The organism is Salinimicrobium xinjiangense DSM 19287 (assembly GCF_000423585.1).
In the GTDB taxonomy this organism is placed as follows: Bacteria; Bacteroidota; Bacteroidia; order Flavobacteriales; family Flavobacteriaceae; genus Salinimicrobium; species Salinimicrobium xinjiangense.
Window position 1 is genome coordinate 173,466 of record NZ_KE384055.1, and the last position, 57,671, is coordinate 231,136.

The 57,671-nt window shown below is 42.4% G+C and carries 50 protein-coding genes; 17 read left to right on the forward strand and 33 right to left on the reverse strand.

All coding sequences use genetic code 11. The features are described from left to right. The first annotated feature begins 67 nt into the window (after window positions 1-67). Window positions 68-688 carry a fasciclin domain-containing protein gene (locus G564_RS0115165; RefSeq protein WP_029038405.1) on the forward strand — a complete coding sequence of 207 codons (621 nt, stop codon included), beginning with the start codon at window positions 68-70 and terminating at the stop codon, window positions 686-688. A gap of 62 nt (window positions 689-750) precedes the next feature. Here the strand turns inward: G564_RS0115165 and murB are convergent, their stop codons facing one another. Together murB and G564_RS0115175 are read right to left on the reverse strand one after the other, a co-directional pair. Then, window positions 751-1,764 carry a UDP-N-acetylmuramate dehydrogenase gene (gene murB / locus G564_RS0115170; RefSeq protein WP_029038406.1) on the reverse strand — a complete coding sequence of 338 codons (1,014 nt, stop codon included), beginning with the start codon at window positions 1,762-1,764 and terminating at the stop codon, window positions 751-753. Beyond that, on the reverse strand, window positions 1,764-2,954 hold the full coding sequence (locus tag G564_RS0115175; RefSeq protein WP_029038407.1) for a pyridoxal phosphate-dependent aminotransferase: 1,191 nt from the start codon (window positions 2,952-2,954) through the stop codon (window positions 1,764-1,766). The genes murB and G564_RS0115175 overlap by 1 nt, the downstream gene beginning before the upstream one ends. Before the next feature lie 87 nt (window positions 2,955-3,041). Between G564_RS0115175 and G564_RS0115180 the strand changes: the two genes are divergently transcribed. Further along, complete coding sequence (locus tag G564_RS0115180) at window positions 3,042-4,364, forward strand: aspartyl protease family protein (RefSeq protein WP_029038408.1); 1,323 nt, start codon at window positions 3,042-3,044, stop codon at window positions 4,362-4,364. Between the two features lie 49 nt (window positions 4,365-4,413). Here the strand turns inward: G564_RS0115180 and G564_RS0115185 are convergent, their stop codons facing one another. After that, window positions 4,414-4,794: a DUF1573 domain-containing protein gene (locus G564_RS0115185; RefSeq protein WP_029038409.1), complete on the reverse strand. Its 381-nt coding sequence runs from the start codon at window positions 4,792-4,794 to the stop codon at window positions 4,414-4,416. A 140-nt stretch (window positions 4,795-4,934) separates the two neighbouring features. Here G564_RS0115185 and G564_RS0115190 point away from each other — a divergent pair, with 140 nt between their 5' ends. Continuing rightward, window positions 4,935-7,565 carry a valine--tRNA ligase gene (locus G564_RS0115190; protein ID WP_029038410.1) on the forward strand — a complete coding sequence of 877 codons (2,631 nt, stop codon included), beginning with the start codon at window positions 4,935-4,937 and terminating at the stop codon, window positions 7,563-7,565. Between the two features lie 267 nt (window positions 7,566-7,832). Here the strand turns inward: G564_RS0115190 and G564_RS0115195 are convergent, their stop codons facing one another. From G564_RS0115195 to rsfS, 6 genes are all read right to left on the reverse strand, one after another. Next, window positions 7,833-8,099, reverse strand: coding sequence for an acyl-CoA-binding protein (locus G564_RS0115195; protein WP_029038411.1), 267 nt, complete (start codon window positions 8,097-8,099; stop codon window positions 7,833-7,835). A 9-nt stretch (window positions 8,100-8,108) separates the two neighbouring features. After that, window positions 8,109-8,762, reverse strand: a complete 654-nt coding sequence (locus G564_RS0115200; RefSeq protein WP_029038412.1) for a phosphatidylserine decarboxylase family protein — start codon at window positions 8,760-8,762, stop codon at window positions 8,109-8,111. Then, the gene (locus tag G564_RS0115205; RefSeq protein ID WP_029038413.1) at window positions 8,752-9,555 is read right to left on the reverse strand and encodes a phosphatidate cytidylyltransferase; all 804 of its coding nucleotides are present in this window, start codon (window positions 9,553-9,555) and stop codon (window positions 8,752-8,754) included. Before G564_RS0115205 ends, G564_RS0115200 begins: the two co-directional genes overlap by 11 nt. 1 nt (window position 9,556) lies before the next feature. Continuing rightward, window positions 9,557-10,168: an LUD domain-containing protein gene (locus G564_RS0115210; RefSeq protein ID WP_029038414.1), complete on the reverse strand. Its 612-nt coding sequence runs from the start codon at window positions 10,166-10,168 to the stop codon at window positions 9,557-9,559. Window positions 10,169-10,267: 99 nt separating this feature from the next. Next, window positions 10,268-12,319, reverse strand: a complete 2,052-nt coding sequence (gene ftsH / locus G564_RS0115215) for an ATP-dependent zinc metalloprotease FtsH (protein WP_029038415.1) — start codon at window positions 12,317-12,319, stop codon at window positions 10,268-10,270. Between the two features lie 17 nt (window positions 12,320-12,336). Beyond that, on the reverse strand, window positions 12,337-12,708 hold the full coding sequence (gene rsfS, locus G564_RS0115220) for a ribosome silencing factor (RefSeq protein ID WP_029038416.1): 372 nt from the start codon (window positions 12,706-12,708) through the stop codon (window positions 12,337-12,339). Window positions 12,709-12,803: 95 nt separating this feature from the next. Between rsfS and G564_RS0115230 the strand changes: the two genes are divergently transcribed. Beyond that, on the forward strand, window positions 12,804-13,532 hold the full coding sequence (locus G564_RS0115230; RefSeq protein WP_029038417.1) for a biotin--[acetyl-CoA-carboxylase] ligase: 729 nt from the start codon (window positions 12,804-12,806) through the stop codon (window positions 13,530-13,532). Here the strand turns inward: G564_RS0115230 and G564_RS0115235 are convergent. Beyond that, a complete protein-coding gene (locus G564_RS0115235) occupies window positions 13,529-13,921 on the reverse strand; it encodes an SRPBCC family protein (RefSeq protein WP_029038418.1) in 393 nt (130 codons plus the stop codon). The genes G564_RS0115230 and G564_RS0115235 overlap by 4 nt on opposite strands. A gap of 2 nt (window positions 13,922-13,923) precedes the next feature. Further along, window positions 13,924-14,565: an orotate phosphoribosyltransferase gene (gene pyrE, locus G564_RS0115240; RefSeq protein ID WP_029038419.1), complete on the reverse strand. Its 642-nt coding sequence runs from the start codon at window positions 14,563-14,565 to the stop codon at window positions 13,924-13,926. Window positions 14,566-14,572: 7 nt separating this feature from the next. On the opposite strand from pyrE, the gene G564_RS0115245 reads away from it, so the two are divergent. Further along, window positions 14,573-15,202, forward strand: coding sequence for an NUDIX hydrolase (locus G564_RS0115245; protein WP_029038420.1), 630 nt, complete (start codon window positions 14,573-14,575; stop codon window positions 15,200-15,202). Here G564_RS0115245 and G564_RS0115250 read toward each other — a convergent pair. Continuing rightward, window positions 15,164-16,915: a M14 family metallopeptidase gene (locus G564_RS0115250; RefSeq protein WP_029038421.1), complete on the reverse strand. Its 1,752-nt coding sequence runs from the start codon at window positions 16,913-16,915 to the stop codon at window positions 15,164-15,166. The two genes, G564_RS0115245 and G564_RS0115250, sit on opposite strands and share 39 nt — an antisense overlap. Window positions 16,916-17,101: 186 nt before the next feature. Between G564_RS0115250 and G564_RS0115255 the strand changes: the two genes are divergently transcribed. Then, entirely contained in the window at window positions 17,102-19,390 is a 2,289-nt protein-coding gene (locus G564_RS0115255; RefSeq protein ID WP_051205534.1) for a TonB-dependent receptor, read from the forward strand. A 589-nt stretch (window positions 19,391-19,979) separates the two neighbouring features. Here G564_RS0115255 and coaD read toward each other — a convergent pair. Both coaD and G564_RS0115265 read right to left on the reverse strand, forming a co-directional pair. Next, complete coding sequence (gene coaD / locus G564_RS0115260; protein WP_029038423.1) at window positions 19,980-20,432, reverse strand: pantetheine-phosphate adenylyltransferase; 453 nt, start codon at window positions 20,430-20,432, stop codon at window positions 19,980-19,982. Window positions 20,433-20,524: 92 nt separating this feature from the next. Beyond that, window positions 20,525-21,499 carry a D-alanine--D-alanine ligase gene (locus G564_RS0115265; protein ID WP_029038424.1) on the reverse strand — a complete coding sequence of 325 codons (975 nt, stop codon included), beginning with the start codon at window positions 21,497-21,499 and terminating at the stop codon, window positions 20,525-20,527. A 102-nt stretch (window positions 21,500-21,601) separates the two neighbouring features. On the opposite strand from G564_RS0115265, the gene G564_RS0115270 reads away from it, so the two are divergent. The 7 genes from G564_RS0115270 to G564_RS0115300 all read left to right on the forward strand — a co-directional run bounded on the left by G564_RS0115270 (window position 21,602) and on the right by G564_RS0115300 (window position 29,234). Then, the gene (locus G564_RS0115270; RefSeq protein ID WP_029038425.1) at window positions 21,602-22,243 is read left to right on the forward strand and encodes a PASTA domain-containing protein; all 642 of its coding nucleotides are present in this window, start codon (window positions 21,602-21,604) and stop codon (window positions 22,241-22,243) included. Continuing rightward, window positions 22,233-23,288: an RluA family pseudouridine synthase gene (locus G564_RS0115275; RefSeq protein ID WP_029038426.1), complete on the forward strand. Its 1,056-nt coding sequence runs from the start codon at window positions 22,233-22,235 to the stop codon at window positions 23,286-23,288. The genes G564_RS0115270 and G564_RS0115275 overlap by 11 nt, the downstream gene beginning before the upstream one ends. A gap of 113 nt (window positions 23,289-23,401) precedes the next feature. Continuing rightward, complete coding sequence (gene yaaA / locus G564_RS0115280) at window positions 23,402-24,163, forward strand: peroxide stress protein YaaA (RefSeq protein WP_029038427.1); 762 nt, start codon at window positions 23,402-23,404, stop codon at window positions 24,161-24,163. A gap of 149 nt (window positions 24,164-24,312) precedes the next feature. After that, window positions 24,313-27,765 (forward strand): pyruvate carboxylase, encoded by a 3,453-nt coding sequence (locus tag G564_RS0115285; protein WP_029038428.1) that lies wholly within the window; start codon window positions 24,313-24,315, stop codon window positions 27,763-27,765. A gap of 215 nt (window positions 27,766-27,980) precedes the next feature. Next, window positions 27,981-28,646 carry a uracil-DNA glycosylase family protein gene (locus G564_RS0115290; RefSeq protein WP_029038429.1) on the forward strand — a complete coding sequence of 222 codons (666 nt, stop codon included), beginning with the start codon at window positions 27,981-27,983 and terminating at the stop codon, window positions 28,644-28,646. A 16-nt stretch (window positions 28,647-28,662) separates the two neighbouring features. After that, window positions 28,663-28,920, forward strand: a complete 258-nt coding sequence (locus G564_RS0115295) for a type II toxin-antitoxin system HigB family toxin (protein ID WP_051205527.1) — start codon at window positions 28,663-28,665, stop codon at window positions 28,918-28,920. Window positions 28,921-28,922: 2 nt separating this feature from the next. Next, window positions 28,923-29,234, forward strand: coding sequence for a helix-turn-helix domain-containing protein (locus tag G564_RS0115300; protein ID WP_029038431.1), 312 nt, complete (start codon window positions 28,923-28,925; stop codon window positions 29,232-29,234). A gap of 93 nt (window positions 29,235-29,327) precedes the next feature. On the opposite strand, the gene G564_RS20200 is transcribed toward G564_RS0115300, so the two are convergent. The 9 genes from G564_RS20200 to G564_RS0115345 form a co-directional block, all read right to left on the reverse strand. Further along, entirely contained in the window at window positions 29,328-29,465 is a 138-nt protein-coding gene (locus tag G564_RS20200; protein WP_084625658.1) for a 30S ribosomal protein THX, read from the reverse strand. Beyond that, a complete protein-coding gene (locus tag G564_RS20380; RefSeq protein WP_156879261.1) occupies window positions 29,465-29,611 on the reverse strand; it encodes a hypothetical protein in 147 nt (48 codons plus the stop codon). The genes G564_RS20200 and G564_RS20380 overlap by 1 nt, the downstream gene beginning before the upstream one ends. 79 nt (window positions 29,612-29,690) lie before the next feature. Beyond that, window positions 29,691-30,458: a tryptophan synthase subunit alpha gene (gene trpA / locus G564_RS0115315; RefSeq protein WP_029038432.1), complete on the reverse strand. Its 768-nt coding sequence runs from the start codon at window positions 30,456-30,458 to the stop codon at window positions 29,691-29,693. A 78-nt stretch (window positions 30,459-30,536) separates the two neighbouring features. Further along, window positions 30,537-31,718, reverse strand: a complete 1,182-nt coding sequence (gene trpB / locus G564_RS0115320; RefSeq protein WP_029038433.1) for a tryptophan synthase subunit beta — start codon at window positions 31,716-31,718, stop codon at window positions 30,537-30,539. 5 nt (window positions 31,719-31,723) lie between these two features. Next, window positions 31,724-32,383, reverse strand: coding sequence for a phosphoribosylanthranilate isomerase (locus tag G564_RS0115325; protein WP_245583702.1), 660 nt, complete (start codon window positions 32,381-32,383; stop codon window positions 31,724-31,726). Then, window positions 32,374-33,174 (reverse strand): indole-3-glycerol phosphate synthase TrpC, encoded by an 801-nt coding sequence (trpC, locus tag G564_RS0115330; RefSeq protein ID WP_029038435.1) that lies wholly within the window; start codon window positions 33,172-33,174, stop codon window positions 32,374-32,376. The genes G564_RS0115325 and trpC overlap by 10 nt, the downstream gene beginning before the upstream one ends. 5 nt (window positions 33,175-33,179) lie before the next feature. Further along, window positions 33,180-34,169: an anthranilate phosphoribosyltransferase gene (trpD, locus tag G564_RS0115335; RefSeq protein WP_029038436.1), complete on the reverse strand. Its 990-nt coding sequence runs from the start codon at window positions 34,167-34,169 to the stop codon at window positions 33,180-33,182. A gap of 3 nt (window positions 34,170-34,172) precedes the next feature. Further along, window positions 34,173-34,838, reverse strand: a complete 666-nt coding sequence (locus tag G564_RS0115340; RefSeq protein ID WP_029038437.1) for an anthranilate synthase component II — start codon at window positions 34,836-34,838, stop codon at window positions 34,173-34,175. A gap of 95 nt (window positions 34,839-34,933) precedes the next feature. Next, on the reverse strand, window positions 34,934-36,328 hold the full coding sequence (locus tag G564_RS0115345) for an anthranilate synthase component I family protein (RefSeq protein ID WP_029038438.1): 1,395 nt from the start codon (window positions 36,326-36,328) through the stop codon (window positions 34,934-34,936). A gap of 278 nt (window positions 36,329-36,606) precedes the next feature. Between G564_RS0115345 and G564_RS0115350 the strand changes: the two genes are divergently transcribed. The 3 genes from G564_RS0115350 to G564_RS0115360 all read left to right on the forward strand — a co-directional run bounded on the left by G564_RS0115350 (window position 36,607) and on the right by G564_RS0115360 (window position 39,201). Beyond that, on the forward strand, window positions 36,607-36,918 hold the full coding sequence (locus G564_RS0115350; protein WP_029038439.1) for a rhodanese-like domain-containing protein: 312 nt from the start codon (window positions 36,607-36,609) through the stop codon (window positions 36,916-36,918). Between the two features lie 247 nt (window positions 36,919-37,165). Beyond that, window positions 37,166-38,404 carry a S8 family peptidase gene (locus tag G564_RS0115355; RefSeq protein ID WP_029038440.1) on the forward strand — a complete coding sequence of 413 codons (1,239 nt, stop codon included), beginning with the start codon at window positions 37,166-37,168 and terminating at the stop codon, window positions 38,402-38,404. Between the two features lie 116 nt (window positions 38,405-38,520). Then, window positions 38,521-39,201 (forward strand): aspartate/glutamate racemase family protein, encoded by a 681-nt coding sequence (locus G564_RS0115360; RefSeq protein WP_029038441.1) that lies wholly within the window; start codon window positions 38,521-38,523, stop codon window positions 39,199-39,201. A 165-nt stretch (window positions 39,202-39,366) separates the two neighbouring features. Here G564_RS0115360 and G564_RS0115365 read toward each other — a convergent pair whose 3' ends face one another. The 7 genes from G564_RS0115365 to G564_RS0115395 form a co-directional block, all read right to left on the reverse strand. Then, entirely contained in the window at window positions 39,367-40,158 is a 792-nt protein-coding gene (locus G564_RS0115365; RefSeq protein WP_037374119.1) for a DUF1206 domain-containing protein, read from the reverse strand. Between the two features lie 341 nt (window positions 40,159-40,499). Continuing rightward, window positions 40,500-40,961, reverse strand: a complete 462-nt coding sequence (locus tag G564_RS0115370) for an ankyrin repeat domain-containing protein (protein ID WP_037374143.1) — start codon at window positions 40,959-40,961, stop codon at window positions 40,500-40,502. 147 nt (window positions 40,962-41,108) lie between these two features. Then, on the reverse strand, window positions 41,109-42,890 hold the full coding sequence (locus tag G564_RS0115375) for a vWA domain-containing protein (protein WP_029038444.1): 1,782 nt from the start codon (window positions 42,888-42,890) through the stop codon (window positions 41,109-41,111). Window positions 42,891-43,006: 116 nt separating this feature from the next. After that, complete coding sequence (locus G564_RS19440; protein ID WP_084625659.1) at window positions 43,007-44,830, reverse strand: mechanosensitive ion channel family protein; 1,824 nt, start codon at window positions 44,828-44,830, stop codon at window positions 43,007-43,009. Window positions 44,831-44,996: 166 nt separating this feature from the next. Next, window positions 44,997-48,122, reverse strand: coding sequence for an efflux RND transporter permease subunit (locus G564_RS19445; protein WP_037374121.1), 3,126 nt, complete (start codon window positions 48,120-48,122; stop codon window positions 44,997-44,999). Continuing rightward, window positions 48,123-49,322: an efflux RND transporter periplasmic adaptor subunit gene (locus G564_RS19450; protein WP_037374147.1), complete on the reverse strand. Its 1,200-nt coding sequence runs from the start codon at window positions 49,320-49,322 to the stop codon at window positions 48,123-48,125. Window positions 49,323-49,332: 10 nt separating this feature from the next. Then, window positions 49,333-50,682: an efflux transporter outer membrane subunit gene (locus G564_RS0115395; protein WP_245583703.1), complete on the reverse strand. Its 1,350-nt coding sequence runs from the start codon at window positions 50,680-50,682 to the stop codon at window positions 49,333-49,335. 394 nt (window positions 50,683-51,076) lie between these two features. Between G564_RS0115395 and G564_RS19455 the strand changes: the two genes are divergently transcribed. Next, window positions 51,077-51,844, forward strand: a complete 768-nt coding sequence (locus tag G564_RS19455; protein ID WP_262504848.1) for a patatin-like phospholipase family protein — start codon at window positions 51,077-51,079, stop codon at window positions 51,842-51,844. A gap of 56 nt (window positions 51,845-51,900) precedes the next feature. Here the strand turns inward: G564_RS19455 and G564_RS19460 are convergent, their stop codons facing one another. From G564_RS19460 to G564_RS0115415, 3 genes are all read right to left on the reverse strand, one after another. Further along, window positions 51,901-53,277, reverse strand: coding sequence for a vanadium-dependent haloperoxidase (locus G564_RS19460; RefSeq protein ID WP_051205531.1), 1,377 nt, complete (start codon window positions 53,275-53,277; stop codon window positions 51,901-51,903). Further along, window positions 53,267-56,524, reverse strand: coding sequence for a VCBS repeat-containing protein (locus G564_RS0115410; RefSeq protein ID WP_029038446.1), 3,258 nt, complete (start codon window positions 56,522-56,524; stop codon window positions 53,267-53,269). The genes G564_RS19460 and G564_RS0115410 overlap by 11 nt, the downstream gene beginning before the upstream one ends. 350 nt (window positions 56,525-56,874) lie before the next feature. Next, window positions 56,875-57,273: a hypothetical protein gene (locus G564_RS0115415; protein ID WP_029038447.1), complete on the reverse strand. Its 399-nt coding sequence runs from the start codon at window positions 57,271-57,273 to the stop codon at window positions 56,875-56,877. Between the last annotated feature and the right edge of the window lie 398 nt (window positions 57,274-57,671).

The following is a 57,671-nucleotide window of genomic DNA, read 5'->3' on the forward strand; positions in this document are numbered from 1 at the left end:
AAGGATTATAAGTTCTTTTTCGACTTGTCTTTAGTTTTTTAATAATTTGGTTTTCAAATACTTAAATATGAAAATTATGAAATTGAATAAGTTGATAATGATGCTCACTTTGGTTTTTATTGCCTTTACTGCCTGTAAAGACAAAGAACGTGAAGCTGAGACAATGGAACCTGTACAGGGAGAGAATTTTGAGGACAGACTGGAAAATGCACGTGGTAACAATGACGTGGTAAATGCCATAGAAAGCAATCCCGAGCTGAGTACTTTTGCTACCGGATTGAATGCCTGGAATGTCCAGGATTCGATTGAGAATGTTGAGGGTGAACTGCTTGTCTTTGCGCCAACCAACCTGGCTTATAGCGAAGTGAGACAAGTAGAGGGGCAGCCTATGGTTGAAATTGATTCTGAAGCAATAATCTCATATCATGTTCTTAATACTTCCAGGGATCTGGAAGAGCTGAGAGAGGAAATAAGAAATTCCCGTGATACTGTTGTAGTGCAAACCATGCAGGGCGAAGATCTTAAATTAACTCTTGATGGTAATTCTCTTGTATTAACCGGCGCCACGGGAATCTCTGCCCGGGTGACCGATTCTATACAAGCCGAAAACGGGATGGTATACATCATTGATAAAGTCCTGTTCCCCAGAGATACAAGTCGGGAGGTAATCATTACCAATGAAGGTTAAATTGCTCAAAGAGTTTTAAAAAAAGCTGCTCAAAAATGCCATTTTTGAGCAGCTTTTTTTGTCTAAAAAATGTTGACTTCCGGTGTGATCGATACATTGAACATATCCGAAACTCTCTCCTGTATTTTTTGGGAGAGTGCCAGTATCTCCTGCCCTGTGGCATTCCCATAGTTCACCAGCACTAACGCCTGTTTTTCATGCACTCCGGCGTCTCCTTCACGGTATCCTTTTAGTCCGGCGCGATCTATGAGCCATCCTGCAGGAATCTTCACCCGCTCTTCATCCAGTACGTAAAAAGGCATTTCGGGATATTGTTTCTGAAGATCTGCAAGCTCAGCCGTAGAGATCACAGGGTTCTTAAAAAAGCTGCCACTGTTTCCCAATTCCTTTGGATTGGGTAATTTGGACTGCCTGATACTGATCACGGCCTCAGAAATGTCTTTGATCCCCGGATCCTTGATTCCTTTTTCCTCCAGGAAAAGATCTATTGACCCGTAGGAGGTGTTGAGCTTATGATCCCTTTTTGTGAGCCTGAATCTAACGCTCAGAATTATGTATCTGCCCTTTGCCTCATTTTTAAAGATGGAATCCCGGTATCCAAAGCGGCAATCTTCCCGGTTAAAAGTTCTAAGTTCTAATGTCTGAACATCAAGTGCAGTACAGGATTCAAAAGTATCTTTTATTTCCACTCCGTAAGCCCCTATATTCTGAATAGGAGCGGTACCAACATTTCCGGGGATCAGGGAAAGATTTTCAATTCCGCCAAAGTCCCGTTCAATACAGTACATTACGAATTCATGCCAGTTTTCACCGGCCATTGCCTCCACTACAACTTCATCCTGATTTTCCTCAATGATCTGCTTCCCTCTTAAATTGATGTGTAATATCGTTTGCTCCACATCTTTGGTAAGTAGCATATTACTGCCGCCACCCAGGATGAACAACTCTGAAGCATAGGATTTTTGCAGTACCTCTTTTAAATCCTCTACAGAGGTCACTTCTACCAGCTGCCGGGCCGTAACATCAATGCCGAAGGTATTATAAGGTTTTAAAGAAATATGCTGCAGAACTTTCATTAGCCTTTATACTGCTTTAAAGCTGCCTCTAATATCTCTATTGCTCTTAAAAGATCTTCTTTTTTTAGAACATAGGCTATTCTTACCTGGTTAAGACCTGTGTTGGGTGTGGAATAGAATCCGGCAGCCGGAGCTACCATTACAGTTTCGTTATTTAGTTCAAAACTATCCAGTAGCCACTTCGCAAAATCTTCGGCATCCTTGACAGGCAGTTCTGCAATACAATAAAAAGCTCCCTTGGGATTAGCTACTCTAACGCCTTCTATTTTCTCAAGTCCCTGTACCAGAGTATTCCTTCTGGATGTATACTCCTCAATTACTTCATCAAAATACTCCTGCTCGGTTTCCAGGGCGGCCTCGCTTGCTATCTGAGCAAAGGTCGGCGGACTCAGCCTCGCCTGGGCAAATTTCATAGCCGTAGCCATGAATTCCTTATTTTTTGAAACCACACAGCCAATTCGTGCACCACACATACTGTACCTTTTGGAGACAGAATCGATCATAATTGCATGCTGCTCCAATCCGGGAACGCTCATTACAGAATAATGTCTGGCTCCATCATAAGCAAATTCTCGGTAAACTTCGTCGGCAACCAGGAAAAGGTCGTGCTTCTTCACTACCTCAGCCAGCTGTTCGATCTCTTCTTTAGTGTAAAGATATCCTGTTGGATTTCCCGGATTACAAATTAAAATTGCCTTTGTTTTGGAGGTAATGAGTTTCTCAAATTCAGAGATTGGAGGCAGTGCAAAACTGTCTTCGATCTTTGATTTCACAGGCACCACAGTTACACCCGAGGCTGTTGCAAAACCATTATAGTTAGCGTAAAATGGTTCCGGAATGATCACCTCATCTCCTGCATCACATATACTTCCCATTGTAAAAAGCAAAGCTTCAGATCCGCCGGTGGTAATAATAAGTTCGTTAGCAGATATATTGATATCGTGTTTTTGATAATATGCCGCGAGTTTGGTGCGATAGCTTTCAAAACCGGCAGAGTGGCTATAAGAAAGCACCTCAATATCGTTATTCTTAACCGCAGCAAGTGCTTTCGCCGGAGTTTTAATATCGGGCTGGCCAATATTGAGCTGGTAAATTACACGTCCCTTTTTAATAGCTGCTTCGGCATAAGGAACTAACTTTCTTATAGGTGATTCGGGCATTGCCTGCCCTTTCCGTGAAATGTTTGGCATGTCTAAATTTTTGGCTTACAAAGTTGCAAAATTTTAATGTCACAATGATATTTTTTGTACTTTTTATACTCTCTTCATTTCCGGGCCATGGTCAAACGAAATCTACTGATATTGCTCCTGTTCGGATGTATTGGCGTCTGCTTTGGTCAGGAGAACTTCATGATCAAAAATGGGCGGAAAAACACTAAAATTAAATTTGAACTGGTAAATAATCTGATTATTGTGCCGGTTGAGCTCAATGGAATGAAACTGACCTTTTTGGTAGATACCGGTGTAAAAACCACTGTGCTTCTAAATCTTGATGAGAAGGATACTCTTGAATTGAATGCGGCGGAAAGGATCCACCTCCGGGGATTGGGAGGAGAGGAACTTATAGATGCTTTCAGGTCCCGCGGGAATGAGTTCAAAATCGGAAATATCAAGCATCCTGCTCTTACTGTCTACGTTATCTATGACGAAAAAATAAATTTTTCTCCGCGGCTCGGAGTTCCTGTTCACGGCATCATTGGTTATGACTTCTTCAAAGATTTTATTGTTGAAATAAATTATCCCCGGAAATTTCTTCGATTGCACGACCGGCTTCAGTTCAATAAAAATCTCAAAAGATATAAAACAGTTCCCCTGGATTTTTTTAAGGATAAACCCTACCTCAAAACTGTTGTGACCATAGACGATAAAAAAACCGATGCAACTTTATTGATCGATAATGGGCTTAGCGATGCACTATGGCTTTTTCCCGATGATAAAGATATAAAGGTGCCCCAAAAGTCATTTCAGGATTATCTGGGACTGGGGCTTTTAGGCGATGTTACCGGACAGAGGAGCAAAGTTGAGACCCTGGAAATTGGCGAGTTTTCAATGCAGAATGTCACCGCTTCTTTTCCGGACAGTCTTTCGGTTGAAGGCCTGCAAACATACGAGCTGAGAAAAGGGAGCCTGGGAAGCGAAATCTTAAGAAGGTTCCATGTGATCTTCGACTACGGAAACAAGGAGCTTCACCTGCGGAAAAATAAATGGTTTGCAGAAGCCTATAATTATGATATGAGTGGAATTATCCTGGAACACGGTGGGTTCGTAATGGTAGAAACCTATGAAAAGTCTATAGAGCCCATCATTCCCGGAAGCCAGGAGGACAACCTGCTGGTAATGGAACCATCATTTTACAAAAAGTTTCAGCTGAAACCTGCTTTCAGGATTGCCCGGATCCGGGAAGGTTCTCCTGCAGAGAGGGCAGGGCTTCAGGTAGGGGACGAGGTTGTAAAAGTAAACCGAAAAAATGCCTATAAAATGGGAATCGAAGATTTCACCTCTCTTTTTACTTCCGAAGAAGGTAAATTGATAAAAATGGAAATAGAAAGGTCCGGGAGAAAATTAAACTTCCGATTCAGATTACAGGATCCCACAAAATAAAAACCCCTCTGAAAAAGAGGGGCTCTAAAAATGCTATTTTTGAAAGGCATTAGCTTCCTGCTTCAAGAACCTTACCTTTAATTTTAATAGATTTTGCAGGGACGTCGGCATTAGAATAAACTGTAACAGTTTTTCTAATAGGACCAACCCTGTTAGTGTCATATTTCACTTTGATCTCTCCCGATTCTCCCGGTGCTATAGGACCTTCAGGTTTTTCTGGAATTGTACATCCGCAACTTGAAGTTACATCGGTAATTACAAGAGGAACATTACCTGTGTTGGTGAATTCAAATACACGAACTCCGTCACTTCCTTTTTGTATTTCGCCATAGTCAATTACTTCTGACTTAAATTCGATTTTGGCCGTTTCCTGCGCCTGTACTGCAAAACCTGCAAAAACGAAGATGGCAATTGCAATTAATTTTTTCATAGTTTTTGGTTTAATCAGAATTGTAAATATACTATTTATCTGCTTAAAGTGATAAATAAAATGGCATTCCTTTAGTTCGCCTTTTATAATCCTGAAGTTATATTTACTTTTGCCAGATATTCCAAAAACCGCACCAAAGTATGTCTGTAGCATCAAAATACATAGCAAGGGAAGTAGAAAGTAAGTGGTATGACTACTGGATGAAAAATGGATATTTTCATTCCGAAGTTGACGAGAGAGAGCCCTATACTATTGTGATTCCGCCCCCAAACGTCACCGGAGTGCTGCACATGGGACATATGCTGAACAATACTATCCAGGACGTATTGATCCGCCGGGCGAGACTTAAAGGTTACAACGCCTGTTGGGTGCCGGGTACAGATCATGCTTCCATTGCGACAGAGGCAAAAGTTGTTGCTAAACTAAGGGCCGAAGGAATTGATAAAAACGACCTTTCAAGAGAGGAGTTTCTGGAACATGCCTGGGAATGGACCCATAAACATGGTGGAATTATCCTCGAACAGCTTAAAAAATTAGGTGCTTCCTGTGACTGGGAACGTACAAAGTTTACAATGGACGATGACATGTCTGCTTCAGTCATTAAAGTCTTTGTTGATCTTTATAAAAAAGGACATATCTATCGCGGCTACCGGATGGTGAACTGGGATCCTGAAGCCAAGACCACCCTTTCTGATGAAGAGGTTATCTACCAGGAGCGACAGGGTCAACTTTATTATCTAGAATATAAGATCGAAGGCTCAGAAGATACTCTCACCATTGCAACCACCCGCCCCGAAACCATTCTGGGTGATACCGCTATTTGTATCAATCCGAATGATGAGCGATTTGCGCATTTGAAAGGTAAAAAAGCCATCGTTCCATTATGTGAGCGCGTAGTTCCCATAATTGAGGATGAATACGTGGATATGGAATTTGGTACCGGCTGTCTTAAGGTTACTCCGGCGCATGATGAGAATGACAAGATGCTGGGAGATAAGCATAACCTGGAGGTGATCGATATCTTTAATGATGATGCTACCTTAAATTCCTTCGGAATGCAGTATCGTGGCATGGACCGCTTTGAAGCCAGGAAAAAAATGGTTTCTGATCTAAAAGAGAAGGGGATCCTTGTAAAGACTGAAGGTCATTTAAATAAAGTTGGTACAAGTGAACGTACCGGTGCCGTTATCGAACCGAAGTTAAGCGACCAGTGGTTCCTCAAAATGAAAGATCTGGCGCAACCGGCTTTAGATGCAGTTCTGGAAAAGGAAGTGAACCTGGTTCCCGAGAAATTCATAAATACTTACCGTCACTGGATGGAAAATGTTCGCGACTGGAATATTAGCCGACAGTTAATATGGGGACAGCAAATTCCCGCATATTACTACGGAGAGGGTAAAGAAGATTATGTGGTTGCCGAAAGTAAAGAGGAAGCGCTGCAATTAGCTAAAGAAAAGACCGGGAACAGCGATCTTACTCCCGATTCCCTGACGCAGGATAAAGATGCACTTGATACCTGGTTCTCCTCCTGGTTATGGCCAATAAGTGTCTTCAACGGGATCCTGGAGCCCGATAATAAAGAAATAAATTATTACTATCCCACTAATGATCTTGTAACTGCTCCGGAAATTCTATTCTTCTGGGTGGCACGTATGATCATTGCCGGATATGAATACAGAGATCAAAAGCCATTTAACAACGTTTATCTCACCGGAATTGTAAGAGATAAACAGCGGCGAAAAATGTCAAAATCCTTGGGAAATTCACCCGATCCGCTGGGTCTTATTGACGCTTACGGGGCCGATGGGGTAAGAGTGGGAATGCTGCTGAGTTCTCCCGCAGGGAATGACCTCATGTTTGATGAGGATCTATGTAAGCAGGGAGGAGCCTTTGTAAATAAGATCTGGAATTCCTTCAAACTGGTGAATTCCTGGGAAGTTTCAAAGGAAGTTCAACAGCCACAATCTGCTAAAATAGCTATTGAATGGTATGAGGCCAAATTCCAGAAGACGCTTCGGGAGATCGAAGACAACTATAAAAAATACCGCATCAGCGATGCTTTGATGGCTACTTACAAGCTGGTCTGGGATGATTACTGCTCCTGGTTCCTCGAGATGGTGAAGCCCGCATTCGGGCAGCCAATGGATCAGACTACTTTTGAGGCGGTAAATAATATTCTGGAGAAGAATCTAAAGATCCTTCATCCATTTGTGCCGTTTGTTTCTGAAGAGATCTGGCAATCGATGAAAGATCGAAAAGAAGATGAAGCTCTTATCATTGCTGCCTGGCCAAAAATGGAAGATTTTGATGCTGTTATTATTGATGAATTCGCTGTAGCTTCCGAGGTTATTTCAGGGGTAAGAAGCATTCGCAAGGAGAAGAATATTCCTTATAAAGATCAGATCGAACTACAGGTGCTGAATAATGAAAATGTTGCTGAAACTTTTGATCCTGTGATTGAAAAACTGGGGAACCTTTCTGCTTTGTCTTACACTACACAACAGGTGCAGGGAGCTCTCTCCTTTAGGGTGAAGTCAAATGATTATTTCATCCCGGTCGCCGGTGCTGTAGATGTGGAAGCTGAAAAAGCTAAACTCGAAGAGGAACTGAACTACACCCGCGGATTTTTAAAATCTGTGGAAAAGAAGCTATCTAATGAACGATTTGTTAGCGGCGCTCCCGCCAAAGTAGTCGAAATAGAGCAGCAGAAAAAAGCGGATGCCGAGGCCAAGATAGAAGCTATACTGGCAAGTTTGAAAGCGCTTTCATAGGGTTCAAGGTTTAAAGTTTAAAGTTTAAGGTGGTTTCAGGAAGACGTTATCATCTCGACAGAGTTTTCGGAACGGAAGTGAAGGAAACGACGAGAGATCTTTATACAAAAGTTGAGGCAGATTTCTCAGTCGCTGTAAAAGCTCTTTCGAAATGATAGTCTATATTCAGCCACTGTCAACGATTACTAGATGTGGTTCTTGCTCCGTAAATCTAATTTCGTACTTCTAACTTCCTGATCACTGATCACTGACCACTGATCACTATATTCAGTCCGGAATATTCTCTTCTACAAGTTGGATGTAAGCTTGTTTTGCCTCCTGTGCACTCATGCCTTTTACCTGGAGTAAGGCATTTAATTTGAAAGCATTCTTGATATCATTGTCTCCAGAAGGTATATATACTCCGGTGTGTTCGGTTGCCTGTTTGTAATAAGCATAAAGCTTAAGCATGAGATCTGGTGGAAATCTCCTGGTGGTATTACAGGCTTTTTCATAAGCTTTATCAAATGCCCTGTCTGTTTCTTCCGGAGTCATTTCAGGAAATTAGGAGATTTTAGCAATGAGGCTTATACCTCCTTTTACTTTCTGATTTAATTTCACCTCAAGAGGAGTGCCAACAGGAAGAAAAACATCTACCCGTGATCCAAACTTGATGAATCCGCTGTCACTTCCCTGGATAACTTCTTCACCTTCTTTTGCATAATTTACTATACGCTTTGCTAAAGCGCCGGCAATTTGCCTGTACAGTACTTCTCCGGTTATTTCATTCTCGACCACTACAGTGGTTCTTTCATTCTCTTCGCTGGCCTTAGGGTGCCAGGCGACCAGGTATTTTCCCGGATGATATTTGCTGTATTTTACCACTCCGCCAATAGGGTGCCTGGTAACATGAACATTTATCGGGGACATGAATACCGATACCATGAGACGCTGATCCTTAAAGTATTCTTTTTCAAAAACTTCTTCGATCACCACTACCTTGCCATCTACCGGCGCCACTACATGAGCATCATTAAGTTCGGTATTCCTCTTCGGGTTCCTAAAGAACTGGACTACAAGAAAGAATAAGAGGATCGTAACTAAAAGAATGGATACTCTAATCCAATAATCAAAAATAAAAGTATGTGCTATGAGATTTACAACGATCAATAAGATCATTGCAATTCCCATTATTTTATATCCTTCTTTATGAAACATAGTTTAGTATTTGCAAATAAGCGTAAACAAAGGGACTGGCAAAAATTATACTGTCCAACCTGTCAAACAATCCTCCGTGACCCGGCATTAGTCTGCCGCTATCCTTAACTCCTGCCTGCCGCTTGAACTTCGACTGAATAAGATCTCCAAGGGTGCCAAAGATGCTTAAAATAATGGCCATTCCTATCCAGGTGTGCAGTTCAAGCAGACCCGTTATAAGAAACACAATATATCCGGCAATTCCGGAAAAAATTAGCCCTCCCAGGAATCCTTCCACAGTTTTCTTCGGCGAAATACGTTCGAAGAGCTTTTTCTTCCCAAAGTTCTTACCAACAAGATAGGCAAAAGTATCATTAATCCAAATAAGAGAAAAGATGCCGATAACGAGTTCGGGTGTAAAATCTCCGGTATAGCTGGGGATGAGGGTAAGAAAGATCAGGGAAGCAATAAGGTAAAATATGATAATTACATATTTCTTCTTTTCAAATATTGGGATCTTGTTTACCAGCATCAGGTCCTTAACAAGAAAGAGATTGACAAAGATGGTGATCATTAGCAGGACAAGCGTGGCATAAGGGCTCCAGCGGGCATAACTAAAAAGGTAAAAAAGGGTAAAAAGCAGGATATAACCAAGATAACTTTTAAGGTGGAGCAGGCGCTGTAATTCCCTGAGGCAGATGACTCCAAATAACAAAAACAAGGTAGTGAAGGCGAATTCTGAGGAGAATATTGAGACTACGAGTATAGAAACGTACATAATCCCCGATAAACCCCTAATAATGTTTTCCTTCATGTTATAGATCTTCCAGAAGCAGCAAATATAGGTTTTTTGTGCTACTTCCATAACTCATGAAGTCCCCTTCCTTATTGTTTTCGAAATTTTTTATGGTAGTTATATTAGAAGGAATGCGATCTTTATTCTTGAATTTTATTCCTCTTAAACCTTCGCCTATTATATCGACCAGTTTACTGGTAGAGGCCAGGATGATAAAATTGTAGGGAAGTTCTTTTAACTTCTTTTCCTTTATCTGGTTTGAGGAAATTAATATAGAACCATCATTGGCTATAAGATATTCACAGGTGCTCAAAAAGAATTCTGCCTCACCTGAAGTTGTGAATTCAAGGTTTTGGTCAGAAAATTTATCCCTTAAATTTTGATCAAAACAACAAGCTTTCTTTTCATACCAGTCATTCTCCAACATGATGTTCTCAAATGCTTCAATCAACTCCTCATTACTCTCACAATAAAGAAATTTGCCGCCATTGTTTTTGAAATTGAGCATAAAACGCTCGTCTGTAGGGAGCTTAACATCGGGCATGTACTTGCTACGGTCAGAATTTTCAACCTTATCCTGACCTTTGTCTGATTTAGATTTAGGGTTTAAGAAATTTCTAAATAGACTCATATAGGTTTAGTTTACACTAGGTAGCATTTCAACCAAAGGTAAAAAATCTTAACTTACAGATTAATATAAGTTAAGATTTTTTACGGGGAATTAAGTATTTTATTTTTCTTCGGAAGTGGATTGATCCGGAGCATCTGAAGTTGTAGTCCCACCGGGTACAGTTCTCTCAGTTACGGTTTCTTCCTGAGCAGGCACTTTTTTCTCCTGACTATTACCGCTCATGATCTCATCCCGGCTTTTGAAAGGTCTTTTTCCGAAGATCTCCTCCAGGTTATCTTTGAAGATCACCTCTTTTTCTAATAGAATTTCGGCAAGCTTGGTAAGCTTATCTTTATTTTCTTCAAGAATCCTTAGAGCCCGCTGATACTGTTCTTCAATAAGATTAGAGATCTCTTTGTCAATAAGTTCAGATGTTTTTTCACTGTAAGGCTTGGTGAAATTGTATTCGCTTTGACCCGATGAATCATGATAGGTAAGGTTACCTACCTTGTCGTTAAGTCCGTAGACCGTCACCATAGCTCTGGCTTGTTTTGTAACCTTTTCAAGATCACTTAATGCACCGGTGGAGATCTTATTGAAAACCACCTTTTCTGCAGCGCGACCACCAAGGGCAGCACACATCTCATCCAGCATCTGTTCCGGTCTCACTATAAGTCTTTCCTCCGGAAGATACCATGCAGCTCCCAGGGACTGTCCACGTGGTACAATTGTAACCTTTACCAAAGGAGCTGCGTGCTCCAGGATCCAGCTAACGGTTGCATGTCCTGCTTCGTGGAAAGCAATAGCCTGTTTCTCTTCGGGAGTAATGATCTTGTTCTTTTTCTCAAGTCCTCCAACTATACGATCTACCGCATCAAGAAAATCCTGTTTTCCTACAGCTGTTTTTTCTTTCCGGGCTGCGATCAATGCTGCTTCATTACAAACGTTGGCAATATCTGCACCCGAGAATCCCGGGGTTTGCTTTGCCATAAATTCTGTATCAAGCTCATCTGCCACTTTTTTCAAAGGACGCAAATGCACTTCAAATATTTCCTGTCTCTCCCTAACATCCGGCAGGTCGACATAGATCTGTCGGTCAAACCTTCCTGCTCTCATAAGAGCCTTGTCAAGAACGTCTGCACGGTTGGTTGCAGCAAGTACGATCACATTGGTATTCGTACCAAAACCATCCATCTCTGTCAGCAACTGGTTAAGTGTGTTTTCCCGCTCATCATTTGAGCCTGAAAAATTACTTTTTCCGCGGGCACGTCCAATGGCGTCGATTTCATCAATGAAAATGATAGCCGGAGATTTTTCTTTTGCCTGCTTAAATAAGTCTCTAACCCTGGAAGCTCCAACTCCCACGAACATTTCAACAAAATCTGAACCTGAAAGCGAGAAGAAAGGAACTTTCGCCTCTCCTGCAACCGCTTTCGCCAGTAATGTTTTTCCTGTTCCCGGAGGTCCCACAAGCAGGGCTCCTTTTGGGATCTTACCTCCAAGATTGGTGTATTTATCCGGGTTCTTAAGAAAATCCACGATCTCCTGAACCTCTTCCTTGGCACCCTCAAGTCCTGCAACGTCTTTAAAAGAAACTTTTACATCTGTATTTTGATCAAAAAGTTTAGCCTTGGATTTACCGATGTTGAAAATTTGTCCGCCGGCACCTCCTCCTGCGCCTCCGCTCATACGGCGCATTATGAAGATCCATATCCCTATTATCAATACAAATGGTAACAGAGTTAGTAAAACATCACCCCAAACATTCTGATGTGTCTCAAAAACTACCGGGGTGGCAAGATCATTCTCGGCCTTTACCTCCCTTATATCATCCTCAAGATTCTGAAGATCACCAAATTCAAAGATGTAAGCCGGATTCTCACCGCCGGGGAACATGTTGTCCTGAACGGCATTCTGGTGTACGTCTTTTGCTTTCGCCTCCTCTGTAAGGAAAACCTTTGCCTGATTGCGATTAACGATCACTACTTTACTAACATCTCCCTGCTCAAGGAACTGCAGGAATTCGGCAGGATTGGTTTTGGCAGGTTCATTAAACCCGCTTCCACTAAACCAGTTGATCCCGAGGAATACGAGTATAATGGCAGCGTAAATCCAGTATGCACTGAATTTTGGCTTTTTTGGTTCTTTATTTTTAGGTTGCTCTGTGGCCATGTATATTTTCTTAAATCTTAATAATTAGTCTCTATTGAAGTAGATTTTGCATCTCCCCAAAGACTCTCAATGTCGTAAAATTCCCTGATATGTTTTTGAAAAACGTGAACTACCACGTTGACATAGTCCATTAAAACCCACTCGGCATTGTCAGATCCTTCTATGTGCCATGGCTTGTCTTTCAACGATTTGCTAACGGATTTTTGAATGGAATTTACTATTGCATTGACCTGTGTATTGGAGGTTCCGTTACAGATAATAAAGTAATCACAAACAGTATTTTCAATCTCCCGCAGGTCCAGAAGTTCTATGTCGTTTCCTTTGACTTCTTCAATCCCCTTTATTATATGCGCAATAAGTATATCGTTGTTAGCTTCTTTTTTTGTCATTAAATTTATTTTCTTTGCGCAAAGTTATTACTTTTTGAGGTTTTTGAACCTTGGTTTTCATAACATTTAACGCCTGCATTATCTATTCTTCTCGTATGCACCTTATCAAAGTTAATGCCATCAACTCCACCAATTCCTTTGCCAGAGAATTGTACCGGGAAAAACCTCACCTGCCACTCACATGTATAGTGGCCAAAAAGCAGTTGCAGGGCAGGGGGCAACGGGGTACTGTTTGGGATGCTGAAGAGGGGAAGAACCTCACATTTAGTGTGTTTTTGCCGAAGCCTCAATTTCCCCCATCTCATCAATTTCTCCTTAGTGCAGCAGTAGCAGTATCCCTGGTAAACAGCCTTAAAAATTTTGATCTGCCAAATGTAAAGGTGAAATGGCCAAACGACATTCTGTCAGCAAATAAAAAAATAGCCGGAATACTAATTGAAAATATCCTGTCCGAAGGAAAAGTAGCCGGCTCTATTATTGGCGTCGGATTAAATGTCAACCAGGAAAACTTTGTTAATCTTCCGCAGGCTGGCTCTATGAAAACGCTTGCCAAACAGGAATATGACCCCGGGCTTGTGCTTGATACCATACTTAAGGATATGGAAAAGGCTTTTCAGGATCTTTCTGAAGAAAAAACCAACGACATTTTAACCTCCTATCAGGATCTGCTTTTCCGCAGAAACATTCCTTCAACCTTTGAATTGCCCCGGGGCGATCTCTTTACCGGCATGATCACCGGTGTGACTCCGCAAGGAAAGTTACTCGTGAAGGATGAAGAAGAATTAAAAGAATTTGATCTTAAGGAAATCAGACTTTGCTACTAAAGCTTAGCTACATTTTCTGAAAGATTGCCAATGAATTTCTTCAAAGGTCCTTTGACCATCATTGCCATCATTGTGTTGAACTTTCCGTGGAAAAACAATTGTGCCTGACTATGATTTTCATCTACCGGCTCGATCTCTACATCCAGGGAGAAGTTAAATTTATCTGATGTTGAACCCAGCTTAATATATTCCGGCTCCCGGGTTTCTTTGATCTGTAAGGCAATTTCGGGCATACCTTTTAGCGCAAAAACGAAGGTATCTTCAGATTTAACTTCGAACTTCTCTTTGCTTTCGGGCATGATCTGTTCATAGTTCTCCACGTTGGTCAGAAAATTGAATAATTCCTGCTGACTTTTATTTACGTTTACTTTATCACTCTGTAATTCCATAGCTATTTTTTCCAGTTGGCCGGATCCTTGCGCCAGCTTTGCAGCAGGTCACTCTCCGCCTGGTTAATATAATTTGTTTTAAGGGCTACCTCCAGCAAATATTCGTAGTTGCTAAGGGTATGCAGCTCAATTCCCGCCTTTTTAAAGTTTTCTGTAGCTGTGTCAAATCCATAGGAGAAGATGGCAAGCATCCCTTTAATATTGACATTGGCATCCTCAAGTGCCTTTACTGCATTGAGACTGCTGTTTCCGGTACTAATAAGGTCTTCGATCACTACCACCGTCTGGCCTTCTTCTATTTTACCTTCTATCTGATTCTGGCGGCCATGTGATTTGGCTTCGGGACGTACATAGGCAAAAGGCAGGCTCAGGTACTCGGCTACCAGCATTCCAATACCAATAGCTCCTGTGGCCACACCGGCAATGACATCGGCTTTTCCATATAGTTGTTCTATTTGCCTGGCTAAATGCTCCCGTACAAAATTACGGATGGGAGGATAGGAAAGAATGATGCGATTATCGCAGTAAATAGGGGAGTTCCATCCGCTGGCCCATTTAAAGCCTTGTTGTGCATCTAATTTTATTGCCTTAATTTGCAATAGCAACTCGGCAGTTTTGCGAGCAGTTTCCTTATCTAAAATCATACTGCAAATGTATAAAGTTTTTGTAAATGATATTCCTATTATTCTCTCAACAAAAAAGGATTTAGGTGAGAAATATGTATCTATTCCGTTAAAGGAAGTTAAATTTAAAAGAATTATCAAAAAGATCAATAAAGGGAAGCTGCTCTACGTCAACCTTTATCATGAGAAAAAAGAAAAGTTGCTTAAACACCTTTTTAAAAAACTGCCGGTCGTCACCGCCGGTGGTGGGATGGTCTTGAATGGAAAAGATGAAGTTCTTTTTATCTATAGAAATGGACGTTGGGACCTGCCAAAAGGTAAAGTTGAAAAAAATGAAAGTATTGAGTCGGGTGCAATACGGGAAGTAGAGGAGGAGACGGGTGTAAAAAACCTCAGGATCACAAAATTCCTTCAAACAACTTATCATGTATTTCAGCGAAAAGGTCGCTATCGCCTCAAGGTAACTTACTGGTATGAAATGAGAACCGATTTTGACGGGGAACTAATTCCCGAGGAAAAGGAAGGTATTAAGAAGGTGAAATGGAAGGATATGGAAAAGGCGCAGAAAGCCTTGAAAAAATCCTATGCCAATATCAAGTTGCTTTTTCCCGAAGAGATCTTACCTGTTCACTCGAAAAACGGGATATCTCAAGTGTGATTTCTCGTAATGTTCACTCTTCCTGTGGATCCATTCGAGCTGTGCATACCAGTTGGATGCAAATTCCCGATCGCTCTCTTTTAATTTCAGAAATTCCTCTTCAATCTCAGGATAATCGTCCAGGATCTCCCTCGCAACATCTTCAAATACATAAGGAGAAAAACCTTCTTTTTGCTGAAGTACACTATCAAAGAAGTTCCAGCTGAAAAATGAATCCGGAGCCTGGGGTTCCAATGTAGCCATTAGATATTTTGCCGCCCTTTGCTTTATCGGAATGAAATAGTCTCCTTTTCTAATATTTATCTTTTGTTGTGAAGATTCTACCTCCACGTTTGAATGCGGAAAATGTCCTTCGTATGACCTGTTTCTGGTCTTATAGTCTTTAATTCGGTAAACTTCCACCATCATAGTAGTATCCTTTTCAAAGGGAACCATATTGACCTTATTCATTTCCAGGAGTTCCAGGACCGGCCACCAGGCCTGGGAAATGATATAACCCTGGGGAATTCCAACTTCTCTGGTAGGTTTAAAGTTATTATAATAGGTGACTTCTTTGGTGAATGGTCTTGTGGTGTCATATTTAATCCTGTCAAAACCTGTCACTTCGCTGGGAATTCTTTCAGCTTCATAACCCTTGAACTTTAGCGTTGAAGTTTTGCTGCTGTCCACTTTAAAATCAAAGGCATATGATTTTTTTGCCTGAAAATCCCTGAGATCCTGAGCCCTTAGTTTTTTGATAAGTTCCGAATCCTCATCGGCAATATCTATCATAGACCGGAGGATCTCATAAGTACCACGCACTCTCTGGTCATAGGGTTTGAGCATGTGTGTTTCTATCATCATTCCCAGAGTGCCCCATAGGGAAGTGTAACCTGTGGAATATCTCGGTATGTCCAGGAACTGCGAAAATCCCTTTTCGGGCACATCTCCAAAAACATTTACATAAGGCGTAATATCCCATTTTTTCTTGCGTAAAGCTTTTTCAAGTGCAGGACGAAGATCAGTTTTAAGGTAACTTCCCATTTGCCCTCCCATCTGGTCATGCTGTGTGAATAAATGGGTGAGTGTATATTGATAGTCGGCTCCATTGCTTACATGAGTATCAATAAAAATATCAGGATTTACGTGATGAAAAAGTTCGTAGAAGGTGCGGGTATTTTTTGTATCGGCTTTCACGAAATCCCGGTTGAGATCAAAATTGCGGGCGTTACCTCTAAAACCATAGCTTTTGGGACCGTTTTGATTTGTACGGGTGAAGGAATTGCGGTTAAGCGCTCCTCCTATATTATATATAGGAATGGTAGCAATCACCGTATTTTCCGGAAGAACGATCGAATCCTGCGCCAGGTCTCTAAAAAGCATCATCGTGGCATCAATGCCGTCACTCTCGCCCGGGTGGATCCCGTTCATTATCAATACAACGCTATGGTCTTTACCAAGGCTTTCAAAATCAAAATTTTTGTTTCTGCTGTAAACCATGAGGTGCAGCGGTTCTCCACTGTCAGTCTCTCCAAATATCTGAAGATCTACGGTAGAATAAACTGCAGCAAGATCTTCATAGAAATCGATAACTTCGGTATAGGTGCCGGTTTCAGTGCCGCCAGATTTTTCAAATCTTGTGGTAAAATCATAATCCTGCTCCAGAATATAATTGGAAAAATCACAGGAGCTAAGACAAATAGCCGTGATCGCCAGAACCAGAATCTTTTTCATAAGGAATTATTAGCAGCCGTAAACATAAAGAAAAACTTGAAAAGCTTAAAGAAGTCTTAAGGTTTATAGGATATTTCGGGTCATTAAAAATATGACTTATTTTAGTGGCGGCATAAAAATTTCCTGAAATACCTTTCAAAAATGCCCTTTTTGACACCTCTTATTGATAAGTTTAAAACATCTGAATTGAAAAAAAATCTTCCCCTCCTGATCTTAATATTTTTCTTCGGAAATCTTTCAGCTCAAAACATCTCCGGAAAAATACTTGATGCTTTTTCCAATGCACCACTTACAAACGTGCAGATCTCTGCGGAAGGACTGTCTGAAATCACCTTTTCCAACACCTCCGGAAACTTCACTTTTACTGCGGACAACTTTCCGGTTAACCTCATTTTTGAAAAGCCGGACTACGGCCGAAGAGTGATACCGGTTAATGCTCCTGAAGAAGATCTGACAATATATCTGGCTCCGGCTGAAGGTTCTCTTTCTGAAGTTGTACTCCGCAGTACCATGATCCCCCAGGGGCTGCTGCAAACTCCGGCAGCCGTTTCAGTTCTGTCAGCCTCAGATCTGGAAAGATTTGATGAAACAAATATTATGCAGAATTTCAGCACCCTTCCGGGCCTTACCGTACATCAGGGAGCGCTCAACACCAATAAGATGAGCATACGCGGAGTAGGTGCGAGATCTCAGTACAGCACGAACCGGGTGAAAGCTTATTTCAAGGAAATTCCGCTTTCCTCGGCCGAAGGGGAGACCACCCTTGATGATTTTGATCCTGCCATAGTTGGGAGTGCAGAGGTGATCAAAGGTCCTGTTTCCAGTATCTATGGAGCAGGCCTCGGCGGAGTCATCACATTATATCCCGCACAGGCAGCACCGGGAACAACTGCCGGTGCAAAGACCACTTTTGGCAGCTATGGGCTTTCCCGTAATAATCTTAAGCTTGCTCATGCCAGCGGAAGTACAAATCTTGTTGCAACCTATAATAATCTGCATAGTGACGGCTGGAGGGACAACAGTAATTATGACCGCGACTCCTTTACAATCTATGGAGAGGTCAAAAATGAGGAAAACAATGCTCTTTATGTTTTTGGGCAGTTGGTGCGCCTAAAGGCCTATATTCCGAGTTCAGTAAATCGGGAAACCCTGGAAAATGATCCTTCTTCGGCTGCATTTACCTGGGCCGCTGCACAAGGATATGAATCATATGATAAAGGCCTCTTCGGAATTTCCTATGCACACAAATTTTCTTCATCTTTTGAGAATGTTACCAGTGTACACCTGACATTCAGAGACGGCTACGAACCAAGACCTTTTGATATTCTTAAAGAAGAGCAGGTGGCAAGCGGGGGGCGAACAAAATTTAGTCTGAAAAACCCATTTTTGGAACTGGAGTCACAGCTGAGTTTCGGGGCTGAGATCTATCGTGAATGGTATGATACTGCAACCTTTGAAAATCTTTACAGGGATTTTCCCGGCCGGGGAAGTGTAGCCGGTAACAGCCTTAGCAACAATGAACAGGACAGGAATTACTACAATATTTTTGCACAATACGATTTACAAATACTTCCTCAACTCCGTCTTGAAGCCGGATTAAACCTGAATTCCACTTCCTACGAACTCACAGATTTTTACGCTGAAGATGAGATCGATCAGTCGGGCGATTACCGTTTTGAAACCATACTTTCACCAAGATTGGGAGCTGTGTATTCCCTAACTCCGGGAAAAAATCTTTACGCATCCATAAGTCATGGCTTTTCTACGCCAACTGTAGCCGAAACTCTGACTCCCGAAGGTCTTATCAACACCAGTCTGGAACCGGAAACAGGCGTTAATTATGAAATCGGTTTCAAAGGGAATTTTCTCAATAACAGGCTTTATGCCGAGGTAGCTGCTTTCAGCATTCAGGTGGAAAATCTCTTGGTGGCTGAAAGAGTGGCCGAAGACCGCTACATTGGTCGCAACGCAGGAAAGACTGACCATAATGGAATAGAATTCCTGCTCAACTACAATTTTCCGGTCTTTACAGGTCTTCGCGCCCGGTCGTTTGTAAATGCTGCTTTCAACTCCTTTAAATTCGACGAGTTTGTGGATGAGGAAGAAGATTTCTCCGGTAACCGCTTACCGGCGGTCCCGGAAAGCTCCATCAATGCCGGACTCGATCTTATTACCACTTCCGGAATTTCATTGCGGGCCACCTGGCAACATGAAGGGGAAATGCCCCTGAATGATGCCAACTCTGAATTCCGCGATGGCTATAACCTCTTTCACCTGAAAGCCTCCTGGGCTCCTGAATTTTTCCGAAACTGGAACACAGAACTCTTCGCCGGACTCAATAATGTGTTTGATGAAAATTATGCAGCTTCGGTAATCCCGAATGCGGTAGGCTTTGGTGGTGCCGCACCAAGATATTTTTATCCCGGAATGCCAAGGAATTGGTTTGCGGGACTAGCTGTGAATTATCAGTTTTAAGCACCAAGCACCAAGCACCAAGCACCAAGCAGCAAATTTTTACCCACCGAAGCTTCAGCGGAGGTGGGCCAAATCAAAATACGGAGCTAACCTGCAAGGTCTTTTTCCAGACCTTGTAGGTTTCCTTTTTAACCTTGGATACTCGGATGTTTTTGTAAACACAGCACAAATTTGATATGATTTAACCCTGTCAGCGGCTTGCAGCCCTGACAGTGGTTGTTTGTTTAAGATTTCTTTACCTCAAAATTAACCTGCAAGGTCTTTTTTGGACCTTGCAGGTTTGAAGGAAACAAGACCTACAAGGTTTTTAAAACCTTGCAGGTCTGGGATTGGTTAACGATCAGAAAAAATATCAGTGTATCCGTGGCTTTTTTTTCAATTTCCAATGATCATATAACAATGAACAGAAAAATTTTTCGTAGCCTTTGCGAAATCTTTGCGGCCTTGCGAGAAAATATTCCTCTGCTTTTATTTCACGCAATATCCGTGTATCTGTGGCTATTTCTTCCGAATCCCCAATCCCGAATCCCGATTTAACGATTCCCGATTCCCGAATTAACCAATTAACCAATCCCCAATTAACTAATACCTACTTCCTAACCACATCGGGCACCATGAACTCATATTTCCCGCCATGGCGGATTACATCCCGCACTACGGTTGAAGAAATATGGCTTTTTCCGGAGGAAGTGACGAAGAAGATGGTATCCACCCCGCTCATTTTGAAATTTGTCTGACCTATGGTTTTCTCGTATTCCAGGTCAATAGCGTTTCGAAGACCTCGGAGAATAAAGCCGGCATTCTGTTCTTTGCAGAAATCTACTGTTAATCCGGTGTAGGTCATCACCCTGACTTTAGGTTCTGCTTTATAGATCTCCTCAAGAAAATGAAGGCGTTGTTCCAGGGAAAACATATATTTCTTGTCAGAATTGGTTCCTATAGCCAGTATGATCTGATCAAACAGAGGTAAGGCGCGGTCGATAATGTCTGTATGTCCCAATGTAATTGGATCAAAAGACCCCGGAAAAACGACTTTTTTCATTGCTGAATATTTACTCTAAAATAGAAAATTCTTACAATTAAAAATTTTAGGATTTTTATTTCCTTTTTCCTCTCTCCACTTTCCTCTTAAATTTAGTCCAGAGCAGTCTCAATGGCGCTCCCGAAAAGTTCTTCAAGAGATATCCCTGCTGCCTGTGCCTGTTGAGGTAAAATACTGGCCTCGCTAAGCCCCGGATTGGTATTCATTTCTATAAAATGCGGTTCATTATTATGGAAAATAAATTCTGATCTCGAGAATCCTTTCATTTTCAGCTTCCGGTAAATCAATTCAGCGATCTCCTGTACCTGTTTTGTCTGCTCTTCAGAAATTCTGGCGGGAGTGATCTCTTCCGACTTTCCGAGGTATTTGGCTTCATAGTCAAAAAACTCATTTTCAGAAACAATTTCGGTGACAGGAAGGGCTGTGATCTTTCCGTTGTGGGTGATCACACCAACAGAAACCTCAGTGCCATCGAGAAAAGATTCAATGATGATCTCATCATCTTCCTTAAAGGCAAATTTGGTGGCGGGAATAATATCCTCCCGGGTTTTTACCTTTGTAATTCCAAAGCTGCTTCCGGCTTTATTGGCTTTTACAAAACATGGAAGCCCCACTTTATTAACCACATCATCGGGATCGATTTCATCGCCTTTATCTACAAAATAATTCACTGCAGTTTTAACTCCGTAGGGTCGCAAAACGCTGATGAGGTCTCTTTTATTAAAAGTAAGTGCCGATTGGTAGAAATCGCAGGAGGTTTGAGGAATGCCCAACAGTTCCAGGTAGGCCTGTAGCAGTCCGTTTTCTCCGGGAGTTCCGTGGATGGTGTTAAAAACACAATCGAAAGTGATACGTTTTCCACCGATATTAACCGTAAAATCGCTTCGGTTTATTGGGTAAGGCATATCATTTTCACCAATTACAAACCATTCTTTTTGCAGAATATGCACCCGGTAGGGATTGTATTTGCTGCGATCAAGGTTTTTATATACTACGTTTCCGCTGTTAATGGAGATGCGATACTCACTGGAAAAGCCGCCCATGGCTATGGCTACATTTTTCTTCATAATTAAATATGGCCCGGTTTTTTACGTTAACAAAAGTAGCGACTATTAAATGAATGTCTGCAAGACCACCTGTTTTTATATCTTTGTTTTTTAATTTAAACTATGAGTTTTTTCAAATTCCTCTTCAGTAAAACCTTTTTAATTCAGTTGGTTTTAGCTGTACTGGCGCTCGTTTTGATCGCTTTCGTCATTTTAAAATGGCTGGATTTCTCCACCAATCAGGATCAAAGGATCACAGTTCCCAATCTTGCCCGCATGTCACTGGACCGGGTGGATTTGGAGCTGGAGGAACTGGATCTTCGCAGGGAGATCCTGGATTCGGCAAATTATAATCCCGATTATCCTCCTTACTCTGTTATTGATCAGGTGCCGCTTCCGGGGAAGCAGGTAAAGGAAAACAGAAAGATCTACCTTACGATCAATCCTTCAGGATTTACAAAAGTGGAGATTCCTGAGAACCTTATCCGCAGGACCAGAAGACAGGTGGAACCCACTTTGCGCTCCCTTGGTTTTGAAATAGGAACTGTTTCCTATAAACCGGATGTAGCCAAAGATGTGGTGCTGGAAATGCGTCATGAAGGTAAGCTTGTAGAACCTGGGATGAAACTTATGAAGACTTCAAAGATCGATCTTGTACTGGGAGATGGCTCCGGAAGATATGGCATGGAGGAAGAGGAAGAGCAGAGGAATACTGCTGAAAATCAAATTTTGAACGACCTGGAAGACGAAGAATATGATTTCTGATAATACAAGCCCTGAACCCGAAGATAACGATGATGAACTGTATGAACACCACAGGTTTGTAGCAGACAAAGGTCAGCAGCCGCTGCGGGTTGATAAGTTCCTTATGAACTATATCGAAAAAGCTACCCGAAATAAGATTCAGACGGCTGCCAAAGAAGGAAACATTCATGTTAATGAGGTTCCTGTCAAATCCAATTACAAGGTAAAGCCGGGTGATGTGGTGCAGGTGCTGTTTGAACATCCACCTTACGAATTTCTACTGACCCCGGAGGATATTCCGCTGGACATAGTTTATGAAGATGAGGCACTGCTGGTGGTGAATAAACCTGCCGGAATGGTGGTGCATCCCGGTCATGGAAACTATAGCGGCACTTTGATCAATGCACTGGTCTACCATTTTGACAATCTTCCACAGAATTCAGATGAAAGACCCGGACTCGTTCACCGGATCGATAAGGATACCAGCGGACTTCTGGTGATTGCCAAAACAGAGCAGGCGATGACGAAACTGGCCAAACAGTTTTTTGACAAGAGCAGTGAACGTGAATATGTGGCGCTGGTATGGGGTAATGTGGAAGAAGACGAAGGTACCATTGAAGGTAATATTGGTCGTCATCCCAAGAACAGATTGCAAAACACAGTTTATCAGGGAGAGGATGAAGATAAAGGCAAGCCTGCAGTAACACATTTTAAAGTACTTGAAAGACTTGGCTATGTGACGCTTGTTTCCTGTAAACTTGAGACCGGGCGTACACATCAGATCAGGGTGCATTTGAAACACATTGGTCATACGCTCTTCAATGATGAACGCTATGGCGGAGATAAGATCTTAAAGGGCACAACCTTTACCAAATACAAGCAATTTGTCGATAACTGCTTCAAAGTTTTACCACGACAGGCCCTTCACGCAAAAACTCTTGGCTTCAAGCATCCCGTTACGGGAGAGTGGCTGAGCTTTGATACTCCTGTCCCGGACGATATGCAACAATGTATTGAACGCTGGAGGAATTATGCAAAGAATCAAAAGGAATTCATCGACGAATAAGCATTTTCAATAGTATTATCAACAGGAAAGAAGAATCCCGGCAGGAAATCCCGTCGGGATTTAATATTTTAGTGGGGTAAATTAAAAAATCATTCCTCCGGAAAAATTATAATATGAAAATTGTTGTCTCCCCTGCGAAAACCCTCGACTACGAAACTAAACTACCTACCACTCGCGGCACCCAGCCTTCCTTTATAGAAACTACGGCTACCATCAACAGGAAATTGGCACGTATGTCAAAAAAAGAGCTCATGGAGCTAATGGATATAAGTGATAAACTGGCCGATCTCAATCACAGCCGTTACCAGGAATTCACAGAAGAACACGACAAAGAAAATTCCCGTCCTGCGGCCTATGCTTTTGCCGGAGATGTTTATACCGGGCTTGACGCCTACAGCATTCCTGCTGAAAAAATTGATTTTATGCAGAATACGTTGCGGATCCTTTCCGGATATTATGGGATCCTGAGACCTCTGGATCTTATGCAGCCGTACCGCCTGGAAATGGGAACATCATTGGCTGTGGGACGCAAAAAGAATCTTTATGAATTATGGCAGGAAAAAATAACTTCATTCCTTAACGATGAATTAAAAGATGGTGAACTCTTCGTAAATCTGGCGAGTCAGGAGTATTTTAAAGCTGTAGATACAGATAAACTGAAGGTGCCGGTGATCACCCCGGTATTCAAAGACTTCAAGAACGGAAAACTTAAGATCATCAGCTTTTTTGCCAAGAAAGCCCGCGGATCAATGGTGAGATATATCATAGATACAGAAGCCAAAACCCTGGAAGATCTTAAAGGATTCGATTACGATGGCTATCGCTATGCGGCTGAAGAAAGCAAGAAGAAAAATGAACTGGTTTTTACGAGATAGCTTCAGCAGCAGTTTATTGTTAAAGTATTTAAAAAAGCGGTGTCTCACCGCTTTTTTCTTTTTAATTTCTGAAAAAAGGAGGGCCTCCAAAATTGTCATTTTTGAAGGTGCTCTATTTCAAAGCATTAATTTAAAAAGAAGCTTCAGCAATGAAAATAAAAAAGGTTTTAGTCGCAAACAGAGGGGAAATCGCAATCAGGATCTTTAGGGCCTGTACAGAGATCGGACTAAGAACGGTAGGAATCTACACTTTTGAAGATCGATATTCCCTCCACCGATATAAAGCCGACGAATCTTATCAGATTGGCGATGATAAGGAGCCCCTAAAACCTTATTTGGATATAAAAGCTATTGTAAAACTGGCAAAGGAGAACGGTGTTGATGCAATACATCCCGGTTATGGTTTTCTTTCTGAAAATGCACAGTTCGCACAGGAATGTGAGGATAACGGGATCATCTTTATTGGCCCAAAAGTTTCAGTTCTTAAGTCTTTAGGAGATAAGGTGAGAGCCAAAGAGGTCGCTGTGAAAAATGATATTCCGGTGATACGCAGTAATGAGAAGGATCTGACCTCGGTAGAAATTGCTCTTGAAGAAGCCGAAAAAATAGGATATCCGGTTATGCTGAAGGCAGCTTCGGGTGGAGGAGGCCGTGGAATGCGGGTAATAAGAACAGAGGATGATCTAAAGAGTGGCTTCAATGAATCCCGGCGGGAAGCAAAGAATGCTTTTGGTGATGACACCGTCTTCCTGGAAAAATTCGTTGAAGATCCGAAACATATTGAGATACAGATCGTGGGGGACAACCACGGAAATCTTGTGCACCTCTTTGAACGCGATTGCTCTGTACAGCGGCGTTATCAAAAGGTAATTGAATTTGCACCTTCCCAGGATCTTGCTGAAGATATAAAGAACAACCTTTACAAATATGCCGTCAAACTTTGTAAGGCAGTAGATTATAACAACATCGGTACTGTAGAATTCCTTGTAGATAAAAGCGGAGAAATCTTTTTTATAGAGGTGAATCCGCGGATTCAGGTGGAGCATACGGTAACCGAGATCATCACCAACATTGACCTGGTAAAGGCACAGATATTTATTGCCGGCGGATATAAACTTTCAGACAAACAGATCAAAATTGAAAGTCAGGAAGCGATAAAGACCAATGGATACGCTTTACAATGCAGAATTACAACTGAAGATCCCACGAACGATTTTAAACCCGATTACGGAACCATCACTACTTACCGAAGTGCTTCAGGCTTTGGGATCCGTCTTGATGCCGGTAGTATTTATCAGGGTGTAAAGGTTTCTCCGTTTTTCGATTCCATGCTTGTAAAGGTTTCTGCCAGCAGCAGAACTTTGGACGGTGCCTGTAGAAAAATGCGAAGGGCGCTGGCCGAGTTCAGAATTAGGGGAGTAATGACTAATATGGGATTCCTCGATAATATTCTGGCTCATCCTACCTTCCGTAAAGGAGAGGTGACAGTGAACTTCATTAAAGACAATCCGGACTTATTCAAGATCAGGAAGACGCGGAACAGGGCGACTAAAATGGTGAAATTCCTTGGAGATGTCATCATCAACGGAAACGAGGATGTGAAAAACCCCGAACCGAATAAGCAGTTTATAAAACCTGTCATTCCCTCCTTTGAGTCAGGGAACGGGTATCCCAAGGGTACAAAAGATCTGCTGACAGAATATGGTCCCGAAAAATTCTCCCGCTGGTTGCTTCATGAGAGAAAAGTACATTTTACTGATACCACGATGCGGGATGCGCACCAGAGTTTGCTGGCAACCCGGATGAGAACCTACGACATGGAAAAAGTAGCCGAAGGTTTCGCCAGAAACCATCCGGAAGTCTTTAGTATGGAAGTTTGGGGAGGTGCGACCTTTGATGTTTGTATGCGCTTCTTAAAGGAGAACCCCTGGGAACGGCTGCAAAGATTAAGAGCCGCGATGCCGAACATCCTTATGCAGATGTTGTTACGCGGCTCTAATGGAGTTGGCTATACTGCCTATCCTGATAATCTCATTGAGAAATTTGTAGAACAATCCTGGGAGAACGGGATTGACGTGTTCAGGATCTTTGACAGTTTGAACTGGATGGAATCCATCGCCCCTTGTATTGAACATGTGAGAAAGCGTACCAATGGCTTGGCCGAAGGTACTATTTGCTATACCGGGGATCTCATGGATCCTAAAGAATCAAAGTACAACCTGGAATACTATGTCCAGTTAGGAAAAGATATCGAAAATGCCGGTGCTCATATTATTGGAATCAAAGATATGGCCGGAATTCTGAAACCCGATGCAGCCTATGAGCTGGTTTCGGCGCTTAAATCAAGGATCAATATTCCTTTGCACCTGCATACTCATGACACTTCTTCCATTCAGGCTGCGACCTATCTTAAAGCTGTGGAAGCCGGGGTGGATGTAATAGATGTGGCTTTGGGCGGACTATCAGGATTAACTTCGCAGCCAAATTTCAACTCTATAGTAGAAATGCTGAGGTTCCATGACCGCGGAAGGGAATTCAACACAGATAAACTGAATGAGTACTCGCAGTACTGGGAGGCAGTCCGCAGGTATTATTATCCTTTTGAATCCGGATTAAAAGCAGGATCAGGAGAGGTGTATAAGCATGAAATTCCGGGGGGACAGTATTCCAACCTGAAACCTCAGGCAGAAAGCCTCGGCCTGGCCGATCGTTTCCACGAGATCACCGAAATGTACAGCAAGGTAAATGATCTTTTTGGAGACATTATAAAGGTGACCCCAAGTTCAAAGGTTGTTGGTGACATGGCGCAATATTTAGTGAGTAATAATCTTTCCATAGAAGATGTGCTGGAGAAAGGAGATGAGATCTCTTTCCCGCAATCGGTTAAGAGTTTCTTCAGGGGAGACCTGGGGCAACCTTATGGTGGCTTCCCCGAAAAGATCCAGAAGATCGTACTAAAGGATGAAAAGCCTTATACTGAACGACCCAATGCACACCTGGAGCCTATTGATTTTGAAAAGGAGTTTGAAGAATTTAAAGAGACCTTTGAAGAAGGAATGGGCAGAGATGTGGAGATCACAGATTTCCTATCCTATAAGCTCTATCCAAAGGTTTTTACAGACGCCTACAACCACCACATGGAATTTGGCAGCGTGATGAATGTGCCAACGAAGAATTTCTTCTACGGAATGGAACGTGGAGAAGAGATCATCGTGGAACTTGACCGCGGAAAAACATTATTGATCGAATTCCTTTCTGTCGGGGAAACCAATGACGACGGAATGGCCCGGATCTTCTTTAAAGTCAACGGTCAAACACGGGCGGTAGAAGTCAAGGATCAATCGGTCAAAGTGGAGAAAGTCGTGCATCAGAAAGTAGAAAAGGATGATAAAAAACAAATTGGAGCACCATTACAGGGAGCACTTTCAAATATCCAGGTAAAGCCCGGAGATAAAGTAGAGAAGAATCAGCCGCTGTTCGTGATCGAAGCTATGAAGATGGAAACGACCATCACCGCCAATTCCGAAGGAGAAGTCGACAAGATCGTCCTGAAAGAAGGAGATATGGTGTATGCGGATGATTTGGTGATTGTCTTAAAATAGTATTGAGTATTGAGTATTGAGAAGAAACAAGCACCAAATTCAATTTTAGAGGAAAGTGGAGAGAGGAAAGAGGAACGTATTTTTTGGTTTAAAATTTGCTTCTTTGACCTGCAACGTGCAACATGGAACTTTTTAACCCGCAACCCGCAACCCGCAACTCGCAACCCGCAACTCGCAACCCGCAACTCGCAACCTTGAACCTTAAACTTTAAACCTTGAACCTTTTTCATCATAAACACCCCTACGAACCCTTCATTCCCGAAGACGCCACAAAACTCATTGTCGGTACCTTGCCTCCTCCCAGATTTACCACCCGTGAGCTAAAAGAGGACGATGTGGATTTCTGCTATGGGAGTCGTGACGGCATGCTATGGCAGATCATTGACAGGATCTTTGATCTGGACCTGAAATTTGAGAATACTCCCGAGGCAGTGGCGCAGCGAAAAGATTTCCTGGCAAAAAAAGGGATTGGGATATGTGATACGGTGGAAAGCTGCAGAAGGGAAAAGGTCGACGCTTCAGACCTTGGAATGCTGCATGTGGAGTTGAGGGATCTAATTGGCATCTTAAAACGCCACGAAAAGATTGACACCCTTCTTTTTACCGGCGGAAACAGTAAAAACGGACCGGAATTCTTTTTCAGGAAGTTACTTAAACATCACGAGATAAAAATAAAAGTGATCTCTAATGATGTGCCCCGGGTACACCAGTTTCTGCTGGATGGCCGGCCCATCAACACCGTCTCCCTGACTGCGCCTTCAGGTTCTGCAAACCGTGCAATTGGGAGCATGGAATTGTACAAACACCTTAAAAAACAAGACCCCGAATTCAATACAATTGATTTCAGGGTCTTGCAGTACCGTCAGTTTTTTGAAGATTGATTAGTTATTCTTTATAATGTCAAAATTAAATATCCCAAAACGGGAAATACGGCTTAATTATCATATCACCAAAGCAGCTAATTGGAAAGATCCTAATGAGCTGAAAATGCAGTTTCAAAATGCCAGCATAGTTGGAGACGGAAGAGCTGTATTCAATATTAAAGGCAATAACTACAGATTAATAGTTGCCATTGATTATCAGTTTCAAGTAGTTTTCATAAGGTTCATCGGAACCCATAAACAATACGATTCGATTGATGCTAAAACCATTTGATTATGAACATTCGACCAATAAAAACAGAAAATGACTATAATTTCGCACTTAGCAGAATTGAGAAGCTGTGGGGAGCACAAAGAGATACACCGGAAGGTGACGAATTCGACTTATTGGTTGCACCACCAGATCCAATAGATGCAATTAAATTCCGAATGGAGCAAATGGGGATGACTAACGCCGATATGGTAAAGTATCTGGGTAGCCAGAGTAGGGTAAGTGAAATTTTGAATAGAAAAAGAAATCTCACATTAGGGATGATCAAAACTTTATATAAAGAATTAAAAATACCGGCAGAGATCTTACTAGCCTAAAATTTCCTTCAATTTAATAACCATTAAAAAACAAAACCCCGAATTCAATAAAATTGATTTCAGGGTCTTGCAGTACCGTCAGTTTTTTGAAGACTAGACGGTTTCTTCTTTTTCAAGCGGATCTTTAATTTGTTGAGGTTTTGTAGTAAATTTTCCTCTTCTAGGTCGCAGTTTTCCAAAAGTATTGAGCGGAGTCTTACCACCTTTGGTCTTTTTCTCTCCTTTCTCCATTACTTTTTTTTCTGCTGGTCTTTTATAGTCTTTTCGTCAATATCAAAATCATTGGTTTCAATATCACGATTTCCTATTTCACCGCTAAGTGGATCATTATCACTGCGTCTCTTTCTTTTATCGTGTTTATCTGATATACGTCCCATAACTTTAATTTTAAGTTCTCTTCAAGATACGGAATATAAGACCCAATCTCTATTAAAGCCATGTTAACAAGAGCGTTAATTATCGGATGTTCTTTAAGAATTGCGGAATTTTACCCGTTCCGTTTTCGGTGAGGTGTTTAATGAATGCGCTACCGATTATCGCGCCTTTTGTCTGTGCTGTAGCCTGTTCAAAGGTTTTGTTGTCCTTGATCCCGAAGCCGACAATAAGAGGGCTCTTTAGTCCCATTTTTGACACCCGAGTAAAATAATCCTTTTGTTCATCTCCAAAGCCACCTGTACCGCCTGTCACACTCGCACTGCTCACCATATAAATAAAGCCTTCGGAAGCGCTGTCGATCTCTTTTATCCTTTCTTCTGAAGTTTGTGGAGTAATAAGAAATATCATCAGCAGATCATACTTCTGAAAGATCTCTTTATACTGAAGCTCGTATTCCTCCAGCGGAAGATCCGGAATTATGAGTCCGTCAATCCCACTTTCTCTGCATTGACGGCAAAATCGCTCTACTCCGAACTGAAGGATGGGATTAAAATAACCCATGATCAATAACGGAATATCAACAGATTTGCGAATTCCCTCCAGTTGCTGAAAAAGCTTTTTGGTGGTCATTCCGCTTTTTAAAGCAGCTTCTGAACTCCGCTGGATCACCGGTCCGTCGGCTAAAGGATCACTGAAAGGCAATCCAATTTCAACCATATCCACACCGCTTTCCTGAAGCTCCTGAAGTATGGTGACGGTATCTTCAGGTTCAGGATATCCTGCGGTAAAGTAAATGGAAAGCAGCTTTTTGGAAGGATCTTCCTGAAGTTTTTGTTTTATTCTGTTCATGTTTTTATTAAATGTCGTCAAGCTGAACTTGTTTCAGCTTCTTTTGAGATCCTGAAATAAATTCAGGATGACGGTATATTACAAATTAAAATGCTCTATATAAGTATTAAGGTCCTTATCTCCACGACCGGAGAGATTCACCACTACCACATCATCTTTTTCGAATTTCCGGGTCTCAAAAATGGCAAGAGCGTGGGCGGTTTCTATTGCCGGAATGATCCCTTCCAGCTTACACAGCTGCAATCCTGCGGCCATGGCGTCTTCATCTGTTACCGAAATAAATTCCCCACGCCCGGTCCTGAATAGATTGGCATGCATAGGTCCAACTCCGGGATAGTCTAGCCCGGCGGAAATGGAATAAGGCTCAGTGATCTGTCCGTCTTCTGTTTGCATCAACAGGGTTTTACTGCCGTGGATGATTCCCTCGCGACCAAGGGCTGAGGTTGCTGCACTTTTACCTGTGAGCACACCTTCCCCGGCGGCTTCTACGGCAATGATACCTACCTCTTCTTTATCCAGGTAGTGGTAATACAATCCGGCGGCGTTACTTCCACCGCCGACACATGCCACCACGTAATCGGGATTTTCACGGCCTTCCTTTTCCTGCAGTTGCTTTTGCACTTCTTCAGAAACTACGCTTTGAAATCTTGCAACCATGTCCGGATAGGGATGTGGTCCTACCACAGATCCGATGATATAATGCGTGTTCATCGGATTGTTGATCCAGTCACGAATGGCCTCGTTTGTGGCATCTTTCAGAGTACGGCTGCCTGAGGTCGCGGGAACCACAGTGGCACCGAGCATTTTCATCCGGGCCACGTTTGGCGCCTGTCTTTTAATGTCGATCTCGCCCATATACACCACGCATTCAATTCCCATGAGCGCGCAAACAGTAGCAGTCGCCACTCCGTGCTGTCCTGCACCGGTTTCGGCTATAATTCGGCTTTTACCCAGGCGCTTTGCCATTAGGATCTGGCCAATGGTATTGTTTACTTTGTGAGCCCCTGTATGGCAGAGATCTTCACGTTTTAAATAGACTTTTGTACCGTATTTTTTGCTGAACCTTTCAGCATAGTAAAGTGGCGTGGGCCTGCCCACATAATCCTTTAGCAGCTGACGGAATTCCTTCTGAAAATCCTCTTCCTGCATGATCTGCAGATAGCGGGAGCGAAGCTCCTCTACATTGGGGTATAGCATTTCCGGAATAAAGGCGCCGCCAAAATCCCCGTAATATCCTTTTTCGTTTACCTGATAAATCATATTTCTTATTTATTAAACAGCCCTTCCCTAAATTTCTCCAGAGCTGCGGGATCTTTCATTCCCGGTGCCGTTTCAAATTTGCTGTTTACATCGATGCCGTAAAACAGCTCCTCATTGTTATTTCTTTTAAAATAGCTGTAGAATGATCTTATAGCAGCAACTTCGTCAACTCCTATTCCGCCACTCAGGAAAAATGGAGTGTTGGAGGGGTATTCCTTTAAAAGATCCCAATCGAAAGTAATCCCATTTCCACCCTTATTTTTTCCAATGGTGTCAAAAAGGAAAAAATCCACTAATTCTTCATACGGTCTTAGGCGGTCGAAGTTAAAGACTTCTCTGATGCCGAAGACTTTGATGATCTCTACGGGTTTCCCTGCTTCGGAAAAATGATCTTTTAAGTTCTTGCATAATTCCGCCGATTCCTCCCCGTGAAGCTGAACAGCTTCAAGCTCATAGTCCTCAACTTTCTGAATGATCTCTTCTTCTGAAGCGTTTACAAATACCCCAGTTCTTTTGATCTGCGGAGTAAGTGCTTCAATTTTTTCCGAGACATTTCGTGGAGAACCTTCATAAAAAATCAGGCCCAGATAATCGGGTTTCAAAGCCGCTATAGCCCCGATGTTTTCGGCTTCTCTCATGCCGCAGATCTTCAGTTTCAGGTCCATAAGGCTTTGGATTTTAGTTCCTGAATGAATTCCGCAGCACTCTTGCCGGGATCTTCTGTCTTCATAAAATTGCCACCGATAAGAAAGCCCTGAAATCCGCATTTTTGGAGCTCCAGGATTGCGGCTGTATCACTAATTCCGCTTTCGGAGATCTTGATATAATTGTCAGGAATCTTTTCTGCCAGATCCTTGCTGAATTTTAAGTCAACTTCGAAGTTCTTTAGATTTCGGTTATTGACACCGATAATATCTACGGTGTCAAAAATGTTATTTTTGAGCTCCTCTTCATTGTGTACTTCCAGCAAAACTTCTAATCCCAGTTTTTTAGCCAGCGCTGAAAATTTCTTGATTTCTGAAGGTTTCAGCATAGCGGCGATCAAAAGGATAACGTCTGCACCCATTGCTTTTGCCTCAATGATCTGGTATTCATCTACAATAAAATCTTTCCGCAGCAATGGTAACTTCACAGTTTCCCTGGCAAGGGCGAGGTCGTCTAAAGAGCCTCCAAAGAACTCCTCATCTGTAAGTACAGAAATTCCTGACGCGCCTGCCTTTTCATAGCCGGCGGTTATTTCGGCTACTTCGGCATCCAGGTTAATTTCGGGATGGGAGGGGGAGCGTCTTTTGAATTCGGCAATAATTCCTGTATCAGATTTCTGAAGATTTTCCTTTAAGGAGATGCATTTCCTCTTGAAGTGAGGCAGAAGCTCCAGGGATTCTGCCGGAATTTCTTCTTTAGAAATTGCCAGTTCCTGTTTTTTATGGGCGGCTATTTTTTCGAGTATGTTCATTCTTTTTAATTTAACTGCTGAAGTTTCTGCAATGCCTTTAATGCATTACCGGACTTCAGACTTTCTTTGGCTTCAAAAAAGGCATTTTCAAGCCCTGTTTTTTTCACTGTGCTTATAGCAACGGCGGCATTGGCACAGACTACATTGACCTGGGACTCTGTTCCTTTGTTGTTAAGCACATCCATAAAGATCTTCGCCGCCGATTCCACTGTATTTCCTCCTGAAATATCTGCGGCATTGATCTCAGGGACATCAAGATCCTGAGGTCGCAGCATGGTTTCAGCCCGGTTGGTGATCATTTTCGTGTTTCCGGTAAGGGAGATCTCGTCGTAACCGTCCAATGCATGTAAAATGGTGAAATTCTTATCTGTCTTCTGGTAAAGATAAGCATACATCCTGGCGAGTTCAAGGCTGTAAACTCCCACCACCTGATTCTTTGGAAACGCCGGATTTACCATGGGACCCAACATGTTGAAAAAGGTCTTTACTCCAAGATTCTTTCTTATTGGCGCTACATTTTTCATGGCGGGATGGAAAAGTGCAGCGTGTAAAAAGCAAATTCCGGCTTCGTCTATGCTGCGCTCAATGAAATCCTGCTCATTGCTGAATTTAATTCCCAGGTGCTCCATGACGTTGGAACTCCCGCAACCGGATGAGACTCCGTAGTTCCCATGTTTTGCGACTTTTACTCCGGCGCCGGCAGTAACAAATGAGGCCAAAGTCGAAATATTGAAAGTGTCCTTGCCGTCACCTCCGGTCCCACAGAGGTCTACAGGATCATACTGACTCAGCTCTACCGGAAGGCACATTTCCAGCAGCGCATCACGGAAGCCTTCCAGCTCGTCCAGAGTAATGCTTCGCATCATGTACACCGTTAGAAAAGCTGCGATTTGGCTGTCGTTATAGCTACCCGTGGAAATATTTACCAGCACAGATCTGGCTTCTTCCCGGCTGATGGTCTCGTGGTTGATTAACCTGTTTAAAATTTGTTTCATGCCTTAAGCTATATCGGATTCTTTAGTTTCTTGTTTTTCTTTGGGAGATCTTGCCGGGCTGTTGATCCAGTTGGCGATGATCTTTTTTCCCTGCGGCGTCAAAACAGACTCCGGGTGAAATTGTACTCCGCGAACATCATAATCTCTGTGACGAAGGGACATGATCTGTCCGTTTTCATCAAAAGAGGTTGCTTCAAGACAATCGGGAAGTGCAGTATCCACAACCCAGGAGTGGTAGCGACCGACTTCAATTTCATTGTCCATAGTATCAAACAGCATTTCATCTGTTACACATAATTTCACTTTTGAAGCTACACCGTGATAAACCTCCTTAAGGTTGATCAACTTTCCGCCGAAGACTTCGCCAATGGCCTGCTGCCCGAGACAGACACCTAAAATGCTCTTTTTGGAGGCGTAGCTGGAAATGACCTGTTTAAGTAGTCCGGCTTCATCGGGAATTCCGGGGCCGGGGGAAAGCAGGATCTTATCGTACTTCTCTATTTCTTCCAGGTCCAGCTCATCGTTGCGTCGCACAGTTACTTTGCAATCCAGCTCTTCAAGGTAATGCACCAGGTTATATACAAATGAGTCGTAATTGTCAATTACTAAGACCCTTGGTCTCTCCCCTCCGGGAAGAGCATTGTTTTTATTATTTAAGTCTTTTTCCATCAATATTCTTTTAATTCCCTCCTTTTTAAAGAGGGTGTCCGCCTCGGCGGACGGGGTGGTTAAACTCCCCTCCTATGGAGGGGCCGGGGGAGGCTCTATATTCCTTCAGCCAGTTCCAGTGCTTTTTTCAAGGCTCCCAGTTTGTTGTACACTTCCTGTAATTCACTTTCTTCAGACGATCCTGAAACTATTCCTGCCCCGGCCTGGAAGTGAAGCCGGTGATTTTTGCTCAAAAATGATCTGATGATTATTGCATGGTTGAAATTTCCGTTGAAATCCATAAATCCAATTGCGCCTCCGTAGAAATCCCTGTTTACATTCTCATACTTCTCTATAAGCTGCATCGCCTTATGTTTTGGCGCACCACTTAAGGTGCCTGCAGGAAAGGTGTCGGCCACCATCTGCATGGTGCTAATGTCTTCATTTTTATTTCCGGTTACCTTGCTTACGAGGTGGATCACGTGAGAGAAGAATTGTATCTCTTTATAAGTTTCCACTTTTACTCCGCTGCCGTTGCGGCTAAGGTCATTTCGGGCAAGATCTACCAACATCACGTGTTCAGAATTTTCCTTTTCATCGGCTGCGAGGGCTTTGGCGCTTTCGGCATCCTGTTCATCATTTCCGGTTCTTTTAAAGGTTCCGGCGATGGGGTGGATTTCGGCTTTGCCGTCTTTTACAACAAGCTGGGCTTCCGGCGAACTTCCGAAGATCTTGAAATTTCCGTAGTCAAAATAGAAGAGGTAAGGCGAGGGGTTGACGTTCCGCAGGGCACGATATACATTGAATTCATCTCCTTTGAAGCCCTGGGAAAATCTTCTTGAAAGCACCAGTTGGAAAACATCACCACGCTGACAGTGCTCCTTTGCTTTTTGAACCATCTTACGGTAACCTTCATCGGTCTCGTTTGAAGCAGGTTCTCCTTCGGCAGTAAAAGAGTAGGAGGCGAAATTCTTCACTTTCAGCAGCTGTTCGATCTGTTCCAGATTACTGGCAGAATTGTAGCTGTGATCAAAAATGAAAGCCTCATTATTGAAATGGTTAATGGCAATGATATTCTGATACACCGCATAATATATTTCGGGAATTTCGAGATCTCCCTTTTTTTTGTTCAGCTTTAAGTTTTCAAAGTACTGCACACCGTCATAAGCAATGTATCCAAAAAGACCTTCATTGATAAAATTAAAATCGGGTGCGGTGGTGCTGAATTTTTTGGCGAACTCGTGGATCTTTTCAGGAACATTTATTTCGGAGGAAATTTCAGTTTCTTCAACAGAGCCGTCGGAAAAATTTTGAATAAGCCTGTTTTTCTCCACTTTGACAGAAGCTATAGGATTGCAGCAGATGTAGGAGAAACTGTTTTCATTCCCATGGTAATCACTACTCTCGAGCAGGAGGCTGTTGGGAAAAATATCCCTGAGCCTTAGATAAACACTCACCGGAGTAAAGGTATCTGCCAGTAGTTTCTTGTACGTAGTTTTGAGTTGGTACATATTTAAATTCTGCTTTTCTGAATTATTGAACATAAAAAAAGGCTTGTCGTGATTGACAAGCCTTTGTATATGATACAGGAGGTTTTGCTCACGACGTTTGACGTAAGTACTTCCACCACCAGTTTTTGTTATTGATCGGGTTCATTTGAAAAGCAAATATAAACGGGAATTATTTCTAAAAAAATAAATTCCAATAAAAGTTTTAGATGAAGGCATCTTTAGGCTTAAAAAAGAACCCGATTCTTATCTTTGTGCAGATCAACCTAAAACTAAATAGCATGAAAGAAATAACACAGGAAGAGTGGAGAGAAAAAATAGCTGAAGATGACAATGCCGTGATCCTTGACGTACGTACAGAGGCAGAGGTAGAAGAAGGACATCTTCCCGGGGCAAAAAACATTGATATCTACAAAGGGCAGGAGTTCATCGATGAAATCGATCAATTGGACCGGGATAAAAATTACTATGTCTATTGCCGATCGGGTGCCAGAAGTGCGCAGGCCTGCACTCTCATGGATCAGAAAGGATTTAAGACAACATACAATCTTCTGGGAGGGTTTTCCCAGTGGAAGGGAGAAAAGTCGGAATAATCCTCATAAAATTTTTAACAAATAGAAAGGCAGATTTCTCTGGGAATCTGCCTTTTTCATTTTATGCTCAGAGTAGTAGCAGCAAAGGATATCTTAATTTTTTTAACAAATTTAGCACTTAAATTTTATTGTTCTCCTGCTGTTAAATAAGTTAAAAACCTGAGAGAGATGTTGTTAAAAAATTTGGTTATATAAATAATTAGTATAGTTTCGGAATATCTTTTAACAATAACCTAAAACATTTTTTATGAAGTCTAAGAAAACTTATTCAAGTTGGGCGGCAGCTTTTGCCCTTGCCGCAATGGTATCGTGCTCGAAAGACGAGGCACCAAACGTTCAAACTCAGGAGGAGCCACAGGCATCTCAAAACTACTCTGAGATTATCCCGGGTCAGTTTATTGTAGTTTTTAAAGAGCCCGGAAAAATGTCGGGAGATCACATGTTGAACAAATTGCAGGTTCAGGAAAAATCTGAGAATGTTTTTAAATCAAAAGGTGTATCCGGAGTTGAAATTATTTCGGTATACAGCGCCGCTTTATCTGGTGTTGCCGTAAAAATGTCCAAGGCAGATGCCCTTAAGCTTAGTGAGAGTAAAGATGTGGCCTATGTGGAGCAGGACCGTATCGTTGCACTTGCCCCTCCATGTGGTACTCCAAACGGAGGTCCATGTGAAGATCCCGGAGACGGTGATGGTGGTGGTGACGGAGGAACCTCTAGTCAGGAAACTCCTTACGGAATTACCCGTGTAAATGGGGGAGTAACTTATACTGGTAGTGGAGTTGCATGGATCCTTGACACAGGTGTGGACCTGGATCATGAAGACTTGAAAGTTGATGCATCCAGAGGTTTTAACGCCTTTACTTCGGGAAGAGATGGCGGTTCTCTTGATGACGGAAACGGACATGGAACACATGTAGCAGGGACTATTGCTGCTCTTGATAATAGTGTAGGAGTTATAGGAGTTGCTGCCGGTGCAACAGTTGTTCCGGTGAAAGTTCTTGACAGCCGTGGAAGTGGATCCTATTCCGGAGTTGTAGCCGGTGTTGATCACGTAGCTGCTAACGGAAAATCCGGAGATGTTGCTAACATGAGTCTTGGTGGACCTGTTTCCCAGGCTTTAGATGATGCAGTTCTTAGAGCTGCCCAAGCGGGAATTAAATTTGCCCTTGCAGCAGGTAATGATGGTGCAGATGCTAATAATTCTTCACCTGCCAGAGTTAACCATGCTAATGTGGTAACTATTTCGGCCATTAATTCAAGCGATACATTTGCCTCCTTCTCAAACTGGGGTAACCCTCCTGTAGATTACGCAGCACCCGGTGTGAGCATTAAATCTACCTGGAAAGGTGGTGGTTATAATACTATTAGCGGAACTTCTATGGCGGCGCCTCATGCTGCCGGAATCTGGCTTTTAGGAAATATTTCTACAAGTGGATATGCTTCAGGTGATCCTGATGGGAATCCAGACCCTATTGCTGTTCACTAAGAGTTGATGAATTATCTTTAAAAAGCACCCTTTGGGGTGCTTTTTTCGTTTTTGCTGATATTAGTCACAATTGTTACCCTGGGTATTTTTTATCTTTATGCGAAACATACCAACCCATGCGCACCCTCGGTTTAATAGGTGGAACCTCCTGGCATTCTACCATAGTATATTACCGGCTCATCAATGAGATGGCCGGAAAAAGAACAGGCACTCATTCAAATCCTCCCCTTATAATTTATAGCCTCAATATTGAACTAATGAGGGAGTTTAATGTAGAGAAGATCAAAACAAAATATTTACATATTGCCCGAAAATTAGAGATAGCCGGGGCAAATGCTATTGTTATTTGTGCCAATACTCCTCACCTGGTATATGATCATGTAAAAGACAAAATTTCTATTCCTATTCTGCATATAGCAGATGCTATTGGAGTAGAAGCTTCCGGGAAAGGTTTTAAAAAACTTGGACTTCTGGGAACAAAACCTACCATGGAGGGCGATTTTCTGCATAAAAGGTTAAAACAAGAGTATGGAATTGAGACCATTGTACCTGAGCAGGATTTTATGGATGAGATCCATCAATTTATTTCACAGGAACTTACCAAAGGAAAATTTACCGAATCGGCAAAGTCATTTTTTCTCGACCACATTCAGCTTTTGAAGGAAAAGGGAGCACAGGCAATCATTATGGGATGTACAGAATTACCTCTTCTAATTTCTTCTGATGACACAGATCTTCCTCTTTTACAAAGCACAAACCTGCATGCCCAGATGGCCGTGGATTATATTTTTAATTAATTTCCTGATTGGTACCAAAATAAAGAAGAGAGATCCCCCAATCTCTCTTCCTTTTTTTAAACAAAAATTTACAAATTACCTTTTACTGATGCACGTGATCATTAATTGGTATTGTAAATATAGAAGGGATCCAAACCTTTGACAATAGGTAAAAACCCTCCTTTTTTAACCATTGAACCTTCTGTATTTTGCCATTAAGAACATGTAAATGGCATACGCCACAAGACCTGCAGCTACCAGTCCCATTAACCATGGGCCATAGGCCGACTCCTGTATAAAAGAAAATGCTTCCCGTGTGCTCTTTATCTCTGAAGGATTTGAATCTATGGCTGCCTGGATAGCAAAGTATCCAATTATAAGAAGGATCACTCCCCGTGCACTAAGTCCAAATTTTGCGGTCTTTTCAATACTTTCCCGTTTTTTCTGATCGTCAAGAGAACTCAGATTGAATTTTTTCTGGTAATCATTTTTATATGCTTTCACAAACTGAAAGATTCCCGCTATTATAATACCTGCACCAACGATCCCAATGATCCACAGCCCGGTTTCACTGGCCAGGAAAGAAGAATTCTGTGCAGACCCTGAAGAACCAGAACTGCCACCACCGGAACCAAAGGCTTTTAACGCAGCAAGTACTCCAAATCCAAGGTATAAGAGTCCGCTAAAAAAGAAGGCTACTCTTTTAGCCTTTCCTTTGGAATCATCTCCTATATTCTCGGGGTCTTTAACAGATTGGACAAACCTCCAGGCTGCATAGCAGGCAAGACCAATAGCTATTAATATTAAAAGAATATTGCCAAAAGTCTGTTTTTCCAGAAACTCCAGGACCTGCATTTGTCCTGCCTTTTGTCCGCCCATGTCAAATGCAGCCTTAAAAGTGAGCACGCCGATTATACCGTAGACTACTCCCTTGGCCACAAAGCCTGTACGGGCCATTTTTTTGATGTTGTTATTCATAATTTTGGTGTTGGTTTGCCTCTAAATTAAAAGAAAGGCATGTGAATACCAATGAATTATAAATACTTTAAGGGAATAGCAGCAGGATATTTTAAAACATAGTTAAAACTTACCATGTGAAAGGAGGCGGAATAGATACCTTGTTTTTCTTCCGTTAGAAGTGTGTCTGGAAACCGGCCGCCGGGAATTATTCTTTATTTCTGAAAAGGTTTAATTAAGAAATACGGCCTGGAAGAGGATATAAACCTCTTTTTAATTAACATCTTTTTATAGCAAGCGGGATTTGAACCATCACCTGCCAGGCCATGTTAGATATCTCTATGGGTAACAGAAATTAAAATTTAAAATTTCAGCAATTTTTCAATTGTTGAAAATCCTTTAATACGGGCATGATCGTATGCAGTTTGTCCGTTATTGTCTTTAAGAGATTTATCTGCATCATGTTCCAAAAGTAGCTCTGCCATTTCTTCCTGCCCAAAAGTGGCTGCAAAAATGAGTGCAGTTGATCCATCGAAATTCTGTGCATTGACATCCGCCCCATGGTCAAGAAGAATTTGGGCTAATTCCCGGGAGCCTTTAAAACTAACACCCATTAATGGAGTATTACCTGCAGCGTCCCGGGCATTGACATCTGCACCTTCCTGCAGCAGGACTTTAGTAACTGTAGATTGGCCAAAATAAGTAGCAAGTATTAATGGAGGAAAACCTCTGTCATCTGTTTTATTCAGCAACAGAGGATCGGCCTGTATCTGTTTTCTGAGTTCTCCGGCCTTTCCTAAACGAATGTTTTCATGAATATCCATAATCATCTAAATATTACTCTCCAAAAATGGGATTTTAGAGGAGTGTTGAAGCAATTTAAGAAAAACAGCTCAGCTAGTAAAGCCTTTGGACATTGCCTTCTAATGATAAATCGATTTTTTCCCCTGATTTGAAGAACCACCGAATCCTTAATTGGTTACATCCTGAGGAACATCTGCTGTTTTTACCAGTCTTATGAATTCTGCACGATAGCCATCGCGATCCTCGCCTCTTCCTGCTTCAGCCAGGGAGATCACAAGATCTTTGTTAGCATTATTTGTAAACTCCGACTCCCGCAACTGCATACCAAATAAAGCTACTGCCGAAGCAAATTCGAAATCTGCACTCATAGTTTGTGCGGCGTCTTTTACTGTTTCTGTAATTAGAATGCTTTTGGATCCTTCGGGTTTTTGATATCTGAACTTTACCGTTAGCAGTTCATCAGAATTGGATTTATTACTCTTTTTGGTGTACTTAAGATCATCTATATCTTTCAGATACCTGCTTTTTACCCCCACAGGAATAATTTCATAAAGAGCTGTCACCGTATGTCCACTGCCCAGTTCTCCCGCATCTTTTTTGTCATCATTGAAATCTTCATCGTTAAGCAGCCTGTTTTCATATCCAATGAGGCGGTAAGCCTGCACACGTGAGGGATTGAATTCCACCTGGATCTTTACATCTTTTGCTATTGTATAAATAGTGCCACCGAATTCTGTTCCCAATACTCTTTTTGCCTCCTGCATAGTATCTATATATGCATGGTTTCCGTTGCCTTTTTGCGCAAAGGTCTCCAGTTTTGAATCCTGGTAATTGCCCATGCCGAAGCCAAGAGCGGTCAGGAAAATCCCGGTTTCCCTTTTTTCTTCTATCAGATCTCCCATTGCCCTGTCACTACTTGCTCCCACGTTAAAATCTCCATCTGTTGCAAGGATCACCCTGTTGTTTCCCCCTTTGATAAAGTTTTCCTCTGCTATTTCGTATGCAAGTTCAATACCCTCTCCACCTGCTGTTGAACCTCCTGCCGACAGATTGTCAAGGGCTTCAAAAATGGTTTTTTTGTCACTTCCTTTTGTAGAGGGAAGTACAAGCCCGGCTGCTCCCGCATACACCACAATGGCAACTCTATCCTGTTCCCGTAATTGACCGGTCAATAGTTTAAAAGCCGATTTTAGAAGAGGCAGTTTGTTGGGAGAATTCATAGAACCTGATACGTCCAGAAGGAATACAAGGTTAGAAGGGGGAACATCATCAAGGGGAATGGTTCTTCCCTGTAAAGCTATTTTTACGAGTCTTGAATCTTTATTCCAGGGAGTGGTGGCCACATCGGTGTGTATAGCGAATGGATGTTCTCCCGTTGGTTGTGCATAATTATAACTGAAATAATTCACCAATTCTTCAATTTTCACAGCATCTTTCTGCACTTTTTGCCCATTATTGATCATTCGGCGTACATTGCTATAGGAGGCTTTATCGACATCGATGGAAAAGGTAGAAAGGGGAGCGGCGTTTACACTTTTAAAGATATTTTCTTCAATCTCCTTATATGATTCCCTCTGTGGGGGAGGAGCAGAGGCAAAACCTCTTATTCGTTGCCGGGAATTATTCAAATTTCCATAACTAACGATTACCATTTCTTCCAGTGAAGCCTTATCGGGTTCGAGGGAAACATCAAGAATTTTCTTATCTCCCACTTTAATTCTGGCGGTCTTATAACCGAGATAACCAAACAGCAGTTGGTCCCCTTTTTTTGCCTTTATTGTATAAGTCCCGTCAAAATCTGTTTGGGTTCCTTTTTGCGTGCCCTCCACAAGCACATTAACTCCCGGCAGGGGGCGTTGATTTTCATCTGTAACCGTACCGGTAACTGTTTCAGAATTTGTTGAAATATTCAATAATGTGGAGACAAGTAGTAGTAGAATTACATTCATTTGGTTAAAATTTAGTTGAAACTGGAGGTTCTTTTAAATTTTAACAAATATCCTGCCACTGCTGTGCAACCGGGAATATATTATGAAGTCGATCTTACTTGTTAGAGGTTAACTTATTAAAGACCAGGGATCTTACCGGTGCCTTTTATTTTTTGTTCAGCAGATCCATCAGGAGGATAATGAATTTTGTCTTCGATCTCCTTGATCTTTTCCGGGTCAAACTTTGGGAGTTGCAGTTCTCCTTTTTCTTTCCATTGCCTTACTTTTTCTTCGGCAGATTGGGATTTTTCTTTTGAGAGACCTGTGTCTTTTCCGAAGTAAATTGTTTGAGATGGGAAGGCAAAACCGGTTCCGCTTTCTCCTACTGTATCCATGATGCGCAGGAGCAGATCTTCTTTTACTTCAAGGAAATCGTCAAATGTTGCAACTTTGACATAGGTGAACACCTCCAGATTAAGTGAATCTGAGCCTAATTCTATAAACCTCACTCTGGCAGTGTCTGATGTTACCATGGGGTGAGCATATAGAATAGCTCTTAATTCCACCAGGAGATACCTTATTTGATCTGGAGTGGTTTCATATCGGAGACCTATTACCGGATTAAACCAGAATTTATCCCGGTGGGCATAATTTTCAATTTTACTCGAAGAAAATTCCCCGTTTGGAATAGTGACCACTGTACGGGCCAGAGTCCTTATTCTTGTAGAGCGCATTCCAACTTTTTCTACTGTTCCAATGGTATCACCTACTTTACAAAAATCTCCAACCCTAATGGGCTGGTCTGTAATCAGGGTTACACTGCCCACAAAATTTTCAATGGTTTTTTGGGCTCCCAGGGCAAGAGCTAAACCACCAATTCCCAGAGCGGCAAGACCTGTAGTAACGTCTACACCAAAAGCTCCCAGAATGGCAATAATTCCGAAGATCACTATTGCGATCTTAGCCGCTCTTTTCAAGAAAAGAACTACTGAAACTCCCGATACATTGCCCCTTGAGCTCATGCGTCGCTGACTAAAGACGCCAAGGAATTCTGAAAGTCTCCACAATAAAATCAACAGGGCTACTAAACCTACAACAACCGTAATTCCACTTATACGTTGCCTTAGAATTATAGAAAGACCGAGTTCCCGGGTGCCAGCAACAAAGAGCCAGACTGCCAGATAGAGCTTAAGAGGAAGTGCAAAAGCTTCTAAAACCCCCGATTCAGGTTCGGTGCGGGCTTTTCGCCATACCAGAGGAATGAGGTATAGAAGAAGCGTAATGGTAAACCAGGCAAGGGTATAGGCAAGTAACGCCAGAACAATCATTACCAGCCATTGACCCACAGGGACACCACCCCATTCTGTAGTTTCCAGATATTCCGGAAGGAGGCGGTCAATAATCAAAGCTTCTTCGTCCACGTCTGAGAATTCCCGTACATATTCTGTAGTTTGATCAGAAATTAGCCAGAGTGGGCCTCCATCGGGTCCTTCCACCTTTTCAAGCAGGACATCAAAAGATTTTCCCGAAACTGTAATAGTCCCCACTCTGTCCAGGTGATTGGGGAGGTCATCATCTGTTCTCCCTTGAGGATCACTGCTCAGCCATGAGTAAGGCATGATCTGTCCCCGCTGGTTGAGCATGATCTCCAGCCTTTGCGCAAGTTCTGCATGTTCTTCGGAAGAAGTGGCCGGGTCGCCGTCAATAAAATAGGCTCCCGCCAGATTATAATTTTTTTCTGCAACGGCCGAAATGAATCCGGCTAAACTGGAGCGGGGATTACGTCGGCCTAAATCGTCATCGGGATATTGCGGTTCCTCGGGAGTCTCGGCTTCAGTCTCCAACTGCGGGATCTGCGCCTGTAACCCAGGTATCGTAAGGAAGGTAAAAAATATAAAAAGACTTAAAAGGAATTGACTACTCTTATTAATTCTCATGCTCTTCAGGAAACTTCTGGTCATAAGGGTTAGAATTTCAACGGAAAACCGACAATAGAATAAGTCTTTAAAATGACATTTTTAAGACTCTTTTCTTCTGAAAATTCCGCAGTCCTAAAGATAAGAAATTTTGCAGAAGCCTTTAATGACCTTAAGGAGGCTTTTCGTTTAAAAGCTTTTTATAACCAGATTATGAAGATTTTGCACTCAATTTTCGGGGTGTGGTTTTTCCATGATTTACATAAAGGATCGCGTCTTCAAGGATTAAATAAAGACAGGGTACAATCACCAGGATAATAGAGGTTGCAAATACAATCCCAAAGCCAAGAGAAATAGCCATGGGGATTAGATAGTAGGCCTGGCTGGAGGTTTCGAGAATAATTGGTGTTAAGCCTCCAAAAGTGGTAAGCGTAGTAAGCATTATTGGCCGAAAACGCCTTATCCCTGCTTCATGTATAGCCTGGTAGACCGATACATGCTTCCGCTTTTTATTGGCGTAATCGATCATGATGAGACTATCATTAACCACTACCCCCGTGAGAGCGATTACCCCCATTAGACTTACCAGGGATAGATCGTATCCCAGCAGAATATGACCAATTACGGCTCCTACGATACCAAAAGGGATTGCAGCCATGATAATAAGAGGTTGAAAATAACTTCCAAATGCAATGGCAAGCAGAACATAAATTATCAACATTGCCATAGAAAAACTACTCCATAAAGAAGCTGTCGATTCTCTCATATCGGCCTGGCTGCCTTCAAAGCTCCATGTAAGTCCCGGGAAGTCTGCACGCAGCTGGGGGAGCACTTCCTTTTGAATTGAGGCAAGCACCTGTCCCACAGTATTAGCAGGCTCTACGTCCATACCCACACTTACTACCCTGCGGCCATCCCGACGGTTGATACTGGTAAAAGCCTCCTCCTGTCTTATTTCTACCACGTCAAGAAGAGGTACTTCGACCCCCCCGGGAGTTTGCACCAAAAAGTTTTCCAGGTTTTGAATATCCCTTCTTTCCTCTAGAGGAAGCTTTACTCTAACTTCGATCTCGTTAGTGGTTCTCATTTGTCGCATTGCCAGTGCGCCGTAAAATGCATCCCGTACCTGTCGTCCTACATCTGTCGAGGTAAGTCCCAGATTCCTGCCTTCAGGTAACAGCTTAAAATCGTATTGCTGCTTACCTCTGTTGTAGTTATCATTGACATCACGTGTATTCTTATAAGCTTTTACTCTTTCAGAAAAAGCAATACTGGCCTTTTCCAGTACATCGATGTCTGTATGGCTAAGATCCACACTTATCGCCTGTTGATAACCTCCGGGACCTCGCTCGGCTTCAAAGGTGATCTGGTCTACTCCTTCAATCTCTCCAATATTATCCCGCCATAGGGCGATAAGTTCCCTTGCAGTCATTTCCCGCTCATCTGGTGGACGCATAACGATCTCCACATCAATAAAATTCTGTCCCCTTACATTGGTTTTTACACCTTCGGCTACTTCATACAGATTGTATTCCTCAAACATTTCAAATGTGGAGCGGGTGATCTCTTCGGCTACCTTACCTGCCTGCAGGGTGGTGGTGCCTTCCGGTAATCTTACGCCTGCCTCTATCTCATCGGCCGCAACTTCAGGCATCATGATCATTCCCATATGATCACTGTAGCCGTATCCACCTACTATTATAAGAAGAGCTATGGCAGCACTCAGAGTGATATATCGAAATTCAAGACATTTATCCAGGACCGGCCGGTAATATCTGTGAACAAATTTATTGAATGCTTCCGCAAAAGATTGTTGCCAGTTTTCCAGTTTCTTTCTCCAGCCCCGGGACTTTTTTTCAGAAAGATGACCCAGGTGAGCCGGTAGAATAAATAAAGCTTCGAGTAGGGAAACAGCTAAAATTACGATCACAACTACCGGCAAAGGCCACCAGAATTTTCCTGTTTCTCCCGGCATGAGGAGTAGAGGAATGAAAGCTATAATTGTTGTGGTGATACTAAAAATAACAGGTTTGGAGACATCCCGGGTACCTGCAATAGCCGCGTCCATAAAACTCATTCCCTGCCTTCGGTATTCATACACATTTTCTCCCACTACAATGGCGTCATCAACTACGATTCCCAGTACTACAAGAAAGCCAAACATAGAGATCATGTTAAGGCTCACTCCAACCATGGGAAGAAAGATTATTCCCCCTACAAAAGAAATAGTCATACCCATCATCACCCAGAAAGCCAGCCTGTATTCCAGGAAAAGAGTGAGGATGATCAATACAATTCCTATAGCCATAAGTCCATTTTCTGTAAGCAGGGAAAGCCTTTCGCGGTAATCTTCAGCGGCATTGGAATCTATTCTGTAATTAACTCCGGGTGGCAGTTGAAAATCGGTCAGGATCTCGTCTACCACTTCTGCAATTTTCAGGGGGGATTGATCGCCCACCCGGTATATGTCGAGGCTCACGGCGGGAACCCCGTTGAATTGTCCGTGGAAGCCGGTCTCTTCAAATCCGTCTGTCACTGTAGCGATCTCCCCCAGGGTCACTTTTGCGCCCGAGGGAGAATTGAGAATTGCAATATCCCTAAAATCCTCTGCCCATTGTTTACGCTCCTGCATTCTCAGTAGAATTTCTCCGGCCGATGTTTCCACGGCACCAGCCGGCACATCTTCACTGGATTGTGCTACTATGCGAGCTACTTCGTCGAGGGTGAGATTGTATTTTCGAAGGTTGTTTCTCGGGATTTCAATATGTGTGAAGTAATCCGGAACATTTCCTAATTCTACCTGTGTGATCTCGGGATTACTCAAAAGGATATTTCTGAGCTGTTCGCCAAGCTGCCTTAAGGTCCAGATGTCTACCTGCCCGTATAGGCTTATTTCCATTACATCCCGTTGTTGCAGCTGCAGGCTTACCTGGGGTTGCTCGATATCATCGGGAAAGGTGCGTATCCTGCTAACCGCCTGATCGATATCCTGAAAGGCTTTCATGCGGTCTGTACCTGCTATGAGTTCTATTACCACCTGCCCTGAGCCCTCATAAGCAGTGGAGACAATTTCCTTAATTCCCTGTATGCCCCGTATGGATTCTTCGACAGGCAAAAGAATTCCCTGTTCTACTTCGGCAGGAGCGGCACCGGGATAATTCACCCGCACTTCCACGTAATCGAGCTGAAACTGCGGAAAAACCTCTTTCTGAATATTGAACATGGTCCAGATACCCCCTGCCAGTAACAGGATCATAAGGAGATTTGCGGCAATGGAGTTCTTTGCCATATAAGCTATGGCTCCGGTCTTCCTGATCTTCTTTTCCTTTTTCTCCATTTATTGATCTTCTGTTGCTTCGGAAGCTTCCTGCTCCACCGAATCTGTTTCAGTGCGTAATGCTATTCCTTCGGCTACAGTACTCAGATTTGTGGTAACTATACTTTCTCCTCCTGTTAAGCCTTTACTTATATAGGCGTACTGATGATCAGTTAAAAGTACTTCCACCTCCAGGATATTCAGCTTTCCGTCCTGCATCACCCAGACTGTATTGTTGTTTCGCAGGTGATCCCGGTTTAATCTCACCACATTCTCAATTTCATTTGCCTGTACCTGTGCCTCGACGAAAGTACCTATGATAAGTTCGGGACCGGAAGCAGTATCTTTTGCCAAAGGATCCGGAACTTCTACGAGGATCCTTGCCTGGCGGGTCTGATTGTCTAATGCTCCTACCTTGCTGTTGAGGTATCCTGTTCTGTACACTCCCTGAGGCCAGGCCGAAGAATTCCTTATTCTTACCGGGGATCCGGTGTCTTCTTCAGCATCAGGAAACCGAAGCCATTGCAACCTTGATACCGGCAAACTTAAAATTACCCGGTAGGTATGGGTGCCAACAAGCCTTCCAAGATCATCACCCACAGCCACCTGTGATCCTGTAGTGACGTTTTGGGTAATGATCTGCGCATCAAAAGGTGCTCGGATTGTGGTCCGGGAGAGGTCCAGTTGCGCCTGCGCAACTGATGCCTGCGCTGCCTTTATCCTGGCTTTTACTGCATTGAGTTGGGGTTGACGTAATACCAGTGACTTTTCTTCTTCGGTTAATGTTTGGCCTCCTACTAATTCAAGGTCTTGCTGCGCTACTTCCTGGCGGCCCATTTCCACGGCGAGTTCTGTTTGTGCCTGTAACAGTTCACTACGTCTTAGCTCCAGGTTATTGCGATAATCTGCAGGGTCTATTTGCAGGAGGATCTCTCCTTTTTTTACAGCTCCCCCGGGAACAAACCCCGTAGCTCTTCTTATTACCTCTCCACCCACCCGGGCACTTATAATAACATCATTTACGGGCTCTACAGTTCCTGTAGCCACAAGAGTGGGAGAAAAATTCCCGGCTTCTGCCCGGGTCACCTGTACAAGCATTGCCATCTCTTTGCTTGCGCCTTCACTCTGTGCTGTGGGCTCGGTGAGGAATATAAAAGAAGTGATCACCACTGCCAAAACGAGGATACCAACACTTATAAATATGATTTTTTTTGTACTCATTTCAGGTTTTTTAGAGGCTGTTGTTTTCCGGTAATTCAAATGCACCGGCAAGAGCACGGTACAAGCCGATGCGTATTTCCAACTGCTCTTGTTTTCTTTCCAGCAATTCCCTTTCCAGCTGTTGCTGCTGGTCAAGTGCAAGCAGTACATCAAGATAATTGCTCATTCCATTCAAAAAAGATATTCTTAATTGTCTGCTGGTTTTTTGAGCAAGATCCAGTTGTCTCTCCAGTACAACTAATCTTTCTGCCTGTTTTCTTTCCCGCAACAGGGAATTTTCCACCTCCTGGAAAGCCAGCAGTACGGTCTGGCCATATTCGTATAATCTCTGATTCTTCACTGCTCTTGCATGATCAACTTCTGCCGATAACCTGCCGCCGTAAAATAGGGGAGTAAAGAGATTTCCGGCAAGGGTGTACGCCCAGTTTTCGAATAGATTATCAAAATTACCGGCACGAAACTGGCCTGTGGCTTCAAGAGAGATCACAGGAAATTTGCTTCTCACAGCAAAGGCCATATCCCTGTCGGCTGCCAGGAGGAGGTTGTAATCGCGTTGTATATCGGGCCGGCGACGGACTAATTCCATGGGAAGACCTGTGGCAGGAGGGGATGGAAGAGGAGGAAGGATTCCCTGCTCAAAATTTTCAATATTCTGGGGTGGACGTCCTAACAGTATAGCCAATCGGTTTTCAAGAATTCCCAGATCGGTTTCATAAATGATCTTTTGATTGCGGGTACTTTCCAGAAGCTGTTCCTGTCTAAGAATATCCACGGCTCTTATTTGTCCGCCGGCGAAACGTGCTCTAATTAATTTTACAATGTCTTCATTAGTTTGAATTTGTTCATCAATGAGTTCGAGCTGCCGGCGGGCAGTGACCAGTTGATACCAGGTAGTGGCGATCTCGGCAGAGATGGTCATGGCAGCAGCCTGATAATCCCGAAAGATGGCATCGGCCGTATATTTTTCAGCCTGAATTCCGGCACGGATACGACCCCAAAGATCAATTTCATATGAAGCAGAAAATCCTGTCCTGTATTCGAAATCTTCAGAAAAATCTGTCTGCGCTTTTCGTGACGTTATTCCCGAGAAGACATCCACTTGTGGAAATAAAGAGGAATTTTCCCTTTGCACCCTGGCCAGGGCCGCATAATAAGCTTCCAGATTTCCGGCAAGAGAGAGATTTTCTTCGAGCCCTTTTTTTACCAGGGAATCCAATACCGGATCATTAAAAGAAGTCCACCACTTATCGGGCAGGAGATCTTCTCCCGAATTACTGAAATTTTGCGGTTCTTCTACCGGAATTTCGACGGGGGAAAGCTTTGGAGTACAAGACGGGAAAACGGTAAATAATAAGATCACTATGACCCCTGAAAAAAAATTGAACAGGTGGTGCCGGGAAGCCGGAAATAGAGCTATGACTGAAATTTTATTCAGGTGACTTGTTGTTTTAATTACACTTTTTCTTTTTAGATTTCTTTCCAGAGCCTTAAAAAAAGAGAGTTTTTTAAAGTTACTGTTTTTTTGGAATTAAGCAACGACCACACAGCAGGTCCAAAAACGTCATTTTTGAAGAGGATTATTTTTGCCTTTTGGAAGGCATAAAATGGCTATATGAAACAGGCAGAAATGTTATCTTGCAGCTCAGAAAAAATCTTTGTTCAGGTTTAATGAGCAGCTTAAATAATAAGTCATCAAAAATAATTTTCTACAGAACCTTTTTGGCAGGCAATACGATCATAAGGTAGGTATTAGTCTGAGTGGTGGCAGTGCCCGCGGATATGCGCATGTGGGCGTGTTAAAGGCACTTCATGAACATGGAATTGAACCCACGATCATTTCCGGTACCAGTATGGGAGCAGTGGTGGGAGTACTCTATGCTGCCGGATATTCCCCCGGCGGAATAAGAAAGATCCTTATTGAGGAAACCTTTTCCCGAATGACTGGCTTTTCCTGGAGAAGAACCGGCCTTTATAAGCTGGAAAAAATGAAACTGGCACTGGAAAAGTACATTCCAGAAGATAATTTTTCAGCCTTAAAAAAACCATTTTATTTGGGCTTGTCAAATCTCAATGAAGCCTGTGGAGAAATAAAGCAGGAAGGCCCCCTATTTGATTATCTCATTGCCAGCTGTTCGGTCCCCGGGATTTTTGCACCCATTGTTCTGGATGAGGTGAATTATGTAGATGGGGGACTCATGTGCAATCTTCCGGCTTCCCCTATTAGAGATAAATGTAAATATCTAATTGGCTCCCATGTCAACTTTGCCGGAAAGAAAAAGGTCTTCACCGGGCCCAGGGGGATTCTGGAAAGATCAATAAATCTTGGAATCACCCAGAATGCCAAACCCCAGATGGAACTTTGTGACTTTGTCATAGATCCGCCTGAAATGCAAAATTTCTCTCTTTTTGATTTCAGCAGGATTGAAGAAATCATTGAGATTGGTTACAGCCACACAATTAAAATGATAGAAGCAGGAGAACTTCCTGTAGGGAAATTGAAGACCAGATCGAACAAAGCCTAAGCAGCTTCAGGTATTTTTCACCGGGAGGTTCTTGTAGCCGGTGATTGCCGGTAATTTCAGGGACGTGCAATCGCCAGTTCCTGCTCTTTGGTGGTTAGAGAAAAATTTAACCTTGAATTGATGTGGCTTCCCACATTTTCTCCCTGTACCGCTCCTTCTTCAATGGCCGATCTATAATGTATTCCGCCATATAGCCTGCTCATTGTCGCTTCCAGGGCGGCAGCATTGAAAGAATCAAACTTCCTGACGGGTAAACCATAAGCGACTTCTGTAGTGTCTTCAAATTCAAAATCATCCCCGAAGATTGATGTAAGAACCTTTGCGGCGGCATTTGACACCACCGAATGTCCGCTGGAATATTCCGGAAAGGGCGGAGTCTGCAAGATCGGTTGCCAGTCCTTATCAATATGTTCAGCAATAAGAGTCTCGGGTCTTATAAGGTTAGACCGGTACTTTTCATCCCAGCAGCTTATAAAAGCATCAAAAATGGCAATTGAAGTTTTGGTGTAGGCGTAAACGGTGAAATCGAAATCGGCTTCAGATTGTAAAGCCGCTATTTTGCAGATTCCCATCCAATGGGCACCGGGAGTGATCTTTTTTTCGGCAAACATGTAATGGCCTTTCGTGATAGAAACGTAAGGGTTGCAATCCCAGAACCGGGCAATCTTAATTTCGGGAGAATCATTTCCCTTTGCTCTTATGGTTTTACTTATTAAATAAACTTCCTCCAGCTCCTTAAAAAAATCACTGTCTTTATTAAGTGAAAAAGCAGGAGGGGGATTAGGTTTGAACTGCGCGGCAGAATCCAGGACCATTGGTCTTATTTTACTCCAATGGGGTTCAATTCCTTTCATATAGCCGGGAGGTGTGGGTTGCCAGCGCTCAGGACTCTCGTCGAAAAAATCATAGTCTGGCATACTCCGGGTTTCGTGATAATGATCTGCTTCCATCCATTCAATTACAGAGGAAGCCACCTTATCTGCATAGATCTTAGCCCTTTCTAAGCTTTCGGGATTTTGCTGTTCCCATTTCTGATAAAGGCTGTCCCTGTATTCTCTTATTTCATTATCTGAAAACACGAGCTGCTCTGCCACCTGCAGGTATGCAATAAGCGCAGAAAGCTCAAGATTGGTACCAGATTCAGATTTAACCGTCGGTGCGAACTCCCTAAAACCGTTTAATTGGGGAGTAAGAGATGCATATTCGCCGGAATTGGAATTTAAAACCTGGTATGCAGCGATATTCGGATAAACGTATACTCTGCTCGCCTGTGGTGGTGAAAAAATATCATTGACCATAATGGCAGTCACTTTATCCACAGCGGCATGATATTCTTCGGGAGTTACAGTGATCTCTGTCTTAGGTTCGCAACCCGAAAGGATCAATACAGAAAAACTCCAAAAAATATATTTTAAACCTTTATTAATTTTCATAGCGATACAATTTTGCCGGTGCATCATTATTTATGATCAACAGCAGCTTGTGATCTTTTAGTTCAATTTGCCCGATTGCTCTTACCTCTTCCTTAAAAGATGCTATTCCCAGATCACTTACCGGTATCGGGGAACCATTATTATTGATGACATAGCCTTTCAAAGCAGAATGTGATCCCTGATAGTTATTACTTCTATAGGTATTTCCGGCAACCATTATTCCTTCACTACCATTTAAATTGATTCTACTGAATGTATTTATGGGTGCCAGCTGAAGGGGATAGGAGAATCTTACAAAACGGGTGAATTGTCCATTATTGTTTTCTAAATATCCCGAGGATAAAAGATGCACCTCATTCAATTGGGCCTGGCCCAGGGTATAAGGAGTGAAAATATCTTCCATTGTCTTCATGGCGTAATCGGCATGCTTGACATAACGTTTTTTAATTACCGTAAGCTGACCCGCCAGTTCATCCTTTGAATGTACCGGATAATATGAGTCGCCTTTTTTGTAAGCCATTACAGTTTCGGTCTTGTTATTTTTATCAAAATCAAGATAATACATTTTTAATGGAGCCTCGGGAGTGGGTTTGAATTTTGAATTTTCTCCCCAGTTCCCCAACAAAATATCTTCATCTCCGTCACCGTCAATGTCATAAACAGCCACACTTTGCCAGAGGCCATTAAGATTAGACGGTACCTCCTGTGATTCAAGACCATTCCCAGTGTTGAAGAATATTTTTGGAGCGTCCCATTCTGTAGCAACAACTAGATCATTTCTCCCATCTCCATTCAGATCCTTCCATAAGGCATCATTCACTTTTGATTCGAGGCTGAAGTTCTCCAGCTTCGAGAAAATTCCCCGTCCATTATTAACCAGGATATAGGAGCTAACCGATGATCCAAAGTGTCCGGCTTCTGAAAGGTTCCCTACAAAAAGATCTATGTCACCATCATCATCAAAGTCATTGGCTTTGACTACCGAAGTAATGAGCTTATTATCGGGAATGGTATTTTCTGATAGTTCGAAAACTCCATTATTATAAAGGTAGAGCCGGTCCATAAAAAAATCTGATGAATTCTGACTTATCCCACTGCCTACGTAAAGATCGGGATCTCCATCCCCGTCTGCATCAAAGAAGACTGCAGTATTATCTTCATACATGCTGTCCTGTTCAAAAGCCGTTACGGGAGTCAAAACAAGCTCTTCACCGGTGTTGAGATAAAAGGCGCCTGCATTGCCGGATGAACCTCCTATGAAAATATCTTCAAAACCATTGCCATCTACATCGCCTGTTGCCACTGCCGGTCCCAGTGTAGAGACCTTGTAGGGTATTAATTTTTCATTTAGAAAATCATTGTAATTGTCTTCCTGATGGGTGAGTTGAAGGGTTTCTGTCTTTTTGAAAACCGGCTGAATTTCAGGAGTGGTTTTAAATTTATATTCAGGCAGGCTCTCTTCATAAACTATCTCATGCCGTTGATTGGCAGCGATATCTTTAAGTACCTGTTCTTTAAGATTTGGCCATATAACAATAACAGAATCTATGGCTGAAGTTTCACCTAGACCAAAATGCAGATCTCCCGAGACTGAAGATAAGAATCCTCGGGAATTGTAAAGACTTCGGGTTTGCAACTTGTTATTAGCATATAGATTTACAGTAGTTCCAATTCCATGAAGATTTTTCGCCCGATAATTCAGTTTAAAGCTGACGAAATCATTTATGCCTTTATTGCTATTCCTGTATATAGAAGCAGGAGCATTCAGATTATTTACTATCAAATCCAGATTCCCATCCAGGTCTAGGTCCGCATATACCGCTCCGTTAGAAAGTCCTGCCTCATCGGGGATCCAGGTTCCTGTTTTATTACTGAAAGTTTCAGAATTTCCTTCATAGATCTTATTAGCCACCTTACCACCTGGCATACTGTCTATGGACCTGTAAAGCCATTTTAGACCCTCATCCTGGTTTCGGCCTTTAAATGCACTGGCCACATATTTCCGGAAGTCAAGACTGTTTGGTCGCCGCAGGATCCCATTGGAAATAAATAGATCCTGGTGAGAATCATTATTAAAATCGGCAAATAAGGCAGCCCAGCTCCAATCTGAATCCGCTACCCCATCCATCAGCGCTTTTTCAGTAAAATGCTTTCCGTTATCATTGTTGATCTGGAGCATATTACGTGCAAACTGATCTTTGTACCCGAGTTTCTTTAATCTCTGCTGAATGAAATACATGGCGTCATCGCCTTCGGTTTCCTTGAGAATACGTTCGTCCTCAGGAAGCATATCCAGCGTGATGAGGTCTGGCAAACCATCTCCATTGATATCCGCAGCATCACTTCCCATCGAAAAATTGCTGATGATACTGAAAGCTTCATCTATCTTTTCTCTAAAAGTTCCATCCCCGTTGTTGATGTAGTAATAGTCATTCTCGTGGAAATCATTACAGACATAAATGTCGGTCCAGCCATCATTATTATAGTCGGCAAGACTTGCACTTAGTCCGTAACTGTTGGGACCCCCATAAATGTTTGCAGCTTCACTTACATCTTCAAATTTGCCGTTATTGTTTCTAAGGAGCATGTCTCCCACCAGGGGTTGACGTTCATTTCTTGAATCTGCAGCACCATAGGAATAAGTCGTGTGTATTGCATGGTTTACAATGTAAACATCCAGGTCATCATCCTTGTCATAATCGAAAAAATAGGCCTGCGTGGCATAGGATTGGATATCCAGACCATATTCACCTGAAGTCTCTGTGAAAGTTCCGTCAGCATTATTGATATATAATTCATTGTGCCCCGTAAAGTCCAGTAAACCAGATACGGCCGAGACATAAATATCCAGCCAGCCGTCGCCATTAATGTCGACCATTGTAGCCCCGGTTTGCCAGCTGGCTTTCCCGCCCAAATTGGCAACATCGGTCACGTCTTCAAATTGAAAATCACCTTTATTAAGATAGAGCTTATTGGGAACAGAATTTCCGACAAAATAAAGATCCGGTAACCCGTCGTTGTTGACATCCCCAACAGCTACACCTGCTCCATTGTAGTAGTAGATATAGTTAATGATTGAATGATCGGCATCTTCGGTAATATGGTTTGCAAAGTGCACCATGGAAGAATCTGGAGAAACAGCCTGAAACATATAAGCTTTGTTCAAATCCATTTCTTCCTGAGAAATCTTTTCTCTTTTACAGGAAATACTACTAAGGCATAGAACAAGAAGAAAAACTAATCTCATAGGAGTAGGGGAATAGGGCACATCAGACATATATTCAGGGTCATTCAGAAGCAGACCTTCAGAAACCAATCAATTTATATTCAGGGCTCTAAAATATAAATAATTTGTTAAGAATAACATAAAAATATAATTATGTAGGTATTAATATCTCTAATAATTAGAGGTGAAAGAGATAGTGCTGGTGGCATAAAAAGCGTGGATTGCAGAAGTGTGCAGGAGAAGTGAAAAAGGCAGGAATTATTAATTAGAATGGTGAGTACTAAACAGGGAGCATTATTTGGCAAATAGGGGCAGGTGAAGAGAAGACACCATCAGAGGATTTTCTCTGTCACCCGCCGGTAAATATTAAATTAAAACCATAATCCGCCTATAATTGCAATGATCATGAGTAGAAGTAAAAACCAGAATAGCAAACCGAAGGCCGCTGTGGTTCTTGCTGCTCCCGAGGTAATTCTGGTTTTGGTATCGGGTTCGTAATCTACCGTTTTTTCTCTATCCTCTGTAGGAGTGGCCAAAGCAATAAGTAGCCCGATAAAGAAAACCCAAAAGACTACAGAAAGCCATCCAAAGCCCCAAAATGCAGGTCCTGCCGGGATAAGCCAAAGTCTTCCGGCCCAGGCGGCTAAAACCAGTATTACAAGAAAGATCCAAAAGGCATTCCAGGGACCCCTCTTTCTAAATCCGTAGAATAGAGTAGCAGCTATAAAAAAAGCAATAAAAAATCCGATTATAAATTCCAGAACTTCCATATTAAGAATTTAAATGTTAGACAATCAGCACCCTCAATATAAGACTTTTGTCTCTTAAATAAAAATCTCCTGGAGAAATTGGTGTTTAGCTGTCCCTCTGAATCTTCTCAGGCTCCCGATGATTTTATAATTATAATTTTCTCACTCCAATTATACTAATTAAAGTAGACAGGTTACCTTAGGTTTGTATTGATACTTTTTTAATTAAAAGTAGTATAATTGAAAACCTGTCAGCGATCCAGCGATAGCTTTAGAAACGCACTATCCCGATATTTGGAACTGACAGGTTTTAATGAACCAAGACCTGTATAAGATATCAGCCCTGACCTGTTAAGGTTTTTAGGTAAAGGTTCTTCTTTTTTAACTCAATCTAAACTATGAAATTTAAATCATTTATC

Excerpts from the sequence above, each read along its gene's own strand:
- G564_RS0115165 (WP_029038405.1), top strand. The coding sequence starts at position 68 with ATGAAAATTATGAAATTGAATAAGTTGATAATGATGCTCACTTTGGTT.
- murB (WP_029038406.1), bottom strand. The coding sequence starts at position 1,764 with ATGAAAGTTCTGCAGCATATTTCTTTAAAACCTTATAATACCTTCGGC.
- G564_RS0115175 (WP_029038407.1), bottom strand. The coding sequence starts at position 2,954 with ATGCCAAACATTTCACGGAAAGGGCAGGCAATGCCCGAATCACCTATA.
- G564_RS0115180 (WP_029038408.1), top strand. The coding sequence starts at position 3,042 with ATGGTCAAACGAAATCTACTGATATTGCTCCTGTTCGGATGTATTGGC.
- G564_RS0115185 (WP_029038409.1), bottom strand. The coding sequence starts at position 4,794 with ATGAAAAAATTAATTGCAATTGCCATCTTCGTTTTTGCAGGTTTTGCA.
- G564_RS0115190 (WP_029038410.1), top strand. The coding sequence starts at position 4,935 with ATGTCTGTAGCATCAAAATACATAGCAAGGGAAGTAGAAAGTAAGTGG.
- G564_RS0115195 (WP_029038411.1), bottom strand. The coding sequence starts at position 8,099 with ATGACTCCGGAAGAAACAGACAGGGCATTTGATAAAGCTTATGAAAAA.
- G564_RS0115200 (WP_029038412.1), bottom strand. The coding sequence starts at position 8,762 with ATGTTTCATAAAGAAGGATATAAAATAATGGGAATTGCAATGATCTTA.
- G564_RS0115205 (WP_029038413.1), bottom strand. The coding sequence starts at position 9,555 with ATGAAGGAAAACATTATTAGGGGTTTATCGGGGATTATGTACGTTTCT.
- G564_RS0115210 (WP_029038414.1), bottom strand. The coding sequence starts at position 10,168 with ATGAGTCTATTTAGAAATTTCTTAAACCCTAAATCTAAATCAGACAAA.
- ftsH (WP_029038415.1), bottom strand. The coding sequence starts at position 12,319 with ATGGCCACAGAGCAACCTAAAAATAAAGAACCAAAAAAGCCAAAATTC.
- rsfS (WP_029038416.1), bottom strand. The coding sequence starts at position 12,708 with ATGACAAAAAAAGAAGCTAACAACGATATACTTATTGCGCATATAATA.
- G564_RS0115230 (WP_029038417.1), top strand. The coding sequence starts at position 12,804 with ATGCACCTTATCAAAGTTAATGCCATCAACTCCACCAATTCCTTTGCC.
- G564_RS0115235 (WP_029038418.1), bottom strand. The coding sequence starts at position 13,921 with ATGGAATTACAGAGTGATAAAGTAAACGTAAATAAAAGTCAGCAGGAA.
- pyrE (WP_029038419.1), bottom strand. The coding sequence starts at position 14,565 with ATGATTTTAGATAAGGAAACTGCTCGCAAAACTGCCGAGTTGCTATTG.
- G564_RS0115245 (WP_029038420.1), top strand. The coding sequence starts at position 14,573 with ATGTATAAAGTTTTTGTAAATGATATTCCTATTATTCTCTCAACAAAA.
- G564_RS0115250 (WP_029038421.1), bottom strand. The coding sequence starts at position 16,915 with ATGAAAAAGATTCTGGTTCTGGCGATCACGGCTATTTGTCTTAGCTCC.
- coaD (WP_029038423.1), bottom strand. The coding sequence starts at position 20,432 with ATGAAAAAAGTCGTTTTTCCGGGGTCTTTTGATCCAATTACATTGGGA.
- G564_RS0115265 (WP_029038424.1), bottom strand. The coding sequence starts at position 21,499 with ATGAAGAAAAATGTAGCCATAGCCATGGGCGGCTTTTCCAGTGAGTAT.
- G564_RS0115270 (WP_029038425.1), top strand. The coding sequence starts at position 21,602 with ATGAGTTTTTTCAAATTCCTCTTCAGTAAAACCTTTTTAATTCAGTTG.
- G564_RS0115275 (WP_029038426.1), top strand. The coding sequence starts at position 22,233 with ATGATTTCTGATAATACAAGCCCTGAACCCGAAGATAACGATGATGAA.
- yaaA (WP_029038427.1), top strand. The coding sequence starts at position 23,402 with ATGAAAATTGTTGTCTCCCCTGCGAAAACCCTCGACTACGAAACTAAA.
- G564_RS0115285 (WP_029038428.1), top strand. The coding sequence starts at position 24,313 with ATGAAAATAAAAAAGGTTTTAGTCGCAAACAGAGGGGAAATCGCAATC.
- G564_RS0115295 (WP_051205527.1), top strand. The coding sequence starts at position 28,663 with ATGTCAAAATTAAATATCCCAAAACGGGAAATACGGCTTAATTATCAT.
- G564_RS0115300 (WP_029038431.1), top strand. The coding sequence starts at position 28,923 with ATGAACATTCGACCAATAAAAACAGAAAATGACTATAATTTCGCACTT.
- G564_RS20200 (WP_084625658.1), bottom strand. The coding sequence starts at position 29,465 with ATGGAGAAAGGAGAGAAAAAGACCAAAGGTGGTAAGACTCCGCTCAAT.
- G564_RS20380 (WP_156879261.1), bottom strand. The coding sequence starts at position 29,611 with ATGGGACGTATATCAGATAAACACGATAAAAGAAAGAGACGCAGTGAT.
- trpA (WP_029038432.1), bottom strand. The coding sequence starts at position 30,458 with ATGAACAGAATAAAACAAAAACTTCAGGAAGATCCTTCCAAAAAGCTG.
- trpB (WP_029038433.1), bottom strand. The coding sequence starts at position 31,718 with ATGATTTATCAGGTAAACGAAAAAGGATATTACGGGGATTTTGGCGGC.
- G564_RS0115325 (WP_245583702.1), bottom strand. The coding sequence starts at position 32,383 with ATGGACCTGAAACTGAAGATCTGCGGCATGAGAGAAGCCGAAAACATC.
- trpC (WP_029038435.1), bottom strand. The coding sequence starts at position 33,174 with ATGAACATACTCGAAAAAATAGCCGCCCATAAAAAACAGGAACTGGCA.
- trpD (WP_029038436.1), bottom strand. The coding sequence starts at position 34,169 with ATGAAACAAATTTTAAACAGGTTAATCAACCACGAGACCATCAGCCGG.
- G564_RS0115340 (WP_029038437.1), bottom strand. The coding sequence starts at position 34,838 with ATGGAAAAAGACTTAAATAATAAAAACAATGCTCTTCCCGGAGGGGAG.
- G564_RS0115345 (WP_029038438.1), bottom strand. The coding sequence starts at position 36,328 with ATGTACCAACTCAAAACTACGTACAAGAAACTACTGGCAGATACCTTT.
- G564_RS0115350 (WP_029038439.1), top strand. The coding sequence starts at position 36,607 with ATGAAAGAAATAACACAGGAAGAGTGGAGAGAAAAAATAGCTGAAGAT.
- G564_RS0115355 (WP_029038440.1), top strand. The coding sequence starts at position 37,166 with ATGAAGTCTAAGAAAACTTATTCAAGTTGGGCGGCAGCTTTTGCCCTT.
- G564_RS0115360 (WP_029038441.1), top strand. The coding sequence starts at position 38,521 with ATGCGCACCCTCGGTTTAATAGGTGGAACCTCCTGGCATTCTACCATA.
- G564_RS0115365 (WP_037374119.1), bottom strand. The coding sequence starts at position 40,158 with ATGAATAACAACATCAAAAAAATGGCCCGTACAGGCTTTGTGGCCAAG.
- G564_RS0115370 (WP_037374143.1), bottom strand. The coding sequence starts at position 40,961 with ATGGATATTCATGAAAACATTCGTTTAGGAAAGGCCGGAGAACTCAGA.
- G564_RS0115375 (WP_029038444.1), bottom strand. The coding sequence starts at position 42,890 with ATGAATGTAATTCTACTACTACTTGTCTCCACATTATTGAATATTTCA.
- G564_RS19440 (WP_084625659.1), bottom strand. The coding sequence starts at position 44,830 with ATGACCAGAAGTTTCCTGAAGAGCATGAGAATTAATAAGAGTAGTCAA.
- G564_RS19445 (WP_037374121.1), bottom strand. The coding sequence starts at position 48,122 with ATGGAGAAAAAGGAAAAGAAGATCAGGAAGACCGGAGCCATAGCTTAT.
- G564_RS19450 (WP_037374147.1), bottom strand. The coding sequence starts at position 49,322 with ATGAGTACAAAAAAAATCATATTTATAAGTGTTGGTATCCTCGTTTTG.
- G564_RS19460 (WP_051205531.1), bottom strand. The coding sequence starts at position 53,277 with ATGAAAATTAATAAAGGTTTAAAATATATTTTTTGGAGTTTTTCTGTA.
- G564_RS0115410 (WP_029038446.1), bottom strand. The coding sequence starts at position 56,524 with ATGAGATTAGTTTTTCTTCTTGTTCTATGCCTTAGTAGTATTTCCTGT.
- G564_RS0115415 (WP_029038447.1), bottom strand. The coding sequence starts at position 57,273 with ATGGAAGTTCTGGAATTTATAATCGGATTTTTTATTGCTTTTTTTATA.